Below are 54,792 nucleotides of genomic sequence, written 5' to 3' on the forward strand. Positions count from 1 at the left end.
CGTAACGGTCGACCGTGTGTAAGACGCATATTCGACTTCGTCAGGGTTCGGCAATGTTCCAAAGGCCACCCACGGATGGTTGGGTACATGCTCGACATAATCTCGCTGTAGCTTCTGCCGGTTGTAGAAGCCCCCGATCACCCAATTGAACGGGCCGCCATGGCGCGAAACGAAGCGCACCTCCTGGTTGAACTGCTTGCGGGTATTCTCGCTTTCGTTCCAGCTGGAGAAGGCAGGAAACGACTCATACCCATAGTCCAGATCAAGCAACAGGTCGGTGTTGTCTGTGCGATTCCTGTTTTTGACATTGGTATAGGCAGTCGTCGCCACGAGGTCGGCGATGCTGGCAATGTTTGCGTTGATTTCCATACTGCCCAAGTGCGCGCGGCGCTTGGAAGGTTCGGTATAGCGACCTGCGCTCTCATATTTGCCCGTCCCCAGAACGCCTGCACTGTTGTATTGACCGCCATCGGTCCTTGTCTGTTGATAGGCGTAAGTGAAGTCGACCTTGAGATCTTCACTGAACTGAACGAGCAGCTGGTTGCGCGTCGTGAAGGTCTTCTCGAAGTTGAGGTCCTTCTCTTTGCGGAGGTTCGCTGCATAGCCCGCAGGTGTCACGAAATCCGGCCCGTCGGGCTGCGGCAGGGACACACCCGGCGTCTGGAGGAGCAGCGGATAATCGATAAAGCCCGGATCATAGTAGTAGCCGGTAGCCGACCGGAAGGCGACATGGTCCGTGATGATGGGAATGTTGATCACCCCATCCAGCTGATAGCCAGCCTTGCTGCCATGATTTTTCCCGTAAAGGCGACCATGCGCTGCACCTTCGAACCGCCCCAGATTGGGCCGGTTCGGAATGTTGCGGATCGCGCCAGCGAGGGTCCCAAGACCGTAAAGTGTGCCTTGCGGCCCCAGAAGGGTTTCCACCCGTGCGATGTCGAGCAGCTTGAAATCATAGTAAAGCGGCACTTCGCCCAGATAGACGCCCAACGCGTTGTCATAGGAGTTGCCGGTGGTGTCGGTATCTGAAGCATTGAGTCCACGCAGTACGATTGTGCCCGTCGACCCCGGCCCCGTGTCGGAAATGGTCATGCCGGGCGTGAAATCGGCCAGATCGCGCACGTCGTCGATGCGCTGGCGGGCAATCTGTTCCTGCCCGACCGCACTGATATTGATCGGTACGTCCTGAATGGACGTTGCCCGGCGCGTGGCCGTGACGACGATCTCGCTCGGGTCTCCTGCCGAGCTACCCTGATCAGGCGCAGCCGTCTGTGCGAGAGCCGAAGGTGTCCCGGCGCCCATCAAAATGGTCGCGCCAAGCAGCGTGTTGCGAAATAGTTTCATAGTCACTCCGACCCCTTCTGTTGAGCCTTAAGTGACATCCCTCCCAATGGCGCTTTCCCTGGTCCAGCGCCTTATCGTTCGAATTTTCGGCCGATGATGGCCCCGTCCCTTTGGTTCGTTGGCGCCACGGCGCGGCGAAACTGCGCCGGGCAATCCGGTAATAAGGCAAAGAAAAGTGATCGAAGGGGACCCCCCTTGCCCGGTAGGCAAGGCGAATGCCGGTAAGCCCATTGCGCTCCGCAAGCCTGTTGGCCAGTTCCCGATCGTCCGTCCCTTCGCTTCGCTGGCAACGCCAGCATTGTTGTTATCCGGCTCGACCCCTCGATGAGCCGTGACCAATACGGTATGGATATTACGGAATGCGTCAAGCGTAATAATTTTGCAGTTGCTCAGTATGAACATATGGCATGCTGTACCGCACAAAATGGCGGATATGCTGGATCTTGGCGGCGCGCGTCTATCTTCACCAAACTTGATCGCTTGAGATAGACGGCGAATCGCGTCGGCCGAAAACGAATCAGCGCGCGAATCACTTGCTGCTTCAGCCGGGTTTTTAGCGGCAGCGTCCGATCGACCAAGGTTTCTGCCAGCGCAGGACGAGCGGAAGCCTACCCATGGGGTCAGGGCGTCAGTTGAATAACAGGGCTGCGAGCCATGGGCGGAAAACCGGCAATTATTACATTCTTTAAAAATCGTAACATTTTTTGGTGGACAAGCGCGTGGGCTGGAGAGATGCTGCAGTGCGAAAGGGGATCGAATCATGTTCGGGATCATTGGCAAGGCAGGAAAAGCCGTAATGCTCGCCGGGGCGCTCATCCTCGCTTCCTGTTCCCAGTCGCCAGACCCCCAGGCGGAGCCGCGCAAGGACTTCAGCATCGGCTGGTCGATCTATGCGGGCTGGATGCCATGGCCCTACGCCCAGAAAGCCGGCATTGTCAAAAAATGGGCCGACAAATACGGGATCACGATCAATGTCGTTCAGGTGAACGACTATGTGGAATCGATCAACCAATACACCGCCGGCAAATTTGACGGTGTGACCGTAACCAACATGGACGCGCTCACCATCCCTGCGGCGAGCGGCAAGGACACCAGCGCCATCGTCGTGGGGGACTATTCCAACGGCAACGATGGAATTTTGCTCAAGGGCGCCGACACGCTGGCCGCCATCAAGGGTCGGCAGATCTATCTGGTCGAGCTGTCGGTGTCGCATTATCTCCTCGCCCGCGCGTTGCAGAGCGCCGGGCTGAAGGCCACCGACGTCAAGACGGTCAACACGTCCGATGCCGATATCGTCGGCGCATTCAGCAGTCCCGATGCGCAGGCGGCGGTGACATGGAACCCGCAGCTCTCGGTGATGAAGGGTCAGGCTGGCGCAAAGGACGTGTTCAATTCGTCGAACATTCCCGGCGAGATCCTCGATCTCATGGTGGTCGATACCGCGACGCTGAAGGCCAACCCCAACCTTGGCAAGGCGCTGACCGGCATCTGGTATGAAACCGTTGCGCTGATGAAGCGCAACGATGCAACCGGAAAGGCCGCCCGCGCGGAAATGGCCAAGCTCGCCGGATCCACGCCCGAGAGCTTCGACAGCCAGCTTTCGACCACGTTCCTCTATACCGATCCGAAGGCTGCCGTTGCCGCGACGACGGCCCCGGCGCTGGTCAAGACCATGACGCTGGTGCGGGATTTCAGCTTCAGCCACGGCCTTTTCAAGGGCGCCTCGTCGCCCGACGCGGTGGGTATTGCCTTCCCGGGCGGAAAGACGCTCGGCGATCCGGCGCGGGTGACACTGCGCTTCGATGAAAGCTTCATGAAGATGGCCGCCGACGGAAAACTCTGAAACCGCGCTGTGCGCTCCTGTCAAAGATGAGGTGACACCATGCGTTGGGTGAACCGCCAGATTCCCCGGAGCCCGTCCGTTGTCCTGGGTGCGCTTCCGATCCTGCTGCTGATCCTGTGCTATCTGTTCTTGGCGGCGCAGCGCCACGCCGCCAATCCGATGGACAAGGTTCTGCCCCTGCCCGACATGATGGCGGCGGCCATGGCCAACCTGCTGTTCACGACGGATCAGCTCACCGGGCAGATCGTCTTTTGGGCGGATACGGTCGCCAGCCTCCAGCGGCTGGGACTGGGCCTTGGCATCGCCACGCTCTCCGCCCTGCTGATCGGCCTGCTGCTGGGGGTGCTGCCGCCCGTGCGCGCCACCTTCGGTCCGCTGGTGACAGCCATCGCCGTCATCCCGCCGATTGCCCTGCTGCCGATCCTGTTCATCGCGCTGGGCCTTGGAGAAACGGCCAAGGTCGCTCTCATCGTCATAGGGATCGCGCCCGTCATGGTGCGCGACATCGCGGCCTATGTCGCGCAATTGCCACGCGAACAGATCATCAAGGCGCAAACCCTGGGTGCGAGTTCGTGGCAGATCATCATCCGCGTCGCCCTGCCGCAGGCCATGCCGCGCCTGCTGCATGCCATGCGCCTGTCGCTCGGCCCCGCGTGGGTGTTCCTGATCTCCGCGGAGGCCATCGCGTCGGATGTGGGCCTTGGCTACCGCATCTTCCTCGTCCGGCGTTACCTGGCGATGGACGTCATCATTCCCTATGTCGCCTGGATTGCGCTGCTGGCGATCGTGATGGATGTCGTGCTGGTTGTCCTCAGTCGACGGATGTTTCCCTGGGCGCATGGAGCGGGTCATTGAACGCGCTCCTCAGCCTCAGCAATATTTGGGTCGAATATGGCGAGAAGATCGTCCTTGAGAATGTGACCCTCGATATCGAGACGGGATCCTTCGTGTCGATTATCGGACCGTCCGGAGCAGGGAAGAGCAGCCTGCTGCGCGTCATCCTGGGGCAGGAAGTGCCGACACGCGGACGCATGCTGCTGGAGGGTAAGCCACTGGCCGCCGAATGCGGGCCGGACCGCGGCGTGGTGTTCCAGCGCTATTCGGTGTTTCCGCATCTCTCGGCGTTGCGCAACACGGTGTTCGGGCTGGAATGCGAGAAGGCACCCTTGTCCGCACGGCTGTTTGGCAGCGCGCGCACTGCCGCCCGAACCGAAGCGGTCGAAATGCTGACCGCGGTCGGTCTGGGCGATTCCCTGCACCTCTACCCCGCGCAGATGTCCGGCGGCATGCTTCAGCGGCTCGCGATCGCGCAGGCGCTGATTAAGCGTCCGCGCATCCTGCTTCTCGACGAACCGTTCGGGGCGCTCGATCCCGGTATCCGGGTCGATATGCATCGGCTGATCACGCGTCTGTGGCGCGATTATTCCCTGACCATCATCATGGTCACGCACGACATTCGCGAAGCCTTTACGCTGGGTACGCGCGTCCTTGCGCTCGACAAGCGCCGCCATGATCCGCACGCGCCCAACCGTTACGGCGCGACCGCGATCTACGACCTTCCGCTTCACCGCGCCGACCCGCCATCGGACGATCCGGCCGACGACAAAGCCAGCAATCAACAAGCCGAAACCGGCCAACAGACCAAGGAGACGATCGGACATGAATAGCGAAATCGCCAGTCTGGCGAGGCTCAGCATCAGCCTTCCCGGCGATCTGTCGCGACAGCTCGACATCATGGTAGAGGAACGTGAGCTGCCTTCGCGCTCGCAGCTTATCGCCGAACTGATCCGCCACGCCCTTGCCGAGCATGAGGCGTTCACCCGCCCCGACGAGATGCTCGCCGGTACAATCACCATGGTTTACCGGGGCGATCGCGGGCGCGTGCGGCATCAGCTTGCCCAGACGCAGGCGCATTATCTGCGCGAAGTGATCTCCTCGCAGCATGTGTTTCTGGAGGACGACCAGTCGCTGGAGGTTCTGCTGGTGCAGGGCCCCGCGTTGCGGCTGAAAGATCTGTGCGATGCGCTGCGCCGCGTCCGTGGGGTGCATCAGCTTCACCTTATCACCACCACAACGCTGCTGCCTCCGCTCTACGAACAGGAAGACGACAAGAGGGCGGTGGCATGACCCAGACGCTCGCCAACCCGCACGCCGCTCGCGACCATGCCCGGGCGATGGCCGGGACGGTCGTCGAGGCCATGCCCGTGCTACCGCCGGTTGCCGACGACCTGCCGGACGACGTCGGGAACGACGATCTGGTCTGGGAGGAGACGATCGCAGCGGGCGGCTATGCCACGCGGCGGCTGACACGCGGCACGCGGCTTCGGCTGATCGACGTCAAGGGGGATGCCTGCGCCTCGATCCTGCTGTTCAATGCGGAGATGCCGACCGAACGGCTCAATGTCGCGGATACGGTCAAGGTACAGTGGAACGCCTATCTGGGCGCGGGCAAGCTGCTGCTGTCGGACATGGGCCGCGTGCTGATGAGCATCCTGACCGACGACGCGCAGACGCATGATGCATTCTGCGGACCATCCAATGCCGCCACCAACGCCGCGCGCTATGGCAATGGCGCGAACAGTGGTCCCTTTCCCAACGCCCGCGACCGCTTCCTGCTGGGCGCGGCCAAACACGGGTTGCAGCGCCGCGACGTCCATCCCAGCGTGACGCTGTTCAAGGGCACGACAATCGAGCAGGACGGCACGATCACGCCGCACATTGGCCCGTTCACACCGGGCCGAAGGGTCGTGCTGCGCGCGGAAATGGACCTGGTCGTCGTCATCGCCAATTGCCCGCATGTGCTGGATCCGCGCGAGACATGGACCGTCACGCCGCTGCGCGCGACGGCGTGGCGGGGCGCGGTCACGCCCGCAAACGACCCGATCCGCAACGCGACGCCCGAGGGGCTGCGCGCTTTCGAGAACGTCGAAGATTATTACCGCCGGTAAAAGGACAGACCTGCATGAGCGTTGATCCCCATATGTCCGGTCTGTCCGGCCCCGTGATTCACGACGAAATCGTGCCCGCCCGTGCGCCCTGGCTCTATCATGTCGGCGCAGGGCAGACGCTTCGCATTGTCGATCTGGAAGGCAATCAGGCCGTCGATTTTCTTCTCTACGCGGCCGAAGACGACGCCGAACGATACAGCGCGCAGGATACGGTGGCGGCGCAGGGCAACCTCTTCCTCCGCCAGGGCACCGTGCTGCGCTCGAACGAGGGCCGCCCGATGATGACCATCTCCGCGTCGGCGGTCGACTATCACGACACCATCGGCGGGGCGTGCTCCTGCGAGTCCAACACCCTGCGCTATGGCCACCACACCAAGGCCGAACATGCCTGCGTCGAAAACTTCCTGGAAGCCAATCTGCGGGAGGGTCGGGGCAAGCGCGACATCGTGTCCAACATCAACTTCTTCATGAACGTGCCGGTCGAGGAAGACGGCGCCCTGGGCATCGTCGACGGCATTTCCGCAGCGGGACTGACGGTCGACCTGAAAGCCGAAATGGATGTCATCGTCGTCGTTTCCAACTGTCCGCAGATCAACAATCCCTGCAACGGATTCAACCCGACCCCCGTGCGCATGATCGTCACCGCATGAGTTTCGACACGGTCCTTATCGCCAATCGCGGCGCAATCGCGATGCGCATCATCCGCACGCTGCGCACGATGGGGCTGCGCTCGGTCGCGGTCTATTCGGAAGCCGACGAATGTTCGCTCCACGTGTCCGAAGCCGACGAGGCCGTGTGCATCGGCGGAGCGCGCGCGTCGGAGAGCTATCTCAACATCGAGGCCATATTGGAAGCCGCGCGCAAGACGGGCGCCGGTGCTATCCATCCCGGCTACGGATTCCTTGCCGAAAATGTCGAATTTGCGGAAGCCTGCGCGGCGGCGGGGATCGTGTTTATTGGCCCGACGGTCGAAAATATCCGGACCTTCGGCCTGAAGCACAGCGCCCGTGCGCTCGCTGCCGCCCATGATGTACCGCTTGCTCCGGGCACCGACCTGCTCACCGACGAGGACGAAGCCGTCGAGGCGGCCCGCGTGATCGGTTTTCCGGTGATCCTCAAGGCGACGGCCGGTGGCGGTGGCATCGGCATGCGCGTGTGCGAGGACGAGGCCGCCGTGCGCGACGGATTTTCCGCCGTATCGCGACTGGGGCACAGCAATTTCGGCGACGCGGGGATCTTCCTGGAACGCTATATCCCGCGCGCGCGCCATATCGAGGTGCAGATTTTCGGCGATGGCGAAGGCCGGATCGTCGCCTTGGGCGAGCGCGACTGTTCGCTCCAGCGCCGCAATCAGAAGGTCGTCGAGGAAGCGCCCGCACCCCTGTTGCCGGACGCCGTGCGCGCCAGCCTGATCGCTGCCGCGACGCGCCTGGGGCAGGCCGCGAACTACCGATCGGCCGGAACCGTCGAGTTCCTTTACGACGCGCTGCGGGAAGAGTTCTTCTTTCTCGAAATGAACACGCGCCTGCAGGTTGAGCATGGCGTGACCGAGGAAGTGATGGGCATCGATCTGGTCGCGTGGATGATCCGGGGCGGTGCCGGAGACTTCGCGTTTCTCGACGCCGAGCCAACCCGCCCGAACGGCCATTCGATCCAGGTCCGCCTCTATGCCGAAGATCCCGCTCTCGACTACCGACCGACCTCCGGCACGCTGACGACCGTCCAGTTTCCCGAGGATATTCGGGTGGAGACCTGGGTCGTTGCGGGCAGCAGTGTGTCCATCTGGTACGATCCCATGCTGGCCAAGCTGATCGTTCACGCCCCCACGCGGGCGGAGGCCGTCACCGCCATGCAGGCCGCGCTGGACAGGACCCGGCTCGACGGGATGGAGACCAATCTGCGCTGGCTGCGGGATGTCGTCCGCTGCGAGCCCTTCGTCACGGGTGATGTCTCGACCCGCGTGCTCGACGGAATTACATCCCATCCGCGCAGCGTGCGGGTCGTCAGTGGAGGGACCGCAACCACCGTGCAGGACTGGCCCGGTCGTCTGGGCCTCTGGTCGGTCGGCGTTCCGCCCTCTGGTCCGATGGACGACCAGTCGTTCCGTCTGGGTAACCGCCTACTGGGCAATCCGGAAGGCACGGCGGGTCTGGAAATGACCATTACCGGGCCGACGCTGACCTTCACCGCGCCCGCGCACATCTGCCTGACCGGAGCCGATTTCGGCGCGACGCTGGATGGCGTCCCGGTTCCGCGCGGTCAGGCGATCCGCGTCGAGGAGGGCCAGACGCTGGCGACGGGCCGCGCGACGGGCGGAGGCCTCCGCGGATATCTGCTGTTTGCGGGCGGGCTCGATATCGCGCCCTATCTCGGCAGCCGCAGCACGTTCGAGCTGGGCCAGTTCGGCGGACATGCCGCGCGGCGGCTGCTTGCGGGCGATACGCTGCATCTCGGCGACGAGGCGACCACCACTCCTCTGCCCTCCGTCGCGCTCCCGGATCTCCCGACGGAATGGTCCGTGCGGGTGCTCTACGGCCCGCACGGCGCACCGGATTTCTTTACCGATGACGACATCCGCGCAATTGTCGAGGCGAGCTGGCAGGTCCACTATAATTCCAACCGTACCGGGGTCCGGCTGGTCGGCCCCAAGCCGGTGTGGGCGCGCGCGGACGGGGGCGAAGCGGGGCTTCATCCGTCCAACATCCATGACAACCCCTATGCGATTGGCGCTGTGGACTTTACCGGCGATATGCCGATTATCCTGGGACCGGATGGCCCCTCGCTCGGCGGGTTCGTCTGTCCGTTCGTCATTATCGCGGCCGACCGCTGGAAGATCGGCCAGCTCGCTCCGGGCGATACGGTGCGCTTCGCGCCGGTCGATATCGTACAGGCATCCGCCGCCGACGCGGAACAACGCCAGCTGATCGCGGTCGGCACGCCGGAGAGCCTCCGCCCCGCGTTGCCGATCACGGCATTGTCTCCCATCCTCGCCGAGATCGCGGGGGATACGGGCCGCCCCCGCACGGTCTATCGCCAGCAGGGCGACCGCAACATCCTGGTGGAATATGGGCCCATCGTGCTCGACATCGAGTTGCGCATCCGTGTCCACGCATTGATGACCGAACTCGACCGCATGGCCCTGCCTGGCGTGGTCGACGTGGTCCCCGGCATCCGCTCGCTCCAGCTTCATTTCGACGGCGTGCAGCTTGACCAGAGCGCGGCGCTGGCCGCGTTGATCGCTGCGGAAGAGCGGCTGGGTGACCTCGCCAGTTTCACGATCCCGTCGCGTATCGTCCATTTGCCGTTGAGCTGGCGTGACCCGGCGACGATCGAGACCATCGAAAAATATATGGGCACGGTCCGCGACGACGCGCCTTGGTGCCCCGACAATATCGAGTTCATCCGCAGGGTGAACGGGTTGCCCGATGCGGCGGCGGTCGAGAACCTGATTTTCGAAGCCAACTATCTCGTCCTGGGTCTGGGTGATGTGTATCTCGGCGCGCCGGTGGCCACCCCGGTGGATCCGCGCCATCGCCTCGTCACCACCAAGTATAATCCCGCCCGCACCTGGACCCCGCCCAATGTCGTCGGCATCGGCGGCGCCTATATGTGCATTTACGGTATGGAAGGTCCGGGCGGATACCAGCTGTTCGGCCGCACGTTGCAGGTCTGGAACACGCATCGCCAGACGGACGCCTTCATCGAGGGCAAGCCGTGGCTCCTCCGCTTCTTCGACCAGATCCGTTTCTACCCGGTAAGTGCCGAAGAACTGACCGAGTGGCGGCGGGACTTTCCCACCGGGCGGCGGTCGATCCGGATCGAGCCATCGGAGTTCGACCTCGGTCGCTATCGCGCCTTTCTGGCGGACAACGCCGCGTCCATCAGCGCGTTCGAAGCACAGCGGCAAACGGCTTTCGAGGAAGAACGCGCCGAATGGCAGCGCAGCGGCGAATTCGATCGCCTCGCCGATCCGGGGGACAGCGCGGCCGCGCCGGCGGAAACCATTGACGTGCCGGAGGGTGCCAATCTGGTCGAGGCGCCGTTTGGTGGCAGCGTGTGGAAGCTGCTGGTGGCAACTGGCGACGCGGTCAAGGCGGGTGACACGATCGCCATCATCGAGGCCATGAAGATGGAATGCGCCGTGCAAAGTCCGGGATCGGGAACCATTGCGTCCATTTACGTGCAGGAGCGACAGGCGCTTCAACCGGGAACGCCCATGCTGGCGTTGATCGCGGACGCATGACGGCGCCCCACGCCCGAAGCGCGAGTGCGATAGCCGATGCGGTCAACGCAGGGCGGATCAGCGCCCTCTCGGTCGCAGAGGACACGCTGGCCCGCATTGCCGCCTACGACGCGATCCAGCCGCAGATCTGGATCAGCCGGATAAGCGATGAGGACTTTCGCGCGGCAGCGCGCGCCATCGACGCGCGGATTGCAGCGGGGGAAAAGCTGCCGCTGGCGGGCGTCCCCTATGCGGCGAAGGACAATATCGACGTGGCGGGGCTGGAAACGACGGCCGCCTGCCCGGCATTCACCTACAGCCCCGACCGAAGCGCGACCGTGATCGAGCGGCTGGCGGAGGCGGGGGCCCTTTGCGTCGGCAAGACCAATCTCGATCAGTTCGCAACGGGGCTCAACGGGACGCGCAGCCCCTACGGAGCGCCGCGCAACGCCTATAACCTCGCCTATGTCAGCGGTGGGTCGAGCTCCGGATCCTCGGTCGCGGTGGCGGCCGGGCTCGTCGATTTCGCGCTGGGCACCGATACCGCCGGTTCGGGCCGGGTTCCCGCCGCGTTTCAGCATCTCATCGGCTTTAAACCCAGCAAGGGCCGATGGAGCAACCGTGGTCTGGTGCCCGCCTGTCGCACGCTCGACTGCATTTCGGTATTCACGCACGATAGCGCCGACGCCCGCCTGATCGACCAGGTGATCGCGGGATGGGACGCCGAGGATCCCTATTCGAAAGCTCAAGCGGACCGCGCGCGCGCGGTCCAGACGATCGGCGTCCCGCGTCGCGCACAACGGGCGTGGTTCGGCGACAGCGAGGCGGAATTCCTCTACGACACGGCGCTGGATGTCCTTGCCGGGCAGGCGGATGTGGTCGAGATCGACATAGGTTTTTTGCAGGAAGCGGCGACCCTGCTCTATGGCGGTCCGTGGGTGGCGGAACGCACGGCGGCCCTCGTGTCCATCCTTGCGCGCGATCCCGACGCGCTCGACCCCACCGTGCGCGCTGTGGTCGAACCGGGATTTGCGATACCGGCGGTCGAACTGTTCCAGGGCATCTACCGGCTGGCCGAACTCAAGCGGCAGGCCGACCAGATGTGGGAAGGGATCGACCTGCTCGCCTTTCCCACCACCGGAACGACCTATCGCGTGGCGGAAATGCTCGCCGCGCCGATCGCGCTCAACAGCAATTTGGGTTTCTACACCAATTTTGTGAACCTGCTCGACATGGCCGCCGTCGCGGTCCCGGCCGGCGTTCGCGAGAACGGCACGGGCTTCGGCATCACGCTGATCGGCCCGGCGGACACGGACCGTGCCCTGCTCGACGCGGCGGACGCCTATCGCGCGGCAGCGGATTTCCCACCTCTCCCACCCCTTGATCTGGAGGGCAGAATGCAGACCGTTAAACTCGCCGTCGTCGGCGCGCATCTCAAGGACATGCCCCTTCACTGGCAACTTACATCGCGGAATGCGACGTTCGTTGGGGCTTTCGAAACGGCGCCAACCTACCGGCTTTATGCCATGGCGGACAGCGTGCCGCCCAAGCCCGCGCTGGTCCATAGTGCGGACGGGGGAGCCATCGCGCTCGAAGTCTATGAGCTGGGCGTCGCGGAATTTGGCAGCTTCGTTGCCGACGTGCCCGCACCGCTGGCGATCGGTACCGTTACCCTCGCCGATGGCAGCAGCGTCAAGGGATTCGTCGCCGAACCACGGGCGGTCGACGGCGCGGAAGATATTACCCATCTGGGCGGCTGGCGGGCGTTCATCAACAGAAAGGCGTGATCATGCGGACATTTGGAGCGATGGCCCTTGCGACGGCCGCATGGTGCGGATCGGTTGTGGCCGCCCAGGCACAGGACGAACAGGTTATCGAAGTCGCGGGCTTCGCCGACTTTCTCGCGGTCGACGGTAACAGCGTGTGGGCGACCAACGAAGGGCGGGTCGAACAATGGACACGCAAAGGCAAGCGCGCCTCCGTCGCCATGACGAAACCATGCGGGGCGATGGCGCTATCGGGCCGTGACCTGTGGGTCGCCGATTGCCAGGAGAACGCGCTTGTCCGCATTGACACGCGCAGTGCGACGAAGGTCGCGACGATTCCGACCGGCATTGCCAACCCCAAGGGCGAACTCAATGTGGTGGCGGGGGCGGGATCGATCTGGGTGGCCAGCGACCAGAAGGGCGTCGTTTCCCGGGTCGACCCCGCGACGAACCGGGTAACGGCGTCGATACCGGTCAGTCCCGGCAGCTACTATCTCGCTTTCGGACAGGGCGCCCTCTGGGTGGTGAGCAGTGAGAGCGCGACCATTCAGCGCGTCGACCCGTCCACCAACACGGTTACGAAAACGACCGCGCTCGGCAAGGAACCCGGCTTTCTCGCCGCCGGCGAGGGCGCGGTCTTCGTTCAGGAGCAGGGCGACGGCACAGTGGCGCGCGTTGACCCCACCAGCGGCGAAGTATCCGGCCGGGTCAAGGTCGGCGCCGTGCTGAAATATGGGGACATCGACACGGGAGGCGGGCATGTGTGGCTGCGCACGACCGAAGATCAGACCTTCGTGATCCTCGATCCGCAATCGATGACCATTCGCAAACGTGTGGGCAAGGCGGAAGGCAGCGGCGCGCTGCGCTACGCGCGGAAGGGTCTATGGACCTCGGCGCATGATGTCCACACGCTCACCTGGTGGCCGAATCCCGCCAAATTAGCACGCTGATGTGCGCAGGACGTGAAGCCCGAGGCCGGGCTCCACGTCCTGCTTCATAAACAGAGTTCGATCAGCGAAGAGACGCGAGCTGCGTGGGCGCCTTGGCCGCAGCGACGCGCGTTTCGATCTGCGCGCGCACATCGGCGACCACAGCAGCGCGGCAAGCCTGCGCCTTGGCTTCCAGAGCGAGATGGACGCTGGAAACATGATCGCCACACACGGCACGCGCGGCCTGATCAATACGGATCGCAAGGCGCTGCTGGCCGTCGGCCGTCGCGAGGTCCAGTCCCTTGAGGTCAAGGACCGCCTTGTCTTGCGCGAAAGGGTTGTCGGAGGGGGCGGCGGAAGCCGAGGTTGCCACGGCAAGGGCGGCAAGCGCCAAGAGGCCAATCTTCATCTTAATCTCCTGCATGTGAATGGGGCGTCACTCTGCGGTAACTGACATCCACATAATGCCAGAAGATTAAAATAACAATATCGAAGGGTAATTTAGAAGATTATTACTAAGGCGATCTCCCGTTATTACTTGACGCTGACTATCAGCATGGCGAGGTTCTCATTGCGGGTCAGCAGTCCGATCGGCAGGGCGGCCTTGGCCGACAAGGCGCCCACCGAAACGGTGACCGTGCGGGCAAACGGCTCCGAGATCGCGCGAAGATGCGCGATCGGCACGCGAACGCGCCATTTCCTTGCACCCTCGACGGCGACAACATGACCGTTGAGGGCGACCGGAACCCTGGCGTCCGACCGGCGCCCCGAGACGAGCAGGCAGCTTTCGGTCCCACAGGACACCAGACGTGTAGCAGGATCCTGCGCGGCGATCGCCGGGGTGGAAAGGCAGGCGATCAGCGTGGCAGCCTTCCAGACCGCGCGGCGCATGGGTCGTGACACATCAATCCAGGGCAACACCCGCCTCCTCAAAAAATCGCCGCACAGGTTCCAGAACCTGGGCATGGCGTTTCCACCGCGCGACCGAATCGCGATAAATCGGTCGCCGCACCTGGGCGGCGCTCGGCGTCGAGACCGGTGCGGCGTTTGCATGGAAATCAAGGCACGCGTCCGACCAAGGAAGACCGCAATGGTCCAGAAGCCTGCGCGTCTGCCCCTCCTGATCGGCGATCAGCTCTTCATAGTGCAGCTCAAGCACACGACCGGGCAGGGCTTCGCGCCAGAAGGCGATCATCCGGTCGAACCGCGCATAATAGGCGGCGATGTCGAGAAGGTCGTAGCTGTAATCATAATAGCGCGACCCAACCGCGAACAGGTTGCGGAAATTGCTGAGGACCGTGTCCATCGGATGGCGGCGCAGGCAGACGATTTTCGCAGCGGGCAGCGCCCGGGCGATAAATCCGGCGTACAGGAAATTCCCCGGAAACTTGTCCGTGAATCGTGCCGCGGAATTGCGCCGATGGTCGCTGGCGCGCCGCAGATAATCGACGCCGATGTCCGCCATGCTGGCCCCCGCCGCCGCAGCGATGGTCGCCGGGTCCAAAACCGTCGGCGTGCGTGTCCCGGCCGCGCGCTTCACGGCGAGGGGCATGGCCTGCAACTCGCCCGCACTTTCCACAGCGGGGTGCGAGGAGAGAATGCGATCGACCAGAGTGGTTCCGGTGCGCGGCATGCCGATGATGAAGATCGGGTCGTCGGCGGGCGCATCGGCGTCGGAGACCGGCAACGGCCATGCGCCTTCGATCTGATCGAAGATGGCCGCGTCACGCGTGAAGCTGTAGTCGAGACGCTGGCGGTGCTCGGCATTCGCTGCGCAGAGCGTGTCGAGCGCCTCGGTCGGACGGTCGATGTCCTCCAGTTCCTTCGCCAGCGCATAGCCCAGCAGCAACCGGTCCCGCGGATCGCGGGCGGTGGGATACAGCCGGGCTAGCCGATCGACATGATTGCGCGCAGCGTCCTGTTTCCGCAGACTGGCAAGGAGGTGGTGCGCGCGTGCATGCCCCGGCGCCTGGGAAATCAGCGTTTCCAAGGCGGCGTCGGCCTCATCCGCCCGACCCAGAAAGTTGAGGGTAACAGCAAGGTTATAGCGGAATTCGCTGTTGTGGGGCTGCATCCGGACGGCTTGCATGAAATGACCGAGCGCCGCGGCGTGATCGCCCAGCCGTGCATAGACGCAGCCCATCGTATCGCGGCTCAGCGCGTCAGTGGGGAGCGCCCGCTCCGCATCCTGAAGGACCGCCGCCGCATCTCCGTCCTGCCGGACCAAGGTCAACATCCGCGCGAGCTGTGCCCGGTATTCGCCCTGCGGGTCCGCCGCCACGGCATCGCGCAGATACGCAATCCCGCCATGGACACGCCCTGCCTTCGCTTCTTCCATGCCGCGCAGAAAGAGGCGCCGCGCGCTGGCTGCTTTTTCCGTCATAGATGAGGGGGCAAAGGACCGTGGGATGACGATGCCGGAAGAACCGCGTCCGTCGGGATCGACCCGTGCGGCGCTTGCTCCCTTCATGCCGTAGCCGCCGGTCCGCTTCGGTCATCGCCGGAGCGATCCGACCCATTTTTGCGGGCCTTGTAACGGTCGATCAGTGGCTGGAACGGGAACAGCGTCTGCTCCCAGATCGACAACCGCCGCCGGTCGTCCTGGCCGACCAGAACACCCTCGCCTTCCCGATACGTCCCAAAGATGCGGTCGAGCAGGATGAGCGAGTTGCCGTAGTTGCAGCGGGTGTTTTCATAATCTGTCGAGTGATGCAGGCTATGGTGACGGATGGTGGTGAAGAAGAAGGAATACCAGATCGGCGGATCCGAGCGCACATTGGCGTGGGCGAACGTCGAAATCACCCCGGTGGTGTTGATCGCCGCGAATATGGCGGTCTCGTCGAGGTCGAACAGCGCGACAACGCTCAGGCTGATCAGGAAGAGCTCGATCGGATTGCCGACCGCGCCCTTGGCCGCATTGAGCTGAGTGATATGGTGGTGCGGAGCATGGGTCAGCCAGAACGGCGTCCAGTTGTGCATCAGCCGGTGCATCCAGTACTGACCGAATTCGATCAGGAACACCACCAGCAGGACCTGCACCAGCCATGGCAGGGACATCGCCCATTCCGTCGTGATGCCGAGCGAGGCCTTCATCGCTTTCAGCGGATCTTCGGCCATACGGATCGTGATCCAGCTTATCACCGTTGCACTGAGCACCGAATAATAGAGGTCGGTGACGAATTCCTGCTTGTTCATGCGCCAGCTGCTGTGCCGCTCATGAACCATCTCGAGCAGCAGGACCGCGATCACGATCAGCGGCGATGTGACCACCAGCGTCCACGGATTTTTCAGAAGCGCCTGCGGGCCATAATACCAGAACAGCCACACCATCCCGATCATCGCCGGTGGAATGACATTGAAGATCCGGTTCTTGAGGCTCGCTTCCATACCGCAACTCCTTCAGCGCGATCAGACTGCGCTGCACTGCGTCATAAAAGGAGGGGGTTTTTCATGATGAAAGGCATAGATTGGAACTATGCCCTGCGCTGCGCCCTCACCCTGCGGATGACCTCGTCCCAGAAGAGCTGCGTGGCGGTATCGCGCGCCGATCCCATGCGCGCCAGCAGGAATATATCATAGGCAGGCTCGGTATCCGCATGCAGCATGGGCCAGAGCCTGCCCTTAGCCACTTCACTTTCGGCGGCTAGGACCGGCAGGAATCCGATGCCGACGCCGTTGACTATCAGACGCCGTGCCTCATTGATGTCCTCGGCCAGCCCGCTCACCTTTGTTCCCAGCCGATACCGCCGCCGCAAATGGGTGATCAGTTCGATCTCGTCGTCGCCTGTCAGGACAAAGCCCTGGTCCTTTAACTCCCCGATCCGGCTGACGCGGTAGCCGAAATAGGGATTGCTCCGCGAGCAGTAGAGCTGCTGACGCTCGACCAGCAGCGGCTCGTACATCAAGCTCCCGCGAACGCTATGATCGTATCCGACGCCAATCTCGACCTCACCCTGTTCCAGCGCATCGAGCACCTGACGCCAGGGAGAAACGCGAATCTCGATGTGAATGGCGGGATTGCGGCGGTGGAAGCTGGCGATCGCCTCATCGAATTCGGCCGATATCAGGCCCGATATGATCTGGATGCGGACAATGCCTTCGACCTGCTTGGTGGCCTGCGCGATGTGGTGCGGCATCATCCGCGCCGATTCGAGCATATCTTCACACAGCGTCATCATCGCCTTGCCCGCCGCCGTCATTTCCACGCCCGTCGCCGTGCGGAGCAGAAGCGTGGCGCCGACATGGTCTTCGAGGCGCTTGAGCGCAGCGCTGATGCTGGGCTGTTGCCGGTTGAGCTGACGCGCGGCCGCCCCGATACCCCCCGCGCGCACGATATCGACAAAGGTGCGCATCAGGTTCCAATCGACCCGATTGGCGAATTTCTTGTCGATCAGTGGCGTGCGATCACTCAACGTCCCATGGTCCTGCTTCCGGCGCGCCCATCATGCGCCAGCCATAGATCAAATCAATGGGGAATGTAATGTTCCCAGATTTTTGATTATGCCCCGCCGCACAGTCGGGTGCGCTTTCTCGCCAACGCGCTCGAGTGAATCACGCAAGCCCTTGACGCAGGCGCCTGTTCGCACCCGCGTGTCGTTGTTCTGTGGGAAGGCTGCGGTATTATGTAGCAATTGCACCAAGCTATACGGGACTCCACAAATGATGGAGTTCGAGGCAAGGTGCTCCGATGATATTCAAGTATCTCTGGCTGTGTCTGAAGCGCGCTTCAGACAAGAGTGTGGTTCTTACGGACAGGCTCTCAATCCTGATCGTGCCGTTTTCGACGCTAGTCCTTTGGGGGACGGGCGCGGAAATGACTGACACTATTCAAGAAACACTGGCGCTTGGCGTCGCGATCACCGTCATGACGGTTGTCGTCCTGCGGCTTTTAGCCGCGCCATTTTGGATTTGGTGCGATGATCAGAGCGATAAGAAACGCCTGAATAGCGAACTCGAAAGACCCGAGCGAGAATCGGAGGCCGTTATGAAGGCGTTTTCTGTCGATCTCCGAAAACAGCTAAGCAATCAACTCGGCCGACTTGTTGCAATGACTCACATGTCGAGAGCCAAGTTGCCCTTTGGTGGGAAGCTTGACGAGGCGATGGATGAGTTTATGGAGCTGGACATCTCCGTCACGGCGTTGGCGTCACAGCTATCTTACGAAACGCCAACACGCGTTGCCGCCATCCAACTGCGTGACCACTGTTTTGACATCCTAACTGATAAGGAAAGGTCGAAGGATTTCTACAGCTTGCTGTGGGAGCACCGGAAGCTAACTTTTCGCATTATCCACGGCGAGCATCACATTAACGAAATGGTCTCGCTAATTGAGTTGGAGATACTGTTAGAAAAATTAGGAAAGTCGTTGAACTCCAAGAGCGCATCGGAGTCCGTGCAGAAGGCGGACACATTGATATCTGAATTGAAAGATATGTTCAAAGAGATCGGAGATCGGCTTTACGAGCCAGAAATCGCTGCTGCGTTACGGAGCGAGTTGAAGGGTGACAGCGCCAATAGCTTGAAGGCATTGGATAAGAAATACCGCAGTAAACTTTCCACGAGATAGCTTGTTACGGATATTCGGCTCGCTCTCGTGCACACCAATTGCCGCTAGCTTATCGACCAGCTGCGCGTAGCTCACATTCCGGCGCTTCAATTCGGCTTTTAGCAGGCCTTTGACGCGGCCTTCCCATTCCGCATTATCCGCCATGGCTAGCTGTCCAAATTGCCGAGATGACGACGACAAGGCACGCCATCATGATTGAGAACGTGATCGTTATCCGGCGGGTGGACTGCTTAAGCGCCTCCCTTAAATCCTCTTTGGTAGCTGGTCGGTTCATAACGTATCTCCTATGATTACAAAATCATCATATACGATACGTTTGCCATTGACAACAGTGCGTCTTTGTCATTATATGCAGTGTATAGGCACTACAAACGATGACACAGCACTTTCTCCTTTCGGCCCAAGCCCGCTCGATCAGCCTCAAGGCTGTTTTCAGCATGGGCGAAGAAAAGGCCTACGAGACGTTCCGCCAGATGCGCTGGCCGGAGACGGACGGGGAAGCTGTTTGCCCGCGTTGCGGCTGTCTCGAAACATACGACATCAAGACGCGCAAGCGGTTCAAGTGCGTTGCTTGTCATCACCAGTTTTCGGTGACTTCGGGCACGATCTTTGCCGCCCGCAAGATGAGCTACACCGATTTGCTCGCCGCCATCGTCATTTTCGTGAACGGTGCGAAGGGCGTTTCTGCGCTCCAGATGAGCCGCGATCTTGATTGCCAATACAAGACGGCGTTCGTGCTGGCTCACAAGCTGCGCGAGGCGATGGCACGTGAGCAGGAAGGCCGCGTTCTTAACGGTATCGTGGAAATCGACGGCGGCTATTTTGGCGGTCATGTGAAGCCGGAAAACCGGAAAGAGGACCGCAAGGACCGCCGTTTGAAGGCCAACACGTCCGGCAAGCGCCAGTGCGTTGTCATCATGCGCGAGCGCAAGGGCAAGTCCCTACCGTTCATCGTCCGCAACGAAGGCGACGCGGTCCCTTATGTGCGCGATCATGTTGGAACGCTGGCGACGATCTACGCCGACGAAGGTTCGGGTTGGGATGCTCTCCATGCCGGTTGGGACACGAAGCGTGTCAATCACTCTGTCGCGTTCATGGATGAAGGCGTGTGCACCAATCAGGCAGAAAGTTACTTCTCACGCCTGCGCCGTATGGAAGTCGGGACGCACCATCATATCGCTGGACCGTACTTGCACCAGTATGCGCGCGAGGCTTCATGGCGTGAGGATAACCGTCGCCGTCCGAACGGTACTCAGGCGGCTATGGTCGCAAGGGCCGCTATGGGGTCAACTATCAGCCGGAGTTGGAAGGGTTATTGGCAGCGTAGCGCTTAAACGCCCAAATTCAGGCTTTGCAGTTCCGCGAACTGCCGTTCTGGCACCTTCTTGTGGTTGGAAGAGGCTGAACCACTGCGGCCATCGTAAGACTGATAGCGATATTCAGGGGCCGGGGATGGCCTTCCCGGAACAACCCGCACACCACCACTGGCATTATTTTGGTCAGACATGATCTGTCTCCGTTGGGTTCAATTCCACTGGATAGTAGTGTTTCCTACGTATCCACTTAAATCCTTCATGTTTCGTTACGGTCGCAATATCGGTCGCACCGCCGACGATGTCTGCCTCAGGTAAGAAACGAAAGTACCGTTTGGTCAAGTCTACCATAAAATCAGCCAGATTAATTGCGTCCTGAACAGGCATCGCAGAGTGAACAAGCGGTGTTTGAAGACGTTGCCTAACTTGATCCAATAAAGGCTCGACCGTGGCCTGCGGAAGGCCAGCGGCAATGAGCGCATCGCCCATGGCGCGGTCGTAGCCAAGAATCAAGCGGTCGATTGCTTGAGGTTGTCCTCCCCAAGCGATGTGTCCGTCCTGGTCTTTGTCGGCCACGAGTTCCGGATCAAGCATCACGCTGTTTTGTAGGGTGAGTTTCCAAAGTTCGGCGTTGTCACAATTAGAGCCGTATCCACCCACCCAAAATTCCAATAGATTGGGGTTAGCAGGCGGAGGCTGAATTGCGGTGAAACGCTGACCGAAAAATTCTTTGGCGCGTATGGCTAGCTCTTCGATCGTGTAATTATCGGGGTCAATGGCATTGCCGCCGATCCCGGTTGTGATGATCCTGCGAAAATCTTTAGCAAGGTTGCCGATAGAGGCTGAGCCGATATGGCCCATGCCGCATGTCATCGCCGCAATTGGCTTACCTTTGTAAAGATTGAAAACTTTGTTGCCATGGTCATAGACATTATAGACCTTAGGCTGCCCGGCTGCATCGGTGCCGACCAAAGAAGAAGCGCTATCAGCCGCGAATACAAGGCAATCGTGCACCTTTACGGATACGCAAACCGTCATGAACCACCCCTTTACACCGTTTGAATCATAAATGAGTCTGCGAGTCAATTTGGCAAGGCGACCTTTTGCGCCGTTCCACCCACTGATTCAGAGATCAAATGCAATCCCAGGCTTACCCTTACTCCGCCACTGCGCGGGATACGTATCAGACGCCTCTACCGCCCTCCCACGATTATGACGCAGCGTTGAATCAATAGCGTTCTGCGTCTTTTGGAGTGTTGCGCTGTCTGGCTTGTCGATCCCGGCTTGTTTCAGAACCTCGGTCGCGATCTGGCGGACCGTCATAGCCGTTGTTGCCTTACGCAACACATCCAAGCCACGACGCCCACATGAGCCAAAGGGGATAGGAATAGTATGCGTCCATGGTCTTATCGGTGGCGTTTGCTCCGGTTCCCAATCCGAAGAAACTTCCCTGAGAAGCAGCGCGGCGCTTCCAATGAGAGCACCAAGTTTCTGAGCGCGTGCCTCCAGCTTTGGCAGTCTGGCTTGCTCCTGCTGGATGCGGCCGATCTGCGCCTGAATGTCCGCAAGCTCGCCAGTCAGGGCAGAATATTTCTTCCTGAGCGCATGCTGAAAATTGGTGAGGCCCATTCTCAGGCCATAGCAAATCGGCTACCCTGTAGGACAGCACTGCGTTGGTGCAGTTGCTACATAATGCCGGAAGGCTGGATGCCCGACGAGGATTCGAACCTCGATTGACGGAGTCAGAGTCCGCTGTCTTACCATTAGACGATCGGGCAATATGGGGCGGGCTGTATGCCTGGGGTGGAACCCTGTCAAGGGTTCACGGGACGCAGGCGGGCGCGAAAGCGGTGGTGGGGCGCTCCCTTGCGATTTTGGCCAAGAACGCCTAATCTCGCCGTCAAGTACCGGCGGCGCACTCGCGGCCGGAAAGCATAAGAGTGAGTTTAGGCATGGCGCAGCAATCCCGCCCATCGCCGCCTGTTTCGTCGCCGCCCGCTGCCGGGCCGTCGCGACCGCGCGGATCGCCCGCCCCACTGGCCGGGGGCACCGGGCGCTGGCCCAACCGCAAGAGTTTCGCCGCCATCGATCTGGGCACCAACAATTGCCGCCTGCTGATCGCCAAGCCGTCGGCGGACGGGTTTATCGTGGTGGACGCCTTTTCGCGCATCGTGCGGCTGGGTGAGGGGCTGGCGGTCAACGGCAAGCTGAGCGACGCGGCGATCGACCGCGCCATCGCGGCCCTTTCCGTCTGCGCGGACAAATTGCGCCGCCGCCATGTGACGCTCGCCCGCTCGGTTGCGACCGAGGCCTGCCGCCGTGCCTCGAACGGCCCCGCCTTCATCGAACGGGTGTACCGCGAGACCGGCATCGCGCTCGACATCATCTCGGCGGAGGAAGAGGCGCGGCTGGCCGTGCTCGGCTGCCACGCGCTGCTGGAGCCTGGCGATGGACCGGCGGTCATCTTCGACATCGGCGGCGGATCGACCGAGCTCGTGCTGGTCGACACCCACGGCCCCGCACCGCGCATCGTCGACTGGCTGAGCGCGCCGTGGGGCGTGGTATCCCTGACCGAGAGCGAACCGGCAGACCTTGCAAGCCCGGAGGAGCGCCGGGCCGCCTATGGGCGGATGCGCGAGCGGGTGGCCGACGCCTTTGCCCCCTTCGCCGTGCGCCTGCCCGATCGCTGCGGGGCGGAGCGGTTGCTGGGCACATCCGGCACCGTCACCACGCTTGCCAGCGTGCATCTGGAGCTGCCCCGCTACAACCGGCAGATGATCGACGGACTGATCGTGCCGAGCGCGTCAATGCGCGGCATTGCGCAGCGCCTTGCGGGCATGGCGCTGGCCGAGCGGCAGGCGCTGCCGAGCATCGGGACAGAGCGCGCGGACCTGGTCGTCGCGGGCTGCGCGATCCTGGAGGCGATTCTTGATATCTGGCCTGCCGAACGGCTGGGGATCGCCGACCGTGGCATCCGCGAAGGGATTTTGCGCGGCCTGATGGAACGCGGCGGATGACGCGCGGCACCGGCGCGGGGCGCGTGCGCGTGAAGACGGCGAAAGGCCGCACCGCGCAGTCGGTCCGCTGGCTCGAACGGCATCTGAACGACCCCTATGTCCGCCTCGCCAAGCAGCAGGGCTGGCGCAGCCGTGCCGCGTTTAAACTGATTGAGCTGGACGAGAAATTCGCGCTGGTGCGCAAGGCTCGGCACGTCGTTGATCTGGGCGCGGCGCCGGGCGGCTGGACGCAGGTGGTCCGCAAGCTGGCGCCCAAGGCGCAGATTGTGGGAATCGACCTGCTGCCGGTCGACCCGATCGAGGGCGTGACGCTCTTCCAGATGGATTTCATGGACGACGACGCCCCCGCGAAGCTGACCGACGCGCTGGGCGGCGCGCCCGACCTCATTCTCTCCGACATGGCGGCGAACACCGTAGGCCACGCACAGACCGACCATCTGCGCACCATGGGGCTGGTCGAGGCGGCGGCTTGGTTCGCCGTTGAAACGTTGGAAACCGGCGGCGCGTTCGTCGCCAAGGTGTTTGCAGGAGGCACGGACAAGGACTTGCTGGTCCTGCTCAAGAAGAACTTCACGACCGTCAAGCACGCCAAGCCGCCCGCCAGCCGCAAGGGATCGAGCGAATGGTATGTCGTCGCGCAAGGGTTCAAGGGCCGGAGCGCCTAGCCTTTTGGCCTTTGCGTACCGGCGCGTGCCTTATTCGTGGGCCGCGTGTCCTGCGTTGAGCGCTTCCAATATGTCGTCCACCCGCGCGGGATCGCCCACCGCGATGACATTACCATCGCTATCGGCCGAGAGGGGATCACCCGACCAGTCGCACATGCGCCCGCCTGCCCCCTCCACCACCGGCACCAGCGCCGCGAGGTCATGCAGTTTCAGGCCCGATTCCACCACGATATCGACATGGCCGGAGGCGAGCAGGGCGTAATTGTAGCAGTCCCCGCCCCAGACCGTGTCCCGGCAATCGCGCGCCAGAACGGAAAAATGCTCGCCCGTGCAGCCCGCGAACAATTGCGGTGCGGTGCTGGCAAGAATCGCATCGGAGAGCTGACGGCAGGCTCGGGTCTTGGCGGGCAGACCGTTGAGCGTCGTGGGTCGGCCGACCATTCCGGCCCAGCGCTCGGCCGCGATCGGCTGATCGATGATGCCCACCGTCGGCCACCCCGCCTGCGTCAGCGCGATCAACGTACCGAAGATCGGCCGCCCCGCGATGAAGCTGCGCGTGCCATCGATCGGGTCAAGGATCCAGACGCGCTCGGCATCTTCCCGCACCGCGCCATATTCCTCACCGATGATCCCGTCTCCGGGGCGTTCCTTTTCCAGAATCGCACGGATCGCCGCCTCGGCCGCCCGGTCGGCTTCGGTGACGGGGGAGGCATCGGACTTGTAATCCGTGTCGTAACGGGCGCGGAAGAAGGGGCGGATGGCGTTGCCCGCTGCATCGGCGAGGCGGTTGGCGAGGGCAAGGTCGTCTCGGCTGGTCATCCTCGCTTCCTTCCGCTTTTGCCGTTATAAGGCAAGGGCAAACGGACAAAGGCCCGACGATGTTCATTCCTCCCGGTTATTCGACGGTCTTTCCCTATTTTCTGGTGGCGGATGCGGACGGCTTCTGCCGCTTTCTGGTCGACGGGCTGGGCGGGGAAGAGATCGACCGGACGCTGGATGGCGAGCGGATCGTCAACGCGCAGGTCCGGATCGGCACCGGCACGGTGATGGTAAGCGAGGCGAGCGACGCCCTGCCCCCCATGCCCGCGAGCTATTATCTGTATGTCGCCGATGCCGACGGGGCCCATGGCCGGGCGCTTTCGGCGGGTGCAGTGAAAATCATGCCAGTGGCCGATCGCCCCTATGGCGACCGGCAGAGCGGCGTGCGCGATCCGTGGGGCAATATCTGGTGGATTTCCCAGCGGCTGGCCGAGGGGCCGTATCGCTGAACCGTCGCCCTTAAGCTCTGCCCTGTCCTGCCGTTATGAGAAGCCGGGAGGCGGGACCATGGCGACGATTGCCTGGCTTATCAGTATCTGCGCGTTCATGGGCGGACTGGCGGTGAAGGCCGACCTGCCCTTTGCCCATGCGCATGATGTCGGCAATGTGTTGCTGGCGATCAGCGTGTTCGCTTGCCCGCTATTGTGGGACAACTGGATGGCGCGCGCGCTGCTGCCCGGCAAGCAGCGCCTCATGGCGTGCATCGCGCTGGTCGTGTTCGTCCCGGTGATCCTGCTGAGCTAGTTGCGCCGCGCAACTCGGCTTTTTAATCGAACAGGCTGGAGACGGAGCTCTCGTCCGCGATCCGCTTGATTGCTTCGCCGAGCAACGGCGCGATCGGCAGGTGGCGGATGCGCGTCGAGTTATGCACGGCATCGGTGCCGAGGATCGAATCGGTGATGACCAGCTCGGTCAGCTGCGACGCATCGACGCGCGCCACTGCCCCACCCGACAGCACGCCGTGGGTGACATAGGCCGCGACCCCTTCTGCCCCCGCATTCTTCAGCGCGGCGGCCGCGTTACACAGCGTCCCCGCCGAATCGACGATATCGTCGATCAGCACGCAGAACCGGCCCTTCACGTCGCCAATGATGTTCATCACTTCCGACTCGCCTGCCCGCTCACGGCGCTTGTCGACGATGGCGAGCGGCGCGTTATCGAGCCGCTTGGCGAGCGCACGGGCACGCACCACGCCGCCGACGTCGGGCGACACGACCATGATGTTCTTGTCGCCGAAGCGCGCCTGAATATCCGCCGACATCACGGGCGCGGCGAACAGGTTGTCGGTGGGAATATCGAAGAAGCCCTGAATCTGCCCGGCGTGGAGATCAACCGACAGCACCCGGTCGGCCCCAGCCGTGGTGATGATGTTGGCGACCAGCTTGGCGGAAATCGGCGTGCGCGGGCCGGGCTTCCGGTCCTGCCGCGCATAGCCGAAATAGGGGACCACCGCCGTGATGCGCTTGGCCGACGCACGCTTGAGCGCATCAATGCAGATCAGCAGCTCCATCAGATTGTCGTTGGTCGGGTAGCTGGTCGACTGGATCAGGAACACATCCTCGCCACGCACATTCTCATGCACCTCGACGAACACTTCCTCATCGGCGAAGCGCCGGACGCTGGCGTTGGTGAGCGGCATTTCGAGATAGGCGGCAATGGCGCGCGCCAGTGGGAGGTTGGAATTGCCCGTCATCAACTTCATGGTCGCGCCCCCGTGATCGACTCGATTGAAACCGCCGCCGCCTCCCCGCTGTGCTTCTGTGACACGGACATGACGGTGCGACCGGCGATCCTTTAGCCGCCCCGGTCCCGCGTGGAAAGGCGCTTTTGCGCGGGACGAGAAAATGCTCTAGGTGCGCCGCTATGACAGAGAGACTGACAATCGCCCTCGCCCAGCTGTCGCAGACGATGGGCGACCTTGCGGGCAATGCCGACGCGATGCTGGCGTGGCGCGAAAAGGCTGCGGGTGCGGACCTGATCGTGTTCCCCGAATTGCAGCTGATCGGCTATCCGCCGGAGGATCTGGTGTTGAAACCCGCGTTGATCGAGCGGGCGGGGGAACAATTGCTGCGTCTTGCCAAGGCGACCGCCGATGGCGGCCCGGCTATGCTCGTGGGCACGGTGATCGCCGCGCAGGGCCTGCTGTTCAACTGCGTCGCTTTGCTCGATGGTGGAGAGATCAAGGCAGTGCGGCAGAAGCGAGAACTGCCCAATTATGGGACATTCGACGAAAAGCGCCTGTTCGCCCCCGGCCCACTCGCCGATCCGGTCGATTTTCGCGGCGTGAAGCTCGGCCTGCCGATCTGCGAGGACGTGTGGTATCCGTTCGTTTGCGCGCATCTGCGCGAGCGAGGCGCGGAAATCCTGATCACGCCCAATGGCAGCCCCTATGAAATCGGCAAGGACGAGCGCCGCATGAGCCAGGTCTGCGCCGCGCGGGTGCGGGAAACCGGTCTGCCGATCGCCTATCTCAACCGCGTCGGCGGGCAGGACGAACTGGTGTTCGACGGCGCGTCCTTTGTGATGAACGCCGACGGGTCGGTTGCGTGGCAGATGGCCGATTGGGATGAAGCTCTGGTGCTCACCCAGTGGGAACGCGCGGACGAAGGCGGCTGGCACTGCGTAGAGGGGGAGCGGCACACGCTCGATCCCCATCCGGAAGATAGTTACAACGCGATGGTCGTAGGGCTGCGTGACTATGTGAATCGCAACCGCTTCCCCGGCGTGGTGCTGGGCCTGTCGGGCGGGATCGACAGCGCATTGTCCGCCGCGATCGCGGTCGATGCGCTCGGGGCCGACCGGGTATGGTGCGTGATGATGCCGTCGCGCTTTACCGGTAGCGAGAGCCTGGAGGACGCGGCGGAATGCGCGCGCATGCTGGGAGTAAAACTCGACACGATTGTCATTGCACCCGCGATGGAGGCGCTTGACGGGATGTTGGCGGACGTCTTCACAGGGCGGAGTCCGGATCTTACCGAAGAGAATATCCAGTCGCGCATCCGCGGCGTGACGCTGATGGCGATCAGCAACAAATATGGCCACATGCTCCTCACTACCGGCAACAAGAGCGAAATGTCGGTGGGCTATGCCACCATCTATGGCGACATGGCGGGCGGCTATTCGGTGCTGAAGGACGCCTACAAGACGACCGTGTTCGACCTCTCCCGCTGGCGTAATGAGCATGTCTCCTCCATAGGGCTGGGCACGGCCGGGCCGGTCATGCCGGAGCGGGTCATCACCAAGCCGCCGACCGCCGAACTGCGCGAGAACCAGAAGGACGAGGACAGCCTGCCGCCTTATGAGGTGCTCGATCCCATCCTCTACGGGCTGGTGGAGCAGGAACTGTCGGTCGATGCGCTAGTCGCACGCGGGTTCGAACGCGAGACCGTCGCCCGGATCGAGCAGCTATTATATATCGCGGAATACAAAAGGCGGCAGGCGCCTCCCGGCGTAAAACTGGGTAGCCGGAATTTCGGCCGCGATCGCCGCTACCCTATTACCAACGCATTCCGCACATCCTGATCGGTCCTGATCCATGACGCTTACCCGCTTTGCCCCTTCGCCCACCGGCCATCTGCACGTCGGAAATCTGCGGACCGCCATCCATAACTGGCTGTGGGCGCGCCGGAACGGGGGCCAATTTTGGCTGCGCATGGACGATACCGACGCCGAGCGCTCACACGAGGATTATGCGCAAGGCATCCGCGCCGATCTGGCGTGGTTAGGAATGCGGCCGGACGGGGAAGTGCGTCAGTCCGACCGGTTCGCGATTTATGAAGCACGCTTTACAGAATTAAGCGCCAGCGGCCATGTCTATCCCTGTTATGAGAGCGCACAGGAACTGGATATCAAGCGCAAGATCGCGCTCGGGCGTGGACTGCCGCCGGTCTACGACCGCGCCGCTCTTGCGCTCACATCCGCAGAAATTCAGGCGTTTGAAGCGGAAGGCCGCACGCCGCACTGGCGCTTCCGGCTCGATCATGATCAGCCCATTGCCTGGGACGATCGCATCCGGGGTCCGCAGCATTTCGAGGCGCATCTTTTGTCCGATCCGGTGATCCGCCGGGCGGACGGAAGCTGGCTCTATATGCTCCCTTCTGTAATAGACGATATAGAAATGGGCGTGACCGATGTGGTGCGGGGGGAGGACCATGTCTCGAACACAGCCACCCAGATCCAGATGTTCGCCGCTCTGGGTGCCCCCTGCCCGTCCTTTGCCCATGCGGCGCTGCTGACGGGTACCGAGGGAAAATTGAGCAAGCGACTGGGATCCGTGGGCATTTCCGCGTTTCGGGATGCCGGGATCGAACCCATCACCCTGATCGCGCTGCTGGCGCGGATCGGCACCAGCGATCCGGTCGAGCCGGTGACCGACGTCGCGCCTTTGGTCGAGCACTTCGACTTCAGCCGATTCGGCCGAGCACCCGCACGATTCGACGAGCAGGAACTCGCGCAGCTCAACCAGAAGATCATCCATCATCTCGAATTTGACGCGGTGCGTGAACGCCTGCCGGAAGGCATGGAAGAGGCCGCATGGATCGCGGTGCGCGGCAATATCGAGACGGTGGCGGGCGCGGCGTTCTGGTGGAATATCATGCAAGGCTCAATTTCCACGCCAGCGCTGGACGTCGACGACCGCAAATTCGTCGCGCAAGCGCGCACCGTCCTTGCCGATCTGCCGTTTGACGCGACCATCTGGCGCACGCTGACCGACGCGCTCAAGGCGGAAACGGGGCGCAAGGGCAAGGCCCTGTTCCTGCCGCTGCGCATTGCCCTTACCGGGGAAGAGCATGGACCGGATATGAGCGCGCTGCTGCCCCTGATCGGCCGCGACCGCGCCCTAGAGCGACTGGCAAGCGCCTCGGCAGTTTAATTATCTTCACATTATCTCGTTAAATCAACATGATGGTGCCCGCCTCGGCAACGAGCCAGGCGCGCTTTGCCGGTGCGCGCATTTTGTGCATGCACCCCCTATACATCTTAAATGATACGGTATAACATTTCTAAAGCAGCCATTATAAGGACTGCACAGGAGAAGGAGGATGCCGATGATCCGTTTTCCCGACCACGCTCAACCCGCCACGACCGGTTATACCGGCCAACGTACGTCCCCCACCGCTATCACGGCCGCTATCGCCGTTCATGCCGTCGTCGCCGGTGCCATCATCCTGATGCCGCCGCAGATCGTGAAGGCGATCAAGGATCCCTTTATCAAGGTCCATTGGGTCGAACCGGACCCCACCCCGCCTCCGCCCCCGACGTCCCAGCCGGAGCCGCGCCAAAAAGTTCAAAAAGCACGGACAACACCGAACCCCGATCCGCAACCGAGGGCACAGGATCCTATCGTCCCGAGCGGCAATAGCGGCGGTGACGTCCTTACCTGGCCCACGGGTGGATCCGGCGATGGCGGCGGGATCATGCCCGCCGATCCGCCGCCGCCGCCCGTAATAACGGAGGCCCGTCCCGACCCGGCCCGTATGAAGGATTTTCAACCGCCCTATCCGGCGTCCATGATCCGTGCGCAGATCGAAGGCTTTGCCACCGTGCGTGTCCATATCACCGCGCAGGGCCGCGTGGACGCGATAGAACGGATCGAGGCGACCAGCGACGCGTTCTGGAGCGCGACCCGGGAACAGGCGCTGTCGCGCTGGCGGTTCCGGCCCGCCACACGCGATGGCGTTGCGATCGAGTCAGAACGCGTGATGACCGTGCGTTTCCGGCTGGATTGAAGAAAAGGCGGGGCATTGTCCCCGCCTTCCCGCTTTTGCTCAGGCCGGAAGCGGTCCGGCGCGCACAATGTCGGCCAGTGGCTTGCGACTGCTGGCCTTCTCGCCGCCGTGCATCTGCTCGGGCAGCACCGACGGGTCGGCCCGCCGTCCCACCGCCACTGCGGCTTCGATCCGCAACCGGTCCGGAACATTCAGAATGCGGCGCGCCGCATCCATGTCCACGCCCGTCATTCCGTGCGCATGGAGGCCCAAACGCTGCGCCTGCAAGGCGAGCGCCATCCACGCCGCTCCGGCATCAAAACTGTGGCTGTGCGAAGGTGTAGGCGTATCCTGCGGCGCTTTTTGCGACATGGTGTCGGACAGGATGTAGATCAGAACGGACGCGTTCTTCGCCCAGCTCTGGTTGAACGGGATCAGCGCGCTCAGGAAGCTGTCCCAATTGGCGTCGTCGCGCTGCGCATACAGGAACGTCCACGGCTGATAGTTGAACGACGACGGCGCCCAGCGCGCAGCCTCGAACAGGCGCATCAGGGTTGCCTCATCCAGTGCGCTCGCATCGAAAGCGCGTGGGGACCAGCGATGCAGGATCAGGGGTTCGATGTCATGCTCGGCTTGTCTGTCCGTCATAGAATGTCCTTGTAGGGGCGATAAACGCCAAGTGAGAGGATGCCTCCACGCAGGCGACACCGTACAGACGTGACTACCGGGCGCTGCGCTAAAAGAAAAGCTTCCGAATGGTGAGACGGATCGTCCGCCCGGAAGGATCGAGATAATCCGGCTGGTAGTTCACCGGTACCAGACCGTTGGCGTTGCGGACATTCTGGCGTTGGTTGAACAGGTTATCGACGCTGAACGTAACCCGGGTACCGCGCAGCCAAGGCATGCGCTTTACCAAATCACGGTTGGCGCCGAGCGACGCGAACAGACGAAGATCGACGGTCGCCAGCGGCGAAAAACGCAGGCTGCTCGCGTTCGCCGCCGAGCCCCCGGTCACCGAAGTCGCGCTTTGCCAGTTGACGTCGACCCGTGCGCCCAGACCGTTGCGGTTCACCCCCAGCCGCCCTTCCAGCTCATGCCGGGGCTGGCCGCCGCTATTACCGGTAGTCGCGCCGTCCAGCAGATCCAGCAGCGGCACGCCCGGGGCAATGAGAATGTCTTCGCGCAGGTGCCATGTGTGATAGAACGAGAACTGCAGGCGGGTTTGGCCGAATCCTCCTCCGCCCCCGCCGCCGAAGCCGCGGCCACCGCCCGGGAAGCCCCCTCGCCCGCCCGGGCCTCCCTCGGGCGGTGGAGGCGCTCCGGCCGCTTCCGTACCGGGCGGAGGCGGTTCGGCACCGCCCGGCGCTCGGCTTTCCCCGCCTCCGGCGCGCGAGCGGCCACCGCCTCCCGCGAAATCCGGCCTGCGCGCTTGCCCAAAGGTCTTCGTCAGATTGACGCCCCAGCGCAGTTCTTCCTGATCGGACCGCGCGAAATTCACCGGGCGCGTATCAATGCTTATGAGCTGTCCGTTGGCGTCGCGTACGAACCGGTCCGGAAAGGCCGCCTCGATCGTGGCAGTCGGCGCGGGGAGAGAGGCGATGACGTTGCGAATGCGACTCTTTGTGTAGTTCGCACTAAACGAAATATTGCGGTCGCCGAAGGGACGGACTGTTGCGCCCAACTTCAGCACACGGCGATTGTCACCGGTCAGGAACGGGTTCCCGCCGCTGATTTGCGTGATATTGACGGTTTCCTGCCGCACATAATCGAAGACGCGTACATTTGCGATGGACTCGGTGGGGCCGCCAAGCTGTTGCACCGTCGGCGCTCCATCCTCATGCGTTACGGAGGCGACCAGATCGATCACCGGGACCGGTGACCAGCTGATGCCATAGCCGAGCGTGCGCAAGGTTCCGAAATCCGACAGCCGGTCGTAGGCGATGTTGAAATTCGCGTTGAGCGTTCCGAGCGGCGCCAGCACATCGCGCCGCGCGCTGGCGATCGGAATATCGAAGCTTGCCTGCCCACTCGCGGTCGCCCGTTCGACATCGGTACGGCGTTCGATGCCCGAGCGCAGCGACCGTCCTTCGAAATCATCCAGATCGCCTCCCGCCTTGACCGTCACATTGGCGTTCCCCGCCGGAAGCTTCAGCAGGGGGCCGCTCGTCACCAGTTCCAGCGTCGCCACCTGATCGGTGGACAACGCCGTATCGCGGGGACTGAGAGCACGATCTGACCGCGAACGCGTGTGGGTGATGTCATAGTTCGCCGTCACCGAAAATTGCCAGGGCGCGATAGCTCCGCTGATCATCGCGCCCGCATGGCCCGTTTGCGTTTCCACATGACGCCGCAGGCCTTGCGCCACGACGGTCCCAACGGGAAGAAAGCCGCCCAAGCCATTCTCGCTCGTGCTCGTTTCCCCCCGGATGTTGAGCGTCCCCGCGAGGCCATTCCCCAAGTTCCGGTTAAGCGTCCCGTTGACCGAAGCGGTGTCGGTCCGCCCCACCAAGGTGCGGAACGCGCGTTCGTCGAGCGCCCCGGGAGTGACAGGCGGAGCGATGTCGCGGTCATTCTCGTACAGTGGCGAAACATGCTGATATTGCGTGTTGAGCGACCAGCGGCCCGCCTTGTCGATGCGCAACAGCGTCACGTCCGCCTTGCCCCCCACGCCGCCGCCATCTGTTGTGATGCTGGGACCCAGTTCGGCCGTTACCGCGCGAAACCGCGCGCGCAGCACGATGTTGACGACACGCTGATCCGCGCGATAGCCGTAGCGCAGCGCCAATTCCTCCGGATAGATCTCCACCCGCGCAATCGCTTCGGTGGGAAGGTCGCGCACTTCGGCAAATCCGGTGGTCCGTAGCCCATTGATAAGGACGACCGGGCGGCCATTGCCGCGACCCCGGCTGCTGGCGGTTTGCGGCGCCAAGGCATCGAGCAATTCGGTAATATTGCTGACCCCCAGCCCCCGCACGTCGCGACCGGTGAAGGTCACTTCGGCGGGAATATTACCGACAACGGAGCCGGGGAGCTTTGTCCCCGTGACGACGATGTCTTCATCGGCTTCGTCTCCTTCATTGAGGGCCGGGTCTGCTCCGCCACCCCCTCCGCCGCCCGCTGGTGCGGTCGTGGCCTGATCAGGACGTGGTTCCGTTGTGATCTGCGCAAGGGCAGGCGCCACAAGGAATGGCGTCAGAACAGTGGTGAGCAGAAGGGAGCGGGTTAATGCAAGTGTCATGGTCAACCGGGTAGGAGGCCCATGCTGAACCCGTGATGAGCATGAAAGTTGCGTGCCGGATTATCGCCGCACAGGAAAGCGGGCAACGACGCTAAATAGGCTCGCCCGACAGACGCTGGCACAGCATATCCAGCTGATCGAGCGTGGAATAATGCAGCGTCACCGTTCCCGCGCCCGCTTTGGTGAATCCGATCTGGACCTTGAGCCCGAGAATATCCGCCAGATGACGTTCGATCGCCGCGATGTCGGCGTCGCGGGAGACGCCGTTGCCCGCGGCCGACCCGGATCCCGATTTTCCCGACGCAGTCTTCTTCGCCCTCTGGACCAGCGCCTCAACCTCGCGGACGGAAAGGCCCTTGTCGATGATTTGCCGGGCGATGGTCTCGGCGTCGTCGAGCCCGATCAGCGCGCGGGCATGGCCCATGCTCATCTGCCCGTCGCGCACCGCCTGCTGCACCGCGACGGGCAGATCGAGCAGCCGCACCAGATTGGCGACATGGCTGCGCGACTTGCCCATGAGGCGGCCCAAGGCTTCCTGGCTGTGCCCATATTCGGCAATCAGGCGCGCATAGGCCTGCGCCTCTTCCATCGGATTGAGGTCTTGCCGCTGGATATTTTCGACCAGAGCGACTTCGAGCGTCTCGGCATCGTCGAACTCACGAACGATGGCGGGAATGCGGTGCAGCTGCGCACGCTGCGCAGCCCGCCAGCGTCGTTCACCCGCTACGATCTGATAACCGCCTCCCGCAAGGGGCCGAACGACGATGGGCTGGATCACGCCGCGCCGCGCGATGCTGTCCGCCAGCTCCTGCAACGCCTGTTCGTCGAACTGCCGCCGCGGCTGGTCTGGATGACCAGAAATGCGACTTATATCAATGGCTTGCACTGATTTGTTGCTTGCTCCCTCTTGAGGCGTCGCGGCAATCGATTCCTCCTGCGCGACTTCACCCAGCAACGCGGACAATCCCCGCCCCAGCCCGTGCGGTCGGCGGGTGACGCGGCTCGGCTTGGTGGATCCTTCCTGCACGGGGTCGCTCATGCCGCCATCTCCGGTTGCGGCAGGCGACCGATCAGTTCGCGCGCCAACTGCATATAGGCCTCCGATCCCGAGCAGCGATAATCATAGATCAATGCCGGCATACCGTGGCTCGGCGCTTCCGAAAGGCGCACATTGCGCGGGATGACCGTATCGAAAACCACATTGCCCAGACAAGCACGCACGTCATCCGCCACCTGATCGGTCAAGCGGTTGCGCCGGTCGTACATGGTAAGCGCCACGCCCATGATCGAAAGACGTGGATTGAACCGGCCCCGAATCCGCTCGACCGTGGTGAGAAGTTGCGACAAACCCTCCAGTGCGAAAAACTCGCACTGGAGTGGCACCAGCAAGGATTGCGCGGCGACCATGGCGTTGACCGTCAACAACCCCAGCGAAGGCGGGCAATCGATCAAGCAAATGTCCCACTGGTCGCGGCCTTCGTCCAGCGCCTTGCCCAGAAGATGCGTACGGTCGGGCACATCGATCAGCTCGATTTCTGCACCGGACAGATCTTGCGTGGCGGCGATGATATCGAGCTTTGGCACGCGGGTCGGCATGACCGCATCGCTCAGCGCGCATTCGTTGGTAAGAACGTCGTAGCTGGAGCGCAGGCGGGAAGAGGGATTGATACCCAACCCGGTTGACGCATTGCCCTGGGGATCCAGATCAATCAGCAACGTGCGATGCCCGGTAGCCGCGAGTGCGGTGGCAAGATTGATGGCCGTGGTAGTTTTGCCCACGCCGCCTTTCTGATTGGCAATCGCTATGCGGATCATGCTTTTCGGCCGCCCTTTGCTTTGACATCGCTGATCGTCAGGATTGCGCTTTCGCTATCGGTGACGCTCTGTTCCACGTGAAACACAAACTGCCACATTGCTCGCGCCGCCGCCACTTCATTCTGCCACTGTCGGCCTTTTGGAAGGACCCACACCGTCTTTTTCCCTGCCATGTGCAGCGTCGTTTCGAGCAATTTGGCCAGTGGCGCGTAGGCCCGCGCGGTAATCGTTGCTGCCCGTTGCGGTGCGTTCCAGCTTTCGACCTTTGCCAGATGCACGGACGCGTTGGTAAGGGAAAGGACGTCGATAACAGACCGCAGAAATTCCACCCGCAGTCGACGCGACTCGATCATAATGACCGGCGATGGCTGGAGAAGGGCCAGGACAATAGCGGGCAGCCCCGCTCCCGATCCGACGTCGACCCATGGAGCCTTAGTTTGTGGTCGGCTGAGCAACAATTGTGCGCTGTCCACGATGTGCCGCGCCCATATATGATCGTGCGTCGATGCGGCAATGAGGTTTTGCTTGGCCGTTTCCGCAAGCAGGAGAGCGACATATCGCTCCAAGGCGTCCCATGTTTCACGTGAAACATCGAAGTGGCTCTGCAACCACGCCCGCGCTTCTTCCTCACTCACGCGGCTTTCCGCCGCACGGCCACAAGGATTGCCGCTAGTGCCGCCGGAGTGATGCCCCTCACCCTCCCCGCTTCGGCAAGCGTTTGGGGACGCGCCAGCATGAGCTTCTCTCTCATCTCCAGAGACAATCCACCAAGGGACTCATAGTCGAAGTCCCCTGGCACGGGAATGTTCTCATTCTGCCGGAGATCCGCGATCTCCGCCGCCTGCCGTTCCAGATACGGTGCATAGCGTGCATCTTCCAGGATCTCCTCGCGGAGGTCGGGATGCACCGTTGTGATCGAAGGCACCAGCTGCTCGATGACATCTGGACCCACCTCGGCAAAACGCGCCCACTCGAACAGCGAGCGACGCGATCCATCCTGGCGGACCGGGGCACCCGAGCGCGCCATCTCACTTGCGCTGTAGGTGGCCGCCATGTCTCTTTCGATACCAGCCCGATCGTCAGCGCGAGCCGCATCGAATGCTCTGCGCTCGGCACCGATCAAGCCCCACTCCAGTCCCAATGGCCCAAGCCGCGTCGCCGCATTATCCGCCCTAAGGTGCAAGCGGTATTCTGCGCGCGCCGTCAGCATCCGGTACGGTTCCGTCACACCCTGCAGCACAAGGTCGTCGATCATCACCCCAATATAGCTAGAGGCGCGATCCAGGGTTACCGGGGCAAGATCGATCGCATGAGCCGCTGCGTTGGCTCCCGCTACAAGTCCCTGTGCTGCCGCTTCCTCATAGCCCGTCGTGCCATTGATCTGCCCGGCGCAGAACAGGCCCGGCAACGCCGATAATGCCAGCCGGCGGTCAAGCGCGCGCGGATCGACATAATCATATTCCACTGCATAGCCGGGAACGACCATCTCGACGTCGGCCAACCCCTCCATGGACCGCACCATGGCGAGCTGAACATCGGTAGGAAGGGAAGTGCTGATGCCGTTGGGGTAGACAAGATGCGTGTCCAGCCCTTCCGGCTCGAGAAAGACCTGATGTCCGTCGCGGTCGCCAAAGCGGTGAATCTTGTCTTCGATAGAGGGACAATAACGCGGCCCCCGCCCCTCGATTGCGCCACTGAATAAAGGGGAACGGTCAAGACCCGCCCGGATGAGATCATGCGTCCGCGCATTGGTGCGGGTGATGGCGCAGAAGATCTGGGGAAGCTGCCGTCCGGCCGTCATGGGTGACATCGTCCAACCCGATGAGTCTGACGGCTGCTCCGGCAAGGCCGCCCAATCGATCGTTCGCCCGTCCAAGCGCGGCGGCGTTCCGGTTTTCAGCCGTTCGATCGGCAAATTTAGCGCACGCAGCCGATGCCCGAGAGCTATCGCGGACAGTTCGTCGATCCGCCCGCCGGTGAGAAGTTCCTCCCCCCGGAACAGCCGCCCACCCAGAAACGTGCCGGTCGCGAGAACGATCGCCCTGCCGTCGACGGCGCTATCATCGCCGAGTTTCACCCCGACGACCTGGTTGTTGTTCACGAGGAGGTCGACAACTTCCCCCTCGATCACATCGATGTTGGGGTAGGCCGCAACCATCGCGGCGATTGCGGAACGGAAGCGTTTGCGATCCGCCTGTACGCGCGGGCCTTGGACAGCCTTGCCCTTGCTGCTGTTGAGCATGCGGTGGTGGATCGCACCAGCGTCCGCGCCGCGTGCGAGCAACCCATCGAGTGCGTCGACCTCGCGGACGAGATGCCCCTTCCCCAAGCCGCCGATCGCCGGATTGCACGACATCGCTCCAATGCCGGACTTGGCGAAGGTGACCAGCGCCGTCCGGGCGCCGCGGCGCGCTGACGCAGCCGCAGCTTCGCACCCCGCATGGCCGCCACCCACTACGATAACATCATAGGAACTCATGCCGTCCCCTTACGGGAAGGCGGTGTCTACGTCAAAGACGGGGACCTTGTTTCACGTGAAACATCACTTGCCGACGCAGAAACGGGAAAAAAGCGTATCGAGCATGTCTTCTACTCCGGCCCTTCCCACCAATGCGTCCAGCGCCTTTACGGCAACGCGGATTTCTTCCGCCATGAGCAGGAGGTCGTCCTGAACGGCACAGTGTTTCAGAGCGCGGGTCATTGCTTCAATAGCTTGACGCTGGCGGCGATGCAGCGAAAATGCTCCCTCGCGCGGAACCCACGCTTTTGCGCGGTCGAGCAACGCAGCGACCAACGCATCCATCCCGGCACCCGTGATAGCGGAAACCGCAATGGCAGTGGAGGCGAGCGGTTGCCATCCTGGGCGGTCGCACTGTGCCGCGATGAGGATAGCCCCATCCGGCCTGTTCCCTTCTGGCCCCAGCCACAGTACGATATCCGCATCGTCCACAGCGGCCCGCGCCCGCTCCATTCCCATGCGCTCGATCACGTCGCTGGTTTCATCGCGCAGCCCTGCCGTATCCGTGAACACGAAAGGGATGCCGCCGATCCCAACAACCGCTTCGATGCTGTCACGGGTCGTGCCGGCAATGTCGGATACGATCGCCGCCTCACGACCAACCAATGCATTGAGAAGCGTGGACTTTCCTGCATTGGGTGGCCCAGCGAGAACGACCCGGATTCCGTCGCGCAGACGTTCGGCGGATGGGGCGGTGAGTGCGGTCTCCATCTCCACGTGCAGCGTCGAAACAAGCGCCCGGATGGCAACGGTGGACGCGTCACCCACATCCTCTTCGTCAGAAAAATCGAGGTCTGCTTCGATCATCGCCGCAATCCGCAGCAGCTCCGCGCGCCACGTTTCCAGCAGACGGGACAGGATCCCCTCGGCCATCGAGAGGGCGGCGCGGCGCTGTGCCTCCGTCTCGGCAGCGAGCAGATCGGCGAGCCCTTCCGCTTCGTTCAGGTCGATCCGGCCATTTTCGAACGCGCGTCGGGTAAACTCCCCCGGCTTGGCCTCACGGGCGTCCGCCTCGCGCGCCAAAGCCGTCAACACAACGTGGACCACCGCCTGCCCGCCATGACAGTGCCATTCCACCAGATCCTCGCCGGTCACACTGTGTGGACCCACGAAAGGGAGAGCCAAAGCGCGGTCGAGCAGGGTTCCATCTGCGGGATCGCGAAGCGCCACCAGCCGCGCAAAGCGTGCCTTGCCCAATGATCGACCGGTAAATCGTTGATGAATTTCAAAGGCTTTTGGGCCACTGATACGAAGGACGGCGATGCCGGCCGGAGGCCGCCCGCTCGAGAGGGCGAAAATCGTATCAGCCACTACAGAAAATCAGCCCTTGCCGGTCTTGCCGCCCGTTCCCGTCACGCTGCCCGCTCCGCCCAGGCCGATATCCATCATCTGGCCGAACAGTTTCATCCCGGCATCTCCCATCGGCGAAAACGCATTGATGAGCTTGCTCATCTGATCGAGGCTTCCTGCCCCGTCCATCGCGCTCATCAGCGTATCGATATATTTGTCATGCAGCGGAGAAAGATCGGGAAGCCCTAAAAAGGAGCGGGCTTCTTCCGGCGTGCAGTCACAGTTGACGGTAAACTTCATCGCACATCCTTTCGCCCAGCTGGCGCGATTGTGCCGCAAAGCACGGGTCTTTACCAGCCAATTGATACGAGCGGGTCTCCGCCGCGGCGGCGATCAGAACAGGGTCAACAGCCCAACATTATGATCGACAAACCCCTCGTAGATCATCTTGGCCGCAACGTAGAGGATCACTGCCAGGCCGACATAGGCGATCCAGCGATAGCGCTCGATATATTTCGCGATCACATTCGCAGCGATGCCCATCAAAGCGACCGAAAGAATAAGGCCGATAATCAAGATGCCGGGGTGCTCACGCGCCGCACCGGCGACCGCCAGCACATTGTCCAGACTCATGCTGACATCCGCGACGGCAACGGCCCAAGCGGCGGCGGCGAAGCTTTTCGCCGGACGCAAACCGCTATGCTCGTCGCCCTCGACCTCGGGCGATCCCGCACTATCTCCGGCACCGGCGGGATGAAGCTCGCGGTACATTTTCCAGCTGACCCACAGCAGCAGCAGGCCGCCCGCGAGGATCAGTCCCACCACCTGCATCAACTGGCTGACGACCAACGCAAAGCCGATACGCAGCACCAGCGCGGCAATAATGCCGATCAGGATGACCTTCTTGCGCTGCGCCAGCGGCAATCCCGCGGCGAGCGCGCCCACTACAATGGCATTATCTCCCGCCAGCAGGATGTCGATCATCAACACCTGTCCGAACGCCGCCAACGCACTCGGCGAGCCGATGTTGGAGAAATCGTTGACGATATGCCCCCAGATATCCGCCGGAGACCCAAGCGAGGGCGCGGCAGCGGCGGCGGAAATCAGCAGGTCGATCATAGCGCTCGTCCCCGATTACTGATTCATCGAGTCGAAGAAATCCTCGTTGCTCTTGGAATCCTTCATCTTGTCGAGCAGGAATTCCATGGCGTCGACCGTGCCCATCTGCATGAGAATGCGGCGCAGCACCCACATCTTGCTGAGCTTGCCCTTCTCGACCAGCAATTCTTCCTTGCGGGTACCGGACTTGCCGACGTCGAGCGACGGGAAGATGCGCTTGTCGGACACCTTTCGATCGAGCACGATTTCGCTGTTACCGGTGCCCTTGAACTCCTCGAAGATCACTTCGTCCATGCGGCTGCCGGTGTCGATCAGCGCGGTCGCGATGATCGAGAGCGAGCCGCCTTCCTCGATATTGCGTGCCGCACCGAAGAAGCGCTTGGGCCGCTGGAGCGCGTTGGCATCCACACCGCCGGTCAGCACCTTGCCGGAGCTGGGGACGACCGTGTTATAAGCACGACCCAGACGCGTGATGGAATCGAGCAGGATGACGACATCCTTCTTGTGCTCGACCAGACGCTTGGCCTTCTCAATCACCATTTCGGCAACCGCAACATGGCGCGTAGCGGGTTCGTCGAAGGTGGAGGATACGACCTCACCCTTCACACTGCGCTGCATGTCGGTGACTTCTTCGGGCCGCTCGTCGATGAGCAGCACGATCAGGAACACTTCGGGGTGGTTGTCGGTGATCGCCTTGGCGATGTTCTGCAACAAAACGGTCTTGCCGACGCGCGGCGGCGCAACGATCAGCGCGCGCTGGCCCTTGCCCTGCGGCGCAACGATATCGATCACGCGCGCCGACTTGTCCTTGACGGTCGGATCCAGCGTATCGAGGCGCAGCTTCTCGTCCGGGTACAGCGGCGTGAGGTTGTCGAAATTGACGCGGTGGCGCACCGCATCGGGATCATCGAAATTGACCGAGATGATCTTGGTGAGGGCGAAATAGCGCTCGCCATCCTTGGGCGCGCGGATCTCGCCTTCCACAGTGTCACCGGTGCGCAGACCATATTTGCGCACCTGGTTGGGCGACACATAGATGTCGTCCGGCCCAGCGAGATAGTTCGCTTCGGGCGACCGTAGAAAACCGAACCCGTCGGGCAGCACCTCGATCGTGCCGACACCCATGATCTGCTCGCCATTTTCGGCTTCGGCTTTCAGGATCGCGAACATCAGATCCTGCTTGCGCAGCGTCGATGCGCCCTCCACGCCGAGTTCTTCCGCCATCGTCACCAGATCGGCGGGCGAGTGTTTTTTAAGGTCTTTGAGGTGCATCCGGTCGGTCCGAAGTGAGATGATGGGCCAGGAAAAGGCGGATCATGCGGGAAAAAGGGAAAGAGAACGCGCAGGACGCGCCGTTCTGGACGCAGAGTTAATCCGCCCCCACCGCCAAGTCAAGTCGGCGGCCGCACCGCCCGTCTCATGCGATCAGAAAGGCTTGACGATCGCGAGGACCACGATGATCGCGGCCGCAATCCCTGGCACCTCGTTCATCAGGCGGAGCTGCTTGTCGGACAGCGTCCGCTCGCCCCGCGCCAGCTTCTTCGCATAGCCCACGACCCAGCCATGATAGCCGGAAAGAGCAAGCACAAACAACAGCTTGGCGTGAAACCAGCCCATCGTCCACGCGCCGATGTTCACCATCAGCATCAAACCAAAGATCCACACGATCACCAGCGACGGGTTGAGGATGATGCGGCGCAGCTTGGCCTCGCGATCAATCCATTTGCGGTCTTCGTCCGACCCGACGGCGCATTCCTGATGATAGACGAAGAAGCGCGGCATCATGAACAGCCCGGCCATCAGGAAGATGACGAAAATGATATGCGCCGCCTTGACCCACAGATAGGCGTTACCCAGAAAGCCCATCATACCCTCCAAAACCCGTCGCTTACTGACCGATCCGCGCCAGCAATTGCTCGACATGCGCGATGGGCGCGTCGGGCAGTATGCCATGGCCCAGATTGAAAATATGGGGACGGTCGACGAAAGCGGCAAGGATATTGTCGACGCTGCGCGCCATGGCATCCCCCCCGGTAATCAACGCCAGCGGATCAAGATTGCCCTGGACCGGCAAGCCCTTGGGCAGCACCGCGTTGGCCCAGTGCGGATCGACCGTTTCATCGAGCCCGACCGCATCAACGCCGGTTTTCACCGCATAATCCAATAACTTCGCGCCCGCGCCCTTGGGAAAACCGATGATCGGCGTATGCGGATGGAGCGCCTTCAGCCGCTGCACTATCTGCGCATTGGGCGCGATCACCCACCGATCGAACTCCAGCGGCGCCAGGCTGCCTGCCCAGCTGTCGAACAACTGCACCGCTTCCACGCCCGCCTCTATTTGCCCGGACAGATAGGTAACGGTGGCATCGACAATCGCGTCGATCAGCGCACCGAACCGCTCCGGCTCTCCATAGGCCATCCGGCGCGCCGGCCCCTGATCCTTGCTTCCCTGTCCGGCCACCATGTAGGTCGCAATCGTCCAGGGGCTGCCCGCAAAGCCCAGGAAGGTCGCATTCTGGGGTAAGCGGGCCGCGACCTGCCGGATCGTGCTGTAGATGGCCTCGTACCGCCCCCAATCGGGTTGCAGGGCCGCGAGGTTGTGGCTGTCGAGCGTGGGGGCAAGGCGGGGACCCTCGCCTGCCTCGAACCACAAATCCTGTCCCATGGCATAGGGAACGATCAGGATATCGGAAAAGAGAATGGCTGCCCCCAATCCTCCCGGGCCGGTGCCGAACCGGTCGAGCGGCTGGAGCGTGATGTCCGCCGCAGCCGTGCTGTCATAGACCAGTGCCAGAAATCCGCCTTTTTCCGCACGCAGCGCGCGGTATTCCGGCAGATAGCGTCCAGCCTGGCGCATCAGCCAGACGGGGGGCACGTCCTGCCGTTCCCCGTGCAACACGGCGAGCAAGGGCTTCTTCACGGAGGCCGCACTTTCACGGACGAGCGCCGAAGACATGAGTCCTTAATATCCTCTTAATTTTAAGATTCTGTTGTTGAAGAATGATGGGCGGTGGACAACGGGGTTACTTCATTATGCCCGCAATTGCCAACAGCGAGGCGGCGAGACATTCCCCTGTTTTCAACGATTCCCGAAAACGCTCCCCGCTATCCACAGCCTGTGGATGAAAATCACGCCCTGTGGGACGTCTGTGGATAGATCCCGGAACAGCGGGAACAAGCGGGCGGAGCGCTTTTATCCACCATTCTGTCCCTTGCTTTATCCACAGCCTGCCCACAATGTCATCCGCATGAGCCGTTTGCACCTTCATTTGCTGTCCGACAGCACCGGCGAGACGCTGGAAAACGTCGCCAAGGCCGCGATCGGCCAGTTCGAAAATGTCGAGGCCATCCGCCATTTCTGGCCGATGGTGCGCTCGGAAGTGCATCTCACCCGCATCCTGCAGGAAATCGCGGTCAATCCGGGGCTGGTCCTCTTTACGCTGGCCAACCCGCTGCTCCGCCGCAAACTGGAAATGCAGTGCCGGGGTCTTGGCTTGCCGCATGTCGCGCCGCTCGACACGGTGACGGACGCGATGTCGAACATCCTGGGTCAGGAAACGCGTAACCGGCCGGGCCGGAAACATATTCTCGACGCTGCCTATTTTGCGCGGATCGAGGCGATCCAGTACACGATCGCCCATGATGACGGCGTGGGCCATGAAAATTGGGAAGAGGCGGACATCGTCCTCGTCGGTGTGTCGCGTACGTCCAAGACGCCCACGTCCATCTATCTCGCCAATCGCGGGTACAAGACGGCCAACATCCCGCTTGTCCCGGAATCGCCGCCGCCTGATGCACTCTACCGATTGAAGCATCCGCTGGTCGTGGGTCTTACGATCAGCCCGGACCGGCTGGTGCTGATCCGCCGTAACCGGCTGCTCTCGCTCAACCAGGCGCCCGAGACCGCCTATGTCGATCTCGACCGGATTCAGGCGGAGGTCGCATTTGCCCGCCGTATGATCGCCGACAATGATTGGCCGACCATCGACATGACGCGCCGCTCGATCGAGGAAGCCGCGGCCGCCATCATCAACCTGTTCAACGAACGGGGTATGGACGATGGCGAGGCGGACGACAGCACGGGCGAGCGCCTCCCCGCATGACCCTCATCCTTGCATCGCAAAGCGCCAGCCGCCGCACGCTGTTGCAGGCCGCCGGTGTCCCTTTCGCGGCGATGAACCCGCAGGTGGACGAAGAAAGCGCCAAGCTGGCCCTGCGTGCCGAAGGGCACAACGCGCGCCAACTCGCCGACGCGCTCGCGGAACTGAAGGCGCTGAAACTGTCGCGCAAAATGCCCGGCGATCTCGTACTGGGATGTGACCAGACGCTCGAACTGGACGACGGCAGCATGATCGACAAGGCGGTGGACCAAGCCGATGCCGCACACATCCTGCGCCGCCTCTCCGGGCGGACACATAGCCTGCATAGCGCCGCCGTCATCGCGCAAGGCGGTCAGCCGGTGTGGCGGACGATCGAACGGGTCAAGCTGACGATGCGGGAGCTGTCCGACCGGTTTATCGCCGACTATTGCGATCAGGAATGGGACCATGTGCGCTGGTGCGTCGGCTGCTACCGGATCGAGGGGCCGGGGGTACAGCTGTTCACGCGGATCGACGGCACACAATTTGCCATTCAGGGGCTACCCTTACTGGGGTTGCTTGACTTTCTGCGCGTGCGCGGCGTTTTGACGTCATGACTGACTCCACACCCAAACTTCCCTATGCCGAAGTGATCGGTGATCCGATCGCGCACAGCAAATCGCCCTTGATCCACAATTTCTGGCTCGAAAAGCTCGGAATTGAAGCAGAATACCGCAAGACCCACGTCCTTTCGGGTGACCTTGCACGCTATTTCCTCTCCCGCCGTGCCGATCCCGACTGGCTCGGCTGCAATGTCACCATTCCGCATAAGATCGCCGTGATGGACTATGTCGATGATCCGGGCGGTGTAGAAACAAGCATCGGCGCGATGAACACCATCGCCTGCGAGACCGGCGGACCGTTGATCGGCACCAACACCGACGCGGGCGGCTTCCTCGCTCCGTTGCGCGAGGAAGGCTGGCGCGGCGGACATGCGGTGGTGATCGGCAGCGGCGGCGCGGCGCGCGCCATCGTCTATGCGCTGGCGCAGACCGAGGTGCCGGTGACGATCATGGCGCGGAACACCGCCGAGGCCCAGGCTCTGCTCGCCCGCACCGGCGCGCACGGCGACGTGATCGGCATGGATGCGCCGCTTCCTCCGGCCAGCCTGCTTGTCAACGCCAGCCCGCTGGGGATGACGGGCAAGCCGCCGTTGACCATAGACCTCGCACCTTTGCCTGACAGCGCCTTCGTCTACGACATCGTCTATGCCCCGCTTGAAACGCCACTGCTCGCGCAAGCAAAGGCGCGCGGATTGCATGTTATTGACGGTCTTGCGATGCTGATCGGGCAGGCCGCCCTCGCCTTCGACATCTTTTTCGATGCGTTGCCGCCGCGCGAGCATGATGCGGAACTGCGCGCGCGGTTGCTGGCGGGCTGAGCATGGTCGCGCGAGTCTACGCCCTTACCGGGTCGATCGGCATGGGGAAATCGGCGGTCGTCGGCATGTTGCGCAAGCTCGACGTGCCCGTGTTCGATGCCGATGCGGAAGTGCATCGCTTGCAGGGACCGGGCGGTGGCGCGGTTACCGCAATCGAGCGGCATTTCCCCGGCACCACCGGTCCGAACGGCGTCGATCGCGCCAAGCTTGGGGCCGTCGTGCTGGCTCACCCGCATCAGCGCAGGGTGCTCGAATCGATCATCCACCCGATGGTGCGCGCCGGGAGGGAGGCGTTTCTGCGGCGCTTCCGGTCTCGCCCCCTGGTGGTGCTCGATATTCCCCTGCTGTTTGAAACCCATGGGCAAAAGGGCATCGACGGCGTCATCGTCGTCAGCGCGCCGGGCTGGAAACAGCGCGCCCGGGTGCTGGCGCGCGGCAACATGACCCCGGCAAAATTTCGCGCTATTCGTGCGCTTCAGATGCCCGACGCGGAAAAACGTCGCCGCGCGGACTATATTATCGATACCGGCACCACTTTTCATCGTACCCAGGGGCAGGTTCGGCGGTTGGTCGCTTGCCTTCGACGCAAAGCAGGCGGATAAGGGAAGCGGAGAACAACAGAGTCGATGCGCGAAATTATCTTCGATACCGAAACGACCGGTTTCGACCCGCTCACCGGGGACCGCCTGGTGGAAATTGGTTGCATCGAACTGTTTAACCGCGTGCCGACCGGCACCACCTTCCACCGCTATTATAATCCGCAGCGCGCGATGCCGGCGGCCGCCTTTGCGGTGCACGGCCTGTCTGACTCGTTCCTTGCCGACAAGCCGTTGTTTCGTGATGGCGCGCAGGAGCTGCTCGACTTTCTGGAAGACAGCCCGCTGGTCGCGCACAATGCGCGCTTCGACTTTGGTTTTCTCAACCATGAGCTGTCGCTGTGCAACCGTCCGGAAATCAGCCTCGGCCGGATGATCGACACCGTGGCGATGGCGCGCACCCTGCACCCGGGTGCCAAACACAGCCTCGATGCGCTGTGCACCCGTTATGGCATCGACCGCAGCCATCGCGTCAAGCATGGCGCACTGCTGGATGCGGAACTGCTGGCGCAGCTGTACATCGAACTGACCGGCGGCAGGCAGATCGGCCTGACCCTGGCGAGCGAGGAAGACCAAAGGGAGGACGAACGCACTACGCAACTTCTTGTCGCCGTTCAAACGGTTCGGGTTACCCGCCCCGCGCGGACATTTGCGGCAAGCAGCCAGGAACTGGAGAGGCATCGGGCGTTTATTGCCAAGCTGACCGATCCACTCTGGCTTACGGGGTCGGCCGCGCCGGGGGACTGACCCCCATCGCGACCAGCCTCTACGACCGCAGGGCGGCTTTCATCGTCCGACCCTGCGCAAAAACGAAGGAGAACCACAGATGGACATTCGTGTTTCCGGACATCAGGTCGATACGGGCGACGCTCTCAAGCAACATGTCGCAACCCGGTTGGAAGCCATCGCCGAGAAATATTTCTCCCGCACCATTTCCTCTCACGTCACGTTCCGGCGCGCGCCCCATGGCGCTTTTCATTGCGATATCGTTTGCCACGTGATGGCCGGGCTGATCCTCAAAGGTGCCGGCGAAGCGCAGGACGCGCATATCTGCTTCGACCAGGCGGCTGACCGCATCGAGACGCAGCTGCGCCGTTATATGCGTCGCCTGAAGGACCGGCATGCGCAGGCCGCCGCCGCCGAAGCGGCGCGCGACCCCGAAAATGGCAACGGTTTCGATCTTGATGGCGCGGCCTACACTGTCTTTGCAGGATCGCCGGAGGAAGAAGAGCCGGGCGATGCCCCGGTCATCATCGCCGAAACGCGCGTCGACATTCCCGAAGCCAGCGTATCCGACGCCGTGATGATGCTCGATCTGCGCAACACGAATGCGCTGCTGTTCGTCAATGCGGGCACGTCCGCTTACAACATGGTCTATCGCCGTCATGACGGGTCGATCGGGTGGGTTGAACCGCGCGCTTGACGCCTTTTTAACCCCCGCCGGGCTATAGGCGCGTGGCAGAGGTCGCGAGCGGTTGACCTTGACGATCCATGCGCCTATTGCGCCGTGCTTTGGTGATCCATCGAACAGGGCCATGGGTGTTGGGTCCGATGCGAAGCCATTGTCGGCCATTGCCCGCTCCGAGATGTTCAAAATGAATTTTCAGGATTTGATAGTTCCTCAGGCGCTCTCCAGTGGTGCGACCCTCGGCAGCAAGAAGCAGCTGTTCCAGAAGCTCGGCGATATGGCGCACAACGCCTATGGTCTGGATGCCGGGGCGGTCTATGATCGGCTGATGGAGCGCGAGCGACTGGGTTCGACCGGCTTCGGCGGCGGTATCGCCATTCCCCATGCCAAGATCGACGGCCTGACCCGCGTCTATGGCCTTGTGCTGCGGCTCGAAACGCCGCTGGCGTTCGATGCGGTCGACGATGCGCCGGTGGATATTATCTTTTCGCTGCTTTCGCCGATGGACAGCGGGGCCGAGCATCTCAAGACACTCGCCCGCGTCTCCCGTTACTTGCGCAACGCCGTAAACACCGCACGGTTGCGCGGGGCAGGGTCGGACGAAGCGATGTTTGCACTGCTGACCGGCGACGAGGCGCGTGACGCGGCCTGACGGCAAGGCCGACGTGCCCCCGCAGGGCGAACAGGCGCACTTTCGCGCGCTCGAGCGGCTCTACGCCTCCGCGCCGATCAACCGCCTTTTTCCCTCCCAGTTGTCGATCACCGCACCGGGAGAAGCGATCATCCGCTTCGCTGTGGACGAAAGCGTCTATCACGCGGCGGGCGCAGTGCATGGCACGGTCTATTTTAAGATGCTCGACGATGCGGCGTTTTACGCGGCCAACAGTCTGGTCAGCGATCGTTTCCTGCTGACAACCGGGTTCAATCTGCTTTTCACCAAGCCGATCAAGTCCGGTCCGGTGCGCGCCGAAGGGCGCTGGGTCAGTGGCAAGCGGCGGGTGTTCATCGCCGAATCGGTGCTGATTGACGCGGACGGGGAAGAAGTGGGGCGCGGCACCGGGACGTTCATGCGCTCGAAATTCCCGCTCTCCTCGCTTCCCGGCTACGGGCGCTGAGGGCCGGGATATTGGTGAAACACCCATGACCGATCGCCTGGCCAGTCACATGCTCGTCAGCCAGTTGATCCGCCGCGTGCAGGCCGCCGGAGGGTTTGCCACAGTGCTGCGCAAGGGCGATCCGATCAGCGGGATGATCCTTATCCAAGCTCTTGAAAAGGGAGAGGAAACGGGCCTCTTTGAACGCATTGGCGGGCTCGATAACAAGGCAGAACTGGTGCCTGCGGGTAAGGCCCATTGGGGCAACAAGGACGAGATGGCCCAATATATAGCGCGTCGGGTCCGATCGGACCCCGATATCTGGATCGTCGAGCTGGATATCCCGGAAGCAGAACGCTTCGCCGGAGAAACATTGGCCTGAAAGTTGACAGGCGGCGTTCCTGTCGTCATTAGCGCCGCACCAACCATGCGCAGGTTGCCGTGCTGTCCACAGGGGGACGTTCGGTAAACACGCAGACGGGTGGCGGTCCGACGTCCGAGAATAAAGTGAGTAAGCGACGTCTGCGGCCGACCAACCGCACTGTTTTGGACGAATATGAGTTTCCGTTTACGGGCCGCCACGCTGGTGGCCATGACTGTGTCCGCGTTCGCTGCAATCATGGCGAGCGACGCGACCTTGGCCGGCGAAAGCCCGGCCGCTGCTTCGGGTAGCACACCCGTTCTTATTTCCTCCGCCGTTTCGGCGGCTTCGGTCCCAGCCACCCCGTCGCGCAATGTGGCGTTTGGCCCGACCCGCGAGATCGTCCAGCCCTTTGCTGCCATCGGCGCGAAACCTGGCCTCTCCTCCTTTCCCGGATCCGCCCGTTCGCTCGATGCGATGGTTGCCGCGTATGATACTGCGCCCAGCCTCGACGATGAGGGCCGCTGCCTTGCCGGCGCCATCTATTTCGAAGCCAAGAGCGAGAGCCTGATCGGTCAGCTCGCCGTAGCCCGTGTCGTCATCAACCGCGCACGGTCCGGCCGTTTCGCCAGCAGCCTGTGCGGCGTTGTGTATCAGCCCGGCCAGTTCAGCTTCGTGCGCGGCCGTAGCATGCCGTCGATCAATCAGGGCAGCCGCGACTGGCAGGAAGCCGCCGCCATTGCCGAGATCGCGCTCGACAACAAATGGGAAAATCCGGCCGAAGGCGCGCTGTATTTCCACGCCCGCCGGGTATCCCCCAATTGGGGCCGCCAGCGCGTCGCCGCGATCGACAATCACATCTTTTACCGTTGAGCGACAGTATCCGCTGTTCGATGGCGCGCGTCTGCGCCTTAGTGCCTAGAACACCGGCCCCTGCACGGGCGCCTTGGTGGCGCTGCCGGGTTTAGCCTTCGCCAGTGCATCCATGATCGGTCCTGCGCGTCCGTCGCGCTGGGCGTAATCGCGCGCGGACAGGCCTGCGAGTGTGTCGCGCTTGTCCGGATTGGCCCCCGCGTCCACCAGGATACGGATCAGGGAGACGTCACGCAGCTGCACCGCGCGAATCAGCGCGGTCTCGCCGCTGCCATTGGGCTTGTCGACGCTGGCGCCTTTCGTCAGCAGCGCGCGCACGCCATCAGCAAAGCGCAATTGCGTCGCGGCGATCAGCGGCGTGTTGCCCGCCCGGTCACCCAGATCGGGCTTCGCGCCCTTACTGAGCAGAAAGTTGAGCCAGGACAGGTCGCGCCGCGCAACGACGATCATCAGCGCCGTCTCTCCGGTGCTGATGTCCCGGCTGTCGATCAAGGTCGATCCCGGCCTGTCGACCAGTTCCATCACCTTGGCGCCATCCGCATCGCGCACGGCCTTCAGGAAGTTATAGCCTTCGGAAAATTGCGCCTGCGCCACCGGCGCAAACCCCACAACGCCCGGCAACATCGTAGCCGCCACTATCAGTTTAATCCCGCAGTAGCGGGCCATGCGCCGTGTCACCCTGTACGTCTCCTTCTGCACCGCATATATGCGCCGGGTTGATCGGCTTTGGCAATTGTCAAAGCACGTGGATAAGGGCATGGCAGGCGCATCATGAACAGACAGTGGATATCGGCAACACTTCTCGCAGGATGTGCTGTGCTGGCAGGCTGCGGACCCGCTCAGCAGGGCAATACGGCCGCTTCCGAGCAGCCCCCGCTTGCCGGCGCGCGCATCGGCGGCGCCTTCACCCTCACCGATCAGGACGGAAAGTCCGTTCGCTGGGATGATTTCAAGGGCAAGTACCGGATCGTCTATTTCGGCTACAGCTATTGCCCGGATGTGTGCCCGGTCGATCTGCAACGCATCATGCAGGGCTATCGCCTGCTGGAGAAAAAGGCGCCGGCCAAGGTGGCGAAGATCGTCCCGATCTTTATCAGCGTCGATCCGGAGCGCGATACACCTGCGGTGCTCAAGACCTATGTGTCTGCCTTTGATCCGCGCCTGATCGGCCTGACCGGCACCAGCGAGCAGATCGCGGCGGCCGCCAAAACCTTTGTCGTGGTCTATGGCAAGGAAGGCACCGGCAAGGATTATCTCGTCAGCCATACGCGCACGCCCTATCTTTTCGGTCCAGCGGGCGACCCCATCGCGCTGCTGCCTGTCGACGATCCCACGACGGCGGACAAGCCGGAAGGCAGCCCCCAGGATATCGCCGACACGCTTGACCGCTGGGTCCAGTGATGGACGACGCGCTGCGGCCCGATTTCTGGGACCTGCCGCTTGCCGAACTCAACGAACGGGAATGGGAGGCCCTGTGCGACGGGTGCGGAAAATGCTGCCTGCACAAGGTGGAGGATGTCGACACCGGGCGCATCTATGTCACCAATGTCGTCTGCCGCCTGCTCGATAAGGATAAGGGGTGTTGCACCAATTACGCGCAGCGGCGGCGGTTCGTGCCGGATTGTGTGCGACTGACGCCCGGCGACGTTGCGGAGATAGCATGGCTGCCCCTGACCTGCGCCTACCGTCTGCGGGGGGAAGACAAAGAGCTGCCGGAATGGCACTATCTGCGCAGCGGTGACCGGGAAGCGGTGCATCGGGCTGGGCAGTCGGTGCGGGGATGGACCGTTGATGAAGAAGAGGGGCAGGATCTGGAGGACCATCTTGTCGACCGGCCGGTCTAGGCCGCTCCGGTCGCAGGGGGTTGCACTTCGGCCCGAAACACTGCCATCCGGCGCGTTTGCGGACGTTATCGCTGTCGATGGCATCGAGTTTCCGGTGGAGGTCCGCCGTTACGCCGCATCGCGCGGGTACCGTCTGCGCATGGACAGTGCGCGTCATATGCTGCGGCTGTCGATTCCCCAGCGGGGGAATGTTGAGCGCGCCCTCGCCTGGGCGCGAGACCAGCAAGACTGGCTGCGGCGGCAGTGCGAGCGGACCGACAACCGGGTGCCGCTGGTCGATGGCGCGCGCTTTCCGGTCGAGGGGCACGAGGTGGCGTTGTGCTGGCTGGCTGGAGCGCCGCGTGCGCCCCGTCTGGAAGGCGGCCGGCTGATTGTTGGCGGGCCGCAGGAATCGATCGGTCGGCGCGCCGTGCGCTGGCTCAAAGCCCATGCACGCGACGTGCTAACACGGGAAACCCTGGCGCTTGCGGGGCAGCACGGGCTGGATGTCACCAGCGTCGCCATTGGCGATCCGCGCAGCCGCTGGGGAAGTTGCACGAGTGACGGCGCGATCCGCTACAGCTGGCGGCTTATTCTCGCGCCGGTGCATGTGCGGCGCGCAACGGTCGCGCACGAAGTCGCGCATCTGCTGCATATGGACCATAGCCCGGATTTCCATGCCGCCCATGCCCGGCTGTTCGGCGAAGATCCTGGCCCAGCGCGCGAATGGCTGCGTCGTCATGGGGCGGCGCTGCACGGGATAACGGATCAAACATAAACCAAGCGACCGGCGTTGGCTTGGCGTCGGTCTTCACCCGTTACGGCGGTGGGCGGCGTTGCCGGTCGCGGCCCAGCACATTGTCGATCCACTGCTGGTCGATCCTGCCGGATGGCTCCGGTTCGCCCTGGTCGCCCGCGCCATCGGCTTCGGGTAGCGGAACCGCGCCGTCCAGGGGGTTACCGTCCTCGTCGACCTGCGGGCCATCATCGGGTCCGCCGAAATAGGCCTCGTTGTCCGGCTCAAGCTGCCATTCGGGCAGCGTCACCTGCGTTTCGAACTGTTCGACCGGGCGCTTGGCAACCGCGACGCGCATGAAGCTCGCAAACGCCTGCGCCGGAGCACGACCGCCCTGCAGGCCGCCGACCGCGCGCGCGTCGTCCCTCCCCATCCACACGCCGGTGGTGATGCCGCTCGAAAAACCGAGGAACCAGCCATCCTTGTTGCTGCTCGTCGTGCCGGTCTTGCCCGCGACCGGGCGGCCGATCTGCGCGGCGTGGCCGGTTCCGGTGTTGACGGCTGTCTGGAGGAGGTCGGTGATCCCCGCCGCCACCCACGGCGCAATCAGCACACGGCTCGTGTCGTCCTCATGCGTATAGAGCAGTCGTCCGTCGGCGGTCGTGACCCGCGTGATGCCATAGGGCGTCACCGCGATGCCCTTGCGCGCGACCGAGGCAAAGGCGCGCGTCATGTCCAGCAACCGCACGTCGGACGTGCCCAGCACCATGGAGGGATGGGTGTTGATCGGCGTGGTGATGCCAAAGCGGCGGCCCATATCGGCGATCGAGGCAAAGCCGACCTCCTGCCCCAGCTTGGCCGCGACGGTGTTGATCGAATAGGCGAACGCCGTACGGATGTCGATCTGGCCTGAATAGCGGCCAGAGCTGTTGCGCGGGCTCCATCCGTCGATCTCGACAGGCTCGTCGACCACGGCGGTCTCGGGCGTATAGCCGCCCTCCAGCGCCGCCATATAGACGAACAGCTTGAACGCCGATCCGGGCTGACGCACGGCCTTGGTGGCGCGGTTATAGTTGGACGTCACATAATCGAGTCCGCCGACCATCGCGCGCACGGCTCCGTCGCGGTCTATCGCAACCAGCGCGCCCTGCGTCCCCCGGGGGGCATTGCTTTGGATTGCCGCTGTCGCCGCGCGTTGCATGTTGAGGTCGATTGTCGTGTAGACTTCCAGCGGCTCATTGGGTTCGTCGACCAGCACGTCGAGCTGCGGCAACGCCCAGTCGGTGAAATAGCGCACGCTGTTCTGCGGCGGTTCGGGCGCGAGCTTCACGTCGGCTATCTTGGCAGCGTCATGCTGCGCCGAGGAAATGACGCCATTTTCCTCCATGACGTCAAGAACCACACCCGCGCGACCAATGGCGGCCTGCGCGTCGGCGGTTGGGCTGTAGCTGGACGGCGCCTTCACCAGCCCGGCGATGATCGCCGCTTCGGGCAGGCTCAGCGTTGTTGCCGGATGGCCGAAAAACTTGCGGCTCGCTGCATCGATGCCATAGGCGCCGCCCCCGAAATAGACCTTGTTGAGGTACAGTTCGAGAATCTGCTGCTTGGAGAATTTCCGTTCCATCGCCAGCGCCAGCACGATCTCGCGCACCTTGCGCCCCACCGAATAGCTGTTGTTGAGAAAGATGTTGCGCGTCACCTGCTGGGTGATCGTGGATGCGCCCTGCAGACGCTTGCCGGTGCCCCGGTTTTGGATCGCAATCCATGTGGCGCGGGTCAGACCGATCGGGTCGACGCCCGGGTGGTGGTAAAAGCGCTTGTCCTCGACCGAGACCATCGCGTCGACCATCACCTGCGGAATCTGGTCAAAGCCGAGCCAGCGGCCGAAGCTGGGGCCGAGCGATACGATGACGGACCCGTCGGCGGCGTGCACGCGGATCATCTGGCCATTGGGGGAGGATTTCAGGGATTCATAGCTGGGCAGTGACTGCATCGCCACGACGACAGCGACCACCAGCGCGATCAGGCCGGAAAAACCGACGAACAGGCCCGTCTTCAGGATCCGCGCAAGCCAGATTTTTGCCTTACCTGGCGTCGCCATGCCCGTTTTGCCCGCTCCGAAATCGCCGTCATCGTCCGCCCGCGCCAGAGCCGACGGCCCCGGATACGCGCATTACCCAACAGCTACAAGCCGATCCTGCTTGAACGGACCGTGAACCAGGTCGGCGATCAGCGCGGTTTGAAATCCAGCGATGCGCTGT

The 54,792-nt window shown here is 62.6% G+C and carries 58 protein-coding genes and 1 tRNA gene (2 of these 59 cut by a window edge); 31 read left to right on the plus strand and 28 right to left on the minus strand.

What is annotated here, in order from left to right; genetic code table 11:
- Positions 1 to 1,344, minus strand: partial view of a TonB-dependent receptor gene (locus FHS92_RS08940; protein ID WP_184079659.1) — the 5' portion only. The gene continues 1,086 nt to the left of window position 1, outside the view; the window shows 1,344 of its 2,430 coding nt (coding positions 1–1,344); the start codon lies at positions 1,342 to 1,344; its stop codon lies beyond the left edge, outside the window.
- A gap of 760 nt (positions 1,345 to 2,104) precedes the next feature.
- Between FHS92_RS08940 and FHS92_RS08945 the strand changes: the two genes are divergently transcribed.
- From FHS92_RS08945 to FHS92_RS08985, 9 genes are read left to right on the plus strand one after another with little or no spacing between them, the layout of a single operon-like run.
- On the plus strand, positions 2,105 to 3,187 hold the full coding sequence (locus tag FHS92_RS08945; protein ID WP_184079661.1) for a putative urea ABC transporter substrate-binding protein: 1,083 nt from the start codon (positions 2,105 to 2,107) through the stop codon (positions 3,185 to 3,187).
- 39 nt (positions 3,188 to 3,226) lie between these two features.
- Positions 3,227 to 4,042 (plus strand): ABC transporter permease, encoded by an 816-nt coding sequence (locus FHS92_RS08950; protein WP_184079663.1) that lies wholly within the window; start codon positions 3,227 to 3,229, stop codon positions 4,040 to 4,042.
- The gene (locus FHS92_RS08955) at positions 4,039 to 4,854 is read left to right on the plus strand and encodes an ATP-binding cassette domain-containing protein (protein ID WP_184079665.1); all 816 of its coding nucleotides are present in this window, start codon (positions 4,039 to 4,041) and stop codon (positions 4,852 to 4,854) included. The genes FHS92_RS08950 and FHS92_RS08955 overlap by 4 nt, the downstream gene beginning before the upstream one ends.
- Positions 4,847 to 5,314: a CopG family ribbon-helix-helix protein gene (locus FHS92_RS08960; RefSeq protein WP_184079667.1), complete on the plus strand. Its 468-nt coding sequence runs from the start codon at positions 4,847 to 4,849 to the stop codon at positions 5,312 to 5,314. Before FHS92_RS08955 ends, FHS92_RS08960 begins: the two co-directional genes overlap by 8 nt.
- Complete coding sequence (locus tag FHS92_RS08965; RefSeq protein WP_184079669.1) at positions 5,311 to 6,135, plus strand: urea amidolyase associated protein UAAP1; 825 nt, start codon at positions 5,311 to 5,313, stop codon at positions 6,133 to 6,135. Before FHS92_RS08960 ends, FHS92_RS08965 begins: the two co-directional genes overlap by 4 nt.
- A gap of 14 nt (positions 6,136 to 6,149) precedes the next feature.
- Positions 6,150 to 6,785, plus strand: a complete 636-nt coding sequence (locus tag FHS92_RS08970; RefSeq protein ID WP_184079671.1) for an urea amidolyase associated protein UAAP2 — start codon at positions 6,150 to 6,152, stop codon at positions 6,783 to 6,785.
- Positions 6,782 to 10,378, plus strand: coding sequence for an urea carboxylase (gene uca / locus FHS92_RS08975; RefSeq protein WP_184079674.1), 3,597 nt, complete (start codon positions 6,782 to 6,784; stop codon positions 10,376 to 10,378). Before FHS92_RS08970 ends, uca begins: the two co-directional genes overlap by 4 nt.
- Positions 10,375 to 12,144, plus strand: coding sequence for an allophanate hydrolase (gene atzF, locus FHS92_RS08980; protein ID WP_184079676.1), 1,770 nt, complete (start codon positions 10,375 to 10,377; stop codon positions 12,142 to 12,144). Before uca ends, atzF begins: the two co-directional genes overlap by 4 nt.
- Before the next feature lie 2 nt (positions 12,145 to 12,146).
- Complete coding sequence (locus FHS92_RS08985; RefSeq protein WP_184079678.1) at positions 12,147 to 13,073, plus strand: Vgb family protein; 927 nt, start codon at positions 12,147 to 12,149, stop codon at positions 13,071 to 13,073.
- A 61-nt stretch (positions 13,074 to 13,134) separates the two neighbouring features.
- Here FHS92_RS08985 and FHS92_RS08990 read toward each other — a convergent pair whose 3' ends face one another.
- From FHS92_RS08990 to FHS92_RS09010, 5 genes are all read right to left on the minus strand, one after another.
- On the minus strand, positions 13,135 to 13,461 hold the full coding sequence (locus tag FHS92_RS08990; RefSeq protein WP_184079680.1) for a UrcA family protein: 327 nt from the start codon (positions 13,459 to 13,461) through the stop codon (positions 13,135 to 13,137).
- A 125-nt stretch (positions 13,462 to 13,586) separates the two neighbouring features.
- Positions 13,587 to 13,970 (minus strand): hypothetical protein, encoded by a 384-nt coding sequence (locus tag FHS92_RS08995; RefSeq protein WP_246351882.1) that lies wholly within the window; start codon positions 13,968 to 13,970, stop codon positions 13,587 to 13,589.
- Positions 13,957 to 15,435 carry a tetratricopeptide repeat-containing sulfotransferase family protein gene (locus FHS92_RS09000; RefSeq protein WP_246351921.1) on the minus strand — a complete coding sequence of 493 codons (1,479 nt, stop codon included), beginning with the start codon at positions 15,433 to 15,435 and terminating at the stop codon, positions 13,957 to 13,959. The genes FHS92_RS08995 and FHS92_RS09000 overlap by 14 nt, the downstream gene beginning before the upstream one ends.
- 83 nt (positions 15,436 to 15,518) lie before the next feature.
- Complete coding sequence (locus FHS92_RS09005; protein WP_184079684.1) at positions 15,519 to 16,439, minus strand: sterol desaturase family protein; 921 nt, start codon at positions 16,437 to 16,439, stop codon at positions 15,519 to 15,521.
- Between the two features lie 86 nt (positions 16,440 to 16,525).
- On the minus strand, positions 16,526 to 17,464 hold the full coding sequence (locus tag FHS92_RS09010) for a LysR family transcriptional regulator (protein ID WP_184079686.1): 939 nt from the start codon (positions 17,462 to 17,464) through the stop codon (positions 16,526 to 16,528).
- Between the two features lie 275 nt (positions 17,465 to 17,739).
- Between FHS92_RS09010 and FHS92_RS09015 the strand changes: the two genes are divergently transcribed.
- Positions 17,740 to 18,618 (plus strand): hypothetical protein, encoded by an 879-nt coding sequence (locus tag FHS92_RS09015; protein WP_184079688.1) that lies wholly within the window; start codon positions 17,740 to 17,742, stop codon positions 18,616 to 18,618.
- Here the strand turns inward: FHS92_RS09015 and FHS92_RS18740 are convergent.
- Positions 18,535 to 18,762, minus strand: coding sequence for a DUF6471 domain-containing protein (locus tag FHS92_RS18740; RefSeq protein WP_221230972.1), 228 nt, complete (start codon positions 18,760 to 18,762; stop codon positions 18,535 to 18,537). The genes FHS92_RS09015 and FHS92_RS18740 overlap by 84 nt on opposite strands.
- Before the next feature lie 230 nt (positions 18,763 to 18,992).
- On the opposite strand from FHS92_RS18740, the gene FHS92_RS09020 reads away from it, so the two are divergent.
- Positions 18,993 to 19,952 (plus strand): IS1595 family transposase, encoded by a 960-nt coding sequence (locus tag FHS92_RS09020; RefSeq protein WP_184079690.1) that lies wholly within the window; start codon positions 18,993 to 18,995, stop codon positions 19,950 to 19,952.
- Here FHS92_RS09020 and FHS92_RS09025 read toward each other — a convergent pair.
- The 4 genes from FHS92_RS09025 to FHS92_RS09040 form a co-directional block, all read right to left on the minus strand.
- Positions 19,949 to 20,125 carry a hypothetical protein gene (locus tag FHS92_RS09025; protein WP_184079692.1) on the minus strand — a complete coding sequence of 59 codons (177 nt, stop codon included), beginning with the start codon at positions 20,123 to 20,125 and terminating at the stop codon, positions 19,949 to 19,951. The two genes, FHS92_RS09020 and FHS92_RS09025, sit on opposite strands and share 4 nt — an antisense overlap.
- Positions 20,118 to 20,969, minus strand: a complete 852-nt coding sequence (locus tag FHS92_RS09030) for a hypothetical protein (RefSeq protein WP_184079694.1) — start codon at positions 20,967 to 20,969, stop codon at positions 20,118 to 20,120. Before FHS92_RS09030 ends, FHS92_RS09025 begins: the two co-directional genes overlap by 8 nt.
- Positions 20,970 to 21,056: 87 nt before the next feature.
- The gene (locus FHS92_RS09035) at positions 21,057 to 21,560 is read right to left on the minus strand and encodes a hypothetical protein (RefSeq protein WP_184079696.1); all 504 of its coding nucleotides are present in this window, start codon (positions 21,558 to 21,560) and stop codon (positions 21,057 to 21,059) included.
- A 75-nt stretch (positions 21,561 to 21,635) separates the two neighbouring features.
- Positions 21,636 to 21,709, minus strand: a tRNA-Gln gene (locus FHS92_RS09040).
- Between the two features lie 174 nt (positions 21,710 to 21,883).
- Between FHS92_RS09040 and FHS92_RS09045 the strand changes: the two genes are divergently transcribed.
- Entirely contained in the window at positions 21,884 to 22,948 is a 1,065-nt protein-coding gene (locus FHS92_RS09045; protein WP_184079698.1) for a Ppx/GppA phosphatase family protein, read from the plus strand.
- Entirely contained in the window at positions 22,945 to 23,613 is a 669-nt protein-coding gene (locus tag FHS92_RS09050; RefSeq protein WP_184079700.1) for an RlmE family RNA methyltransferase, read from the plus strand. Before FHS92_RS09045 ends, FHS92_RS09050 begins: the two co-directional genes overlap by 4 nt.
- Positions 23,614 to 23,643: 30 nt before the next feature.
- Here the strand turns inward: FHS92_RS09050 and hisN are convergent, their stop codons facing one another.
- Complete coding sequence (hisN, locus tag FHS92_RS09055) at positions 23,644 to 24,432, minus strand: histidinol-phosphatase (protein WP_184079702.1); 789 nt, start codon at positions 24,430 to 24,432, stop codon at positions 23,644 to 23,646.
- A gap of 59 nt (positions 24,433 to 24,491) precedes the next feature.
- On the opposite strand from hisN, the gene FHS92_RS09060 reads away from it, so the two are divergent.
- Both FHS92_RS09060 and FHS92_RS09065 read left to right on the plus strand, forming a co-directional pair.
- Positions 24,492 to 24,881: a VOC family protein gene (locus FHS92_RS09060; RefSeq protein ID WP_184079704.1), complete on the plus strand. Its 390-nt coding sequence runs from the start codon at positions 24,492 to 24,494 to the stop codon at positions 24,879 to 24,881.
- A 58-nt stretch (positions 24,882 to 24,939) separates the two neighbouring features.
- Positions 24,940 to 25,176, plus strand: coding sequence for a hypothetical protein (locus FHS92_RS09065; protein ID WP_184079706.1), 237 nt, complete (start codon positions 24,940 to 24,942; stop codon positions 25,174 to 25,176).
- A 22-nt stretch (positions 25,177 to 25,198) separates the two neighbouring features.
- On the opposite strand, the gene FHS92_RS09070 is transcribed toward FHS92_RS09065, so the two are convergent.
- On the minus strand, positions 25,199 to 26,134 hold the full coding sequence (locus FHS92_RS09070) for a ribose-phosphate pyrophosphokinase (RefSeq protein ID WP_184079708.1): 936 nt from the start codon (positions 26,132 to 26,134) through the stop codon (positions 25,199 to 25,201).
- 161 nt (positions 26,135 to 26,295) lie between these two features.
- On the opposite strand from FHS92_RS09070, the gene FHS92_RS09075 reads away from it, so the two are divergent.
- From FHS92_RS09075 to FHS92_RS09085, 3 genes are all read left to right on the plus strand, one after another.
- Positions 26,296 to 27,954, plus strand: coding sequence for an NAD+ synthase (locus FHS92_RS09075; protein ID WP_184079710.1), 1,659 nt, complete (start codon positions 26,296 to 26,298; stop codon positions 27,952 to 27,954).
- A 13-nt stretch (positions 27,955 to 27,967) separates the two neighbouring features.
- Positions 27,968 to 29,305, plus strand: coding sequence for a glutamate--tRNA ligase (gene gltX / locus FHS92_RS09080; protein WP_184079712.1), 1,338 nt, complete (start codon positions 27,968 to 27,970; stop codon positions 29,303 to 29,305).
- Positions 29,306 to 29,480: 175 nt separating this feature from the next.
- Positions 29,481 to 30,161, plus strand: a complete 681-nt coding sequence (locus FHS92_RS09085) for an energy transducer TonB (protein ID WP_184079714.1) — start codon at positions 29,481 to 29,483, stop codon at positions 30,159 to 30,161.
- Positions 30,162 to 30,200: 39 nt separating this feature from the next.
- Here the strand turns inward: FHS92_RS09085 and FHS92_RS09090 are convergent, their stop codons facing one another.
- The 12 genes from FHS92_RS09090 to hemE form a co-directional block, all read right to left on the minus strand.
- Positions 30,201 to 30,788 carry a nitroreductase family protein gene (locus tag FHS92_RS09090; protein WP_184079716.1) on the minus strand — a complete coding sequence of 196 codons (588 nt, stop codon included), beginning with the start codon at positions 30,786 to 30,788 and terminating at the stop codon, positions 30,201 to 30,203.
- An 88-nt stretch (positions 30,789 to 30,876) separates the two neighbouring features.
- Positions 30,877 to 33,378 carry a TonB-dependent receptor gene (locus FHS92_RS09095; protein WP_184079718.1) on the minus strand — a complete coding sequence of 834 codons (2,502 nt, stop codon included), beginning with the start codon at positions 33,376 to 33,378 and terminating at the stop codon, positions 30,877 to 30,879.
- Positions 33,379 to 33,469: 91 nt separating this feature from the next.
- Positions 33,470 to 34,417 (minus strand): ParB/RepB/Spo0J family partition protein, encoded by a 948-nt coding sequence (locus tag FHS92_RS09100; RefSeq protein WP_184079720.1) that lies wholly within the window; start codon positions 34,415 to 34,417, stop codon positions 33,470 to 33,472.
- On the minus strand, positions 34,414 to 35,193 hold the full coding sequence (locus tag FHS92_RS09105) for a ParA family protein (protein WP_184079722.1): 780 nt from the start codon (positions 35,191 to 35,193) through the stop codon (positions 34,414 to 34,416). The genes FHS92_RS09100 and FHS92_RS09105 overlap by 4 nt, the downstream gene beginning before the upstream one ends.
- Positions 35,190 to 35,828, minus strand: coding sequence for a 16S rRNA (guanine(527)-N(7))-methyltransferase RsmG (gene rsmG / locus FHS92_RS09110; protein WP_184079724.1), 639 nt, complete (start codon positions 35,826 to 35,828; stop codon positions 35,190 to 35,192). Before rsmG ends, FHS92_RS09105 begins: the two co-directional genes overlap by 4 nt.
- Positions 35,825 to 37,672 (minus strand): tRNA uridine-5-carboxymethylaminomethyl(34) synthesis enzyme MnmG, encoded by a 1,848-nt coding sequence (mnmG, locus tag FHS92_RS09115; protein WP_184079726.1) that lies wholly within the window; start codon positions 37,670 to 37,672, stop codon positions 35,825 to 35,827. The genes rsmG and mnmG overlap by 4 nt, the downstream gene beginning before the upstream one ends.
- A 63-nt stretch (positions 37,673 to 37,735) precedes the next feature.
- Positions 37,736 to 39,022 carry a tRNA uridine-5-carboxymethylaminomethyl(34) synthesis GTPase MnmE gene (gene mnmE / locus FHS92_RS09120; protein WP_184079728.1) on the minus strand — a complete coding sequence of 429 codons (1,287 nt, stop codon included), beginning with the start codon at positions 39,020 to 39,022 and terminating at the stop codon, positions 37,736 to 37,738.
- A gap of 9 nt (positions 39,023 to 39,031) precedes the next feature.
- Positions 39,032 to 39,301: a DUF6489 family protein gene (locus tag FHS92_RS09125; protein ID WP_184079730.1), complete on the minus strand. Its 270-nt coding sequence runs from the start codon at positions 39,299 to 39,301 to the stop codon at positions 39,032 to 39,034.
- Between the two features lie 93 nt (positions 39,302 to 39,394).
- The gene (locus tag FHS92_RS09130; RefSeq protein ID WP_184079732.1) at positions 39,395 to 40,120 is read right to left on the minus strand and encodes a YjbE family putative metal transport protein; all 726 of its coding nucleotides are present in this window, start codon (positions 40,118 to 40,120) and stop codon (positions 39,395 to 39,397) included.
- A 15-nt stretch (positions 40,121 to 40,135) separates the two neighbouring features.
- A complete protein-coding gene (gene rho, locus FHS92_RS09135; RefSeq protein ID WP_184079734.1) occupies positions 40,136 to 41,392 on the minus strand; it encodes a transcription termination factor Rho in 1,257 nt (418 codons plus the stop codon).
- A 153-nt stretch (positions 41,393 to 41,545) separates the two neighbouring features.
- Positions 41,546 to 41,986, minus strand: a complete 441-nt coding sequence (locus FHS92_RS09140) for a CopD family protein (RefSeq protein ID WP_184080315.1) — start codon at positions 41,984 to 41,986, stop codon at positions 41,546 to 41,548.
- Positions 41,987 to 42,008: 22 nt separating this feature from the next.
- Positions 42,009 to 43,076 carry a uroporphyrinogen decarboxylase gene (gene hemE / locus FHS92_RS09145; RefSeq protein WP_184079736.1) on the minus strand — a complete coding sequence of 356 codons (1,068 nt, stop codon included), beginning with the start codon at positions 43,074 to 43,076 and terminating at the stop codon, positions 42,009 to 42,011.
- A 292-nt stretch (positions 43,077 to 43,368) separates the two neighbouring features.
- On the opposite strand from hemE, the gene FHS92_RS09150 reads away from it, so the two are divergent.
- The 10 genes from FHS92_RS09150 (at position 43,369) to FHS92_RS09195 (ending at position 49,972) form a co-directional block, all read left to right on the plus strand.
- Positions 43,369 to 44,223: a pyruvate, water dikinase regulatory protein gene (locus FHS92_RS09150; RefSeq protein WP_184079738.1), complete on the plus strand. Its 855-nt coding sequence runs from the start codon at positions 43,369 to 43,371 to the stop codon at positions 44,221 to 44,223.
- Complete coding sequence (locus tag FHS92_RS09155; RefSeq protein ID WP_184079739.1) at positions 44,220 to 44,816, plus strand: Maf family protein; 597 nt, start codon at positions 44,220 to 44,222, stop codon at positions 44,814 to 44,816. The genes FHS92_RS09150 and FHS92_RS09155 overlap by 4 nt, the downstream gene beginning before the upstream one ends.
- Entirely contained in the window at positions 44,813 to 45,640 is an 828-nt protein-coding gene (gene aroE, locus FHS92_RS09160; RefSeq protein ID WP_184079741.1) for a shikimate dehydrogenase, read from the plus strand. Before FHS92_RS09155 ends, aroE begins: the two co-directional genes overlap by 4 nt.
- Before the next feature lie 2 nt (positions 45,641 to 45,642).
- Positions 45,643 to 46,242: a dephospho-CoA kinase gene (gene coaE / locus FHS92_RS09165; protein ID WP_184079743.1), complete on the plus strand. Its 600-nt coding sequence runs from the start codon at positions 45,643 to 45,645 to the stop codon at positions 46,240 to 46,242.
- Between the two features lie 24 nt (positions 46,243 to 46,266).
- On the plus strand, positions 46,267 to 46,983 hold the full coding sequence (gene dnaQ, locus FHS92_RS09170) for a DNA polymerase III subunit epsilon (protein WP_184079745.1): 717 nt from the start codon (positions 46,267 to 46,269) through the stop codon (positions 46,981 to 46,983).
- 79 nt (positions 46,984 to 47,062) lie between these two features.
- Positions 47,063 to 47,659, plus strand: a complete 597-nt coding sequence (hpf, locus tag FHS92_RS09175) for a ribosome hibernation-promoting factor, HPF/YfiA family (RefSeq protein ID WP_184079747.1) — start codon at positions 47,063 to 47,065, stop codon at positions 47,657 to 47,659.
- A 112-nt stretch (positions 47,660 to 47,771) separates the two neighbouring features.
- Entirely contained in the window at positions 47,772 to 48,296 is a 525-nt protein-coding gene (locus FHS92_RS09180) for a PTS sugar transporter subunit IIA (protein WP_425506237.1), read from the plus strand.
- Entirely contained in the window at positions 48,283 to 48,759 is a 477-nt protein-coding gene (locus FHS92_RS09185) for a PaaI family thioesterase (RefSeq protein ID WP_343056708.1), read from the plus strand. The genes FHS92_RS09180 and FHS92_RS09185 overlap by 14 nt, the downstream gene beginning before the upstream one ends.
- A gap of 25 nt (positions 48,760 to 48,784) precedes the next feature.
- On the plus strand, positions 48,785 to 49,120 hold the full coding sequence (locus FHS92_RS09190; protein ID WP_246351883.1) for a DUF1491 family protein: 336 nt from the start codon (positions 48,785 to 48,787) through the stop codon (positions 49,118 to 49,120).
- Between the two features lie 174 nt (positions 49,121 to 49,294).
- Positions 49,295 to 49,972 carry a cell wall hydrolase gene (locus FHS92_RS09195; RefSeq protein ID WP_184079749.1) on the plus strand — a complete coding sequence of 226 codons (678 nt, stop codon included), beginning with the start codon at positions 49,295 to 49,297 and terminating at the stop codon, positions 49,970 to 49,972.
- A 45-nt stretch (positions 49,973 to 50,017) separates the two neighbouring features.
- On the opposite strand, the gene FHS92_RS09200 is transcribed toward FHS92_RS09195, so the two are convergent.
- Positions 50,018 to 50,596, minus strand: coding sequence for an ankyrin repeat domain-containing protein (locus FHS92_RS09200; protein WP_246351922.1), 579 nt, complete (start codon positions 50,594 to 50,596; stop codon positions 50,018 to 50,020).
- A gap of 147 nt (positions 50,597 to 50,743) precedes the next feature.
- Here FHS92_RS09200 and FHS92_RS09205 point away from each other — a divergent pair, with 147 nt between their 5' ends.
- The 3 genes from FHS92_RS09205 to FHS92_RS09215 are packed head-to-tail and all read left to right on the plus strand — an operon-like array spanning position 50,744 to position 52,573.
- A complete protein-coding gene (locus tag FHS92_RS09205; protein ID WP_184079751.1) occupies positions 50,744 to 51,373 on the plus strand; it encodes an SCO family protein in 630 nt (209 codons plus the stop codon).
- The gene (locus FHS92_RS09210) at positions 51,373 to 51,816 is read left to right on the plus strand and encodes a YcgN family cysteine cluster protein (RefSeq protein ID WP_184079753.1); all 444 of its coding nucleotides are present in this window, start codon (positions 51,373 to 51,375) and stop codon (positions 51,814 to 51,816) included. Before FHS92_RS09205 ends, FHS92_RS09210 begins: the two co-directional genes overlap by 1 nt.
- Complete coding sequence (locus tag FHS92_RS09215) at positions 51,797 to 52,573, plus strand: M48 family metallopeptidase (RefSeq protein WP_246351884.1); 777 nt, start codon at positions 51,797 to 51,799, stop codon at positions 52,571 to 52,573. The genes FHS92_RS09210 and FHS92_RS09215 overlap by 20 nt, the downstream gene beginning before the upstream one ends.
- A 40-nt stretch (positions 52,574 to 52,613) precedes the next feature.
- Here the strand turns inward: FHS92_RS09215 and FHS92_RS09220 are convergent, their stop codons facing one another.
- Both FHS92_RS09220 and msrB read right to left on the minus strand, forming a co-directional pair.
- Positions 52,614 to 54,632 (minus strand): transglycosylase domain-containing protein, encoded by a 2,019-nt coding sequence (locus tag FHS92_RS09220; RefSeq protein WP_184079757.1) that lies wholly within the window; start codon positions 54,630 to 54,632, stop codon positions 52,614 to 52,616.
- A gap of 128 nt (positions 54,633 to 54,760) precedes the next feature.
- Positions 54,761 to 54,792, minus strand: the 3' end of a protein-coding gene (gene msrB / locus FHS92_RS09225; protein WP_184079759.1) for a peptide-methionine (R)-S-oxide reductase MsrB. 361 nt of this gene lie beyond the right edge of the window; the window shows 32 of its 393 coding nt (coding positions 362–393); the start codon falls outside the window, past its right edge; its stop codon occupies positions 54,761 to 54,763.

This window comes from Sphingobium subterraneum (assembly GCF_014199435.1).
Classification (GTDB): domain Bacteria; phylum Pseudomonadota; class Alphaproteobacteria; order Sphingomonadales; family Sphingomonadaceae; genus Sphingobium; species Sphingobium subterraneum.

What these genes read in the sequence shown, in the direction of transcription:
- FHS92_RS09025 (WP_184079692.1), bottom strand. Translation starts at nt 20,125, where the DNA reads ATGTCTGACCAAAATAATGCCAGTGGTGGTGTGCGGGTTGTTCCGGGA.
- hisN (WP_184079702.1), bottom strand. Translation starts at nt 24,432, where the DNA reads ATGACCAGCCGAGACGACCTTGCCCTCGCCAACCGCCTCGCCGATGCA.
- rho (WP_184079734.1), bottom strand. Translation starts at nt 41,392, where the DNA reads ATGCACCTCAAAGACCTTAAAAAACACTCGCCCGCCGATCTGGTGACG.
- FHS92_RS09000 (WP_246351921.1), bottom strand. Translation starts at nt 15,435, where the DNA reads ATGACGGAAAAAGCAGCCAGCGCGCGGCGCCTCTTTCTGCGCGGCATG.
- FHS92_RS08965 (WP_184079669.1), top strand. Translation starts at nt 5,311, where the DNA reads ATGACCCAGACGCTCGCCAACCCGCACGCCGCTCGCGACCATGCCCGG.
- uca (WP_184079674.1), top strand. Translation starts at nt 6,782, where the DNA reads ATGAGTTTCGACACGGTCCTTATCGCCAATCGCGGCGCAATCGCGATG.
- FHS92_RS09085 (WP_184079714.1), top strand. Translation starts at nt 29,481, where the DNA reads ATGATCCGTTTTCCCGACCACGCTCAACCCGCCACGACCGGTTATACC.
- FHS92_RS09045 (WP_184079698.1), top strand. Translation starts at nt 21,884, where the DNA reads ATGGCGCAGCAATCCCGCCCATCGCCGCCTGTTTCGTCGCCGCCCGCT.
- FHS92_RS09020 (WP_184079690.1), top strand. Translation starts at nt 18,993, where the DNA reads ATGACACAGCACTTTCTCCTTTCGGCCCAAGCCCGCTCGATCAGCCTC.
- FHS92_RS09095 (WP_184079718.1), bottom strand. Translation starts at nt 33,378, where the DNA reads ATGACACTTGCATTAACCCGCTCCCTTCTGCTCACCACTGTTCTGACG.
- FHS92_RS09075 (WP_184079710.1), top strand. Translation starts at nt 26,296, where the DNA reads ATGACAGAGAGACTGACAATCGCCCTCGCCCAGCTGTCGCAGACGATG.
- FHS92_RS08945 (WP_184079661.1), top strand. Translation starts at nt 2,105, where the DNA reads ATGTTCGGGATCATTGGCAAGGCAGGAAAAGCCGTAATGCTCGCCGGG.
- FHS92_RS09035 (WP_184079696.1), bottom strand. Translation starts at nt 21,560, where the DNA reads ATGGGCCTCACCAATTTTCAGCATGCGCTCAGGAAGAAATATTCTGCC.
- atzF (WP_184079676.1), top strand. Translation starts at nt 10,375, where the DNA reads ATGACGGCGCCCCACGCCCGAAGCGCGAGTGCGATAGCCGATGCGGTC.
- aroE (WP_184079741.1), top strand. Translation starts at nt 44,813, where the DNA reads ATGACTGACTCCACACCCAAACTTCCCTATGCCGAAGTGATCGGTGAT.
- FHS92_RS08950 (WP_184079663.1), top strand. Translation starts at nt 3,227, where the DNA reads ATGCGTTGGGTGAACCGCCAGATTCCCCGGAGCCCGTCCGTTGTCCTG.
- gltX (WP_184079712.1), top strand. Translation starts at nt 27,968, where the DNA reads ATGACGCTTACCCGCTTTGCCCCTTCGCCCACCGGCCATCTGCACGTC.
- FHS92_RS09190 (WP_246351883.1), top strand. Translation starts at nt 48,785, where the DNA reads ATGACCGATCGCCTGGCCAGTCACATGCTCGTCAGCCAGTTGATCCGC.
- FHS92_RS08990 (WP_184079680.1), bottom strand. Translation starts at nt 13,461, where the DNA reads ATGAAGATTGGCCTCTTGGCGCTTGCCGCCCTTGCCGTGGCAACCTCG.
- FHS92_RS09030 (WP_184079694.1), bottom strand. Translation starts at nt 20,969, where the DNA reads ATGACGGTTTGCGTATCCGTAAAGGTGCACGATTGCCTTGTATTCGCG.
- FHS92_RS08970 (WP_184079671.1), top strand. Translation starts at nt 6,150, where the DNA reads ATGAGCGTTGATCCCCATATGTCCGGTCTGTCCGGCCCCGTGATTCAC.
- FHS92_RS09015 (WP_184079688.1), top strand. Translation starts at nt 17,740, where the DNA reads ATGATATTCAAGTATCTCTGGCTGTGTCTGAAGCGCGCTTCAGACAAG.
- mnmG (WP_184079726.1), bottom strand. Translation starts at nt 37,672, where the DNA reads ATGAGTTCCTATGATGTTATCGTAGTGGGTGGCGGCCATGCGGGGTGC.
- FHS92_RS09150 (WP_184079738.1), top strand. Translation starts at nt 43,369, where the DNA reads ATGAGCCGTTTGCACCTTCATTTGCTGTCCGACAGCACCGGCGAGACG.
- FHS92_RS09140 (WP_184080315.1), bottom strand. Translation starts at nt 41,986, where the DNA reads ATGGGCTTTCTGGGTAACGCCTATCTGTGGGTCAAGGCGGCGCATATC.
- FHS92_RS09060 (WP_184079704.1), top strand. Translation starts at nt 24,492, where the DNA reads ATGTTCATTCCTCCCGGTTATTCGACGGTCTTTCCCTATTTTCTGGTG.
- FHS92_RS08960 (WP_184079667.1), top strand. Translation starts at nt 4,847, where the DNA reads ATGAATAGCGAAATCGCCAGTCTGGCGAGGCTCAGCATCAGCCTTCCC.
- FHS92_RS09125 (WP_184079730.1), bottom strand. Translation starts at nt 39,301, where the DNA reads ATGAAGTTTACCGTCAACTGTGACTGCACGCCGGAAGAAGCCCGCTCC.
- FHS92_RS09005 (WP_184079684.1), bottom strand. Translation starts at nt 16,439, where the DNA reads ATGGAAGCGAGCCTCAAGAACCGGATCTTCAATGTCATTCCACCGGCG.
- coaE (WP_184079743.1), top strand. Translation starts at nt 45,643, where the DNA reads ATGGTCGCGCGAGTCTACGCCCTTACCGGGTCGATCGGCATGGGGAAA.
- FHS92_RS09070 (WP_184079708.1), bottom strand. Translation starts at nt 26,134, where the DNA reads ATGAAGTTGATGACGGGCAATTCCAACCTCCCACTGGCGCGCGCCATT.
- FHS92_RS09195 (WP_184079749.1), top strand. Translation starts at nt 49,295, where the DNA reads ATGAGTTTCCGTTTACGGGCCGCCACGCTGGTGGCCATGACTGTGTCC.
- FHS92_RS08985 (WP_184079678.1), top strand. Translation starts at nt 12,147, where the DNA reads ATGCGGACATTTGGAGCGATGGCCCTTGCGACGGCCGCATGGTGCGGA.
- FHS92_RS09050 (WP_184079700.1), top strand. Translation starts at nt 22,945, where the DNA reads ATGACGCGCGGCACCGGCGCGGGGCGCGTGCGCGTGAAGACGGCGAAA.
- FHS92_RS09220 (WP_184079757.1), bottom strand. Translation starts at nt 54,632, where the DNA reads ATGGCGACGCCAGGTAAGGCAAAAATCTGGCTTGCGCGGATCCTGAAG.
- FHS92_RS09090 (WP_184079716.1), bottom strand. Translation starts at nt 30,788, where the DNA reads ATGACGGACAGACAAGCCGAGCATGACATCGAACCCCTGATCCTGCAT.
- hemE (WP_184079736.1), bottom strand. Translation starts at nt 43,076, where the DNA reads ATGTCTTCGGCGCTCGTCCGTGAAAGTGCGGCCTCCGTGAAGAAGCCC.
- dnaQ (WP_184079745.1), top strand. Translation starts at nt 46,267, where the DNA reads ATGCGCGAAATTATCTTCGATACCGAAACGACCGGTTTCGACCCGCTC.
- hpf (WP_184079747.1), top strand. Translation starts at nt 47,063, where the DNA reads ATGGACATTCGTGTTTCCGGACATCAGGTCGATACGGGCGACGCTCTC.
- FHS92_RS09200 (WP_246351922.1), bottom strand. Translation starts at nt 50,596, where the DNA reads ATGTTGCCGGGCGTTGTGGGGTTTGCGCCGGTGGCGCAGGCGCAATTT.
- FHS92_RS09155 (WP_184079739.1), top strand. Translation starts at nt 44,220, where the DNA reads ATGACCCTCATCCTTGCATCGCAAAGCGCCAGCCGCCGCACGCTGTTG.
- FHS92_RS09100 (WP_184079720.1), bottom strand. Translation starts at nt 34,417, where the DNA reads ATGAGCGACCCCGTGCAGGAAGGATCCACCAAGCCGAGCCGCGTCACC.
- FHS92_RS09205 (WP_184079751.1), top strand. Translation starts at nt 50,744, where the DNA reads ATGAACAGACAGTGGATATCGGCAACACTTCTCGCAGGATGTGCTGTG.
- FHS92_RS09210 (WP_184079753.1), top strand. Translation starts at nt 51,373, where the DNA reads ATGGACGACGCGCTGCGGCCCGATTTCTGGGACCTGCCGCTTGCCGAA.
- FHS92_RS09065 (WP_184079706.1), top strand. Translation starts at nt 24,940, where the DNA reads ATGGCGACGATTGCCTGGCTTATCAGTATCTGCGCGTTCATGGGCGGA.
- FHS92_RS09130 (WP_184079732.1), bottom strand. Translation starts at nt 40,120, where the DNA reads ATGATCGACCTGCTGATTTCCGCCGCCGCTGCCGCGCCCTCGCTTGGG.
- FHS92_RS09105 (WP_184079722.1), bottom strand. Translation starts at nt 35,193, where the DNA reads ATGATCCGCATAGCGATTGCCAATCAGAAAGGCGGCGTGGGCAAAACT.
- FHS92_RS18740 (WP_221230972.1), bottom strand. Translation starts at nt 18,762, where the DNA reads ATGGCGGATAATGCGGAATGGGAAGGCCGCGTCAAAGGCCTGCTAAAA.
- FHS92_RS09180 (WP_425506237.1), top strand. Translation starts at nt 47,772, where the DNA reads ATGGGTGTTGGGTCCGATGCGAAGCCATTGTCGGCCATTGCCCGCTCC.